Source organism: Marivita sp., from assembly GCF_051251565.1.
Taxonomy (GTDB): Bacteria; Pseudomonadota; Alphaproteobacteria; order Rhodobacterales; family Rhodobacteraceae; genus Marivita.
Genome location: NZ_JBPOFB010000004.1, coordinates 223,475 through 280,673 on the forward strand (window position 1 = coordinate 223,475; position 57,199 = coordinate 280,673).

The window sequence follows — 57,199 nt, forward strand, 5'->3', positions numbered from 1 at the left end:
TATAGAAATTCTCGATCTCGACGCCCTGCAAGGCAACGGCACCGGCGGCAGCCAGAATGACAAGCCCCGCAGCGACGATCTTTTCGACGCCAAAGCGCACGATCAAGTGGCCGGTAAAGAAGGATGGCGCGAACATGGCCAGCACATGCGCCGACACGATATCGGCGGCGTTTCCAGCCGTGTACCCGCACCCCACAACCGCAAGCGGGGTCGAGGTCATGACAAGGTTCATCAGCGCGTAGGTGACCATTGCGCAGATGATTGCCACGGCGATGCGCGGGGTTTTCAACAGCTCCAACCGGGTGCGGCCTTTGGGGTCGTCCGCCTGTGGCGCTTTGGGTTTCGGGATGTCGAGGAACAGGAACAGGGCAGAGCCGACCACGTTGAGAACAATCACCGCGAAATAAGTGCCAAGGAACGGCACAACATAGGAATCCGCTGTCGCCTTGACCAATTGTGGCCCGAGCACTGCTGCGGCCAGACCGCCGGCCATTACATAAGAAATCGCCTTGGGACGGAAGGCATCCGTCGCAGTGTCGGCGGCGGCAAAGCGGTAGAAGCCTTGGGCCGACATGTAGATTCCAGTCAGGAAGCTGCCCAACAAGAACACTGGAAACGATGCGATATAAAGTCCGTATGCGCCGATTGCGCCGCCCAATGCCCCGCCCAGTGCCCCCACGGCAAACCCGGCGCGGCGTCCGAATTTCTGCATGAAGGCCGAGATCGGTGTGGCGGTGATCATTGAACCCAGAACGATCAGGGAAATCGGCAGCGTGGCAAAACAGATATTTGACGCCAGCGATTGCCCCGCCAGCCCACCCACGGTGAACAGCATCGGCATCTGCGCGCCCAGGATCGCTTGTGCCAGAACCAGCACATAGACATTGCGCTTGGCGCGGCGATTTTCTGTGGCGTCGTCCGGGGTGGCGTGGTCAAGTGTACTCATGACAGCAGCCGTAGGTCCAAATTCAATTTCTTGCAAGTGTGACTGCGTCCGCATGGCGCTTTGCGTCGTGGTTTTGTAAGCGGTTGGTCATGACGGTTTTCGACGGCTCCAATTCCGCAGGGCAGGGTTGCGTGGCGATCCTTGGGGGATCTGCCGAGGCGCGCGCCCTGGCGGGGCATCTTGGCGATCGCGCGCGCCTTTGGTTGCCTGCGCGGGACCGGGTGACGGGGCAGGGCGCTTCGGATCAGACGGGTTTGGCGGATGTGATGCAGGACGCGTCAGTTCTTGTGGTCGCCGCACATCCCTGTGATCGGGACACGGCGGCATTGGGCGCAAAGATGGCTGCGCGGTTCGAAGTGCCAAGCCTCACGCTGGCCCGGCCCGAATGGCATCCCACGCGGCGGGATCACTGGCTCAGCGTTGCTTCGGCGCGCGATGCTGCTTGTATGATCCCAAAGGGTGCGCGGGTGTTGGTCACGCTGGGGCGTCCGGCGCTTGGGGAGTTGCGGGCGCTGCGCCACGCGCATGTGTTTGTGCGGCAACTGACGGAACACCACGACCCGTTTCCGCTGAAACACGGACGCTTTCTCTTTGGGGATGCGCCGTTTCCCGAAACTCAGGAATGCGCGCTTATGCGCAGGTTACGGATCGACGCTGTGCTGACCCGCAATGCAGGAGGGCCGGGTGGTTGGCCCAAGATCGCCGCCGCGCGCGCACTTGGACTGCCGGTCTATATGGTGGCCCGCCCGCCGGTGCCCTTTGGGCGGGTGGTGAGATCGGTCGACGCCGCAATGCAGTGGATACAGGAGCGAACGTGGTTGAACGTGTGATTGAAACGGATGCCTGCGTCGCCGAAGGGGCGGCATGGTTGGCCCAGATCGAGCCGCGCTTTGCCCATGCGCATGAACAGACCGGCGCGCTGCCCTTGCGGTTGCGGCCCGATGGGTTTGCACAATTGCTCAGCGCGATTGTCAGCCAGCAGGTCAGCGTGGCATCGGCCCGCGCGATCTGGGGCAAGTTAGAGACCGCCGGGGCCGTCACGCCCGAAGCGGTGCTGCGCTTTGATCAGGACGGGTTGCGCGATTTGGGGCTGAGCCGCCAAAAGGCGCGCTATGCCTGTGCTTTGGCGGAGGCGGGGATTGATTATGACGCGTTGCGGGGTGCGCCGACGGACGATGTGGTCAAGACCCTGACTGCCGTTACTGGTATCGGCGTCTGGACCGCCGAGATCTACGCGATGTTCTCGCTTGGTCGTGCGGACGTGTTTGCGCCGGGCGATCTGGCCTTGCAGGAAAGCGCACGGATGTTGTTCGATCTGCCTGACCGACCAAAGGATAAGGCGTTGCGCCAGATGGCCGAAGCCTGGAGCCCGTGGAGATCGGTTGCGGCGCGGACGCTCTGGGCTTACTACCATGTGGCAAAAGATCGAGAGGGTATCGCATGACACGGGTGTTGAACGCAGGCCGCAAGGAACCGGTATCCGGGGAAATCCGCTCTGCCGTGGTGTTTCTGCACGGCTATGGGGCCAATGGGGCCGATTTGCTGGGGCTGGCCGATCCGTTGGCCGAACATCTGCCGGACACATTGTTTGTGGCGCCCGATGCGCCCGAGGCCTGTGCGGGCGCGCCCTTTGGCTTTCAGTGGTTCCCGATCCCGTGGATTGACGGATCGTCTGAAGAGGAATCGATGGCCGGGATGGCCCGCGCTGTTGACGATCTGAACGCGTTTCTGGACGCGCTGATGGTGGATGAAGACCTTCTGCCGGAACAGGTTGTCCTGCTTGGCTTTAGCCAAGGCACGATGATGGCGCTGCACGTCGCCCCTCGGCGCGAAGATCCGATTGCTGGGCTGGTGGCGTTTTCCGGCCGGTTGCTGGCCCCTGAATTGCTGGCTGATGAAGTGGTAAGCCGCTTTCCGATCCTGCTGCTGCATGGTGATCAGGATGATGTTGTTCCTCCGCAATCCTTGCCCGAGGCAGCAGAGGCGTTGCAGAGCGCCGGCTGGGAAGACGTGTTCGCCCATATCATGAAGGGCACCGCCCACGGTATCGCGCCAGATGGCTTGTCGGTCGCGCTGGCGTTCATGCGGGACAAATGCAGCCTGTGATCCATGCCTGCGCGGCGGTCAGTCGTAGAGCGATGCTGCCGCTGCCAGATCAAGGAATTCGGGAAACCGCGTGACAAACCGCGCATGATCTTGGGGGAAGCGCGCGGCCAGATGATCTAGGTGCGCGTGGCATTCGGCCAGACGGCCCAACCGCCGACTGAGCCAGACACAACGTTTCACCGGCTGCGGATCCTCCGGGCAAAGCGCGTGCTTTTGCTGGAATGCGGCGTACAGCCCCTCAATATCCCGGCGGTCTTCGCAAAGCTGAACCGACAGGTCGAGCAATCGCAGCCTGTGGCGCATGGGCGCTGTGATCAATGCGCGGCGCACCTCAGATGCCATGTCGTCTGCCATAACATCAAAGCCAAAGCCACGCCCTGACAGATCGTCGATCAGGTCATGATAGCGCGCGGTATAGGCGTCAAAGCTGTAAGGTTGCACAGATGGGATACTGTGTGCGCTGTAGGGATCGCGGTTTTGGTGCAGCTTGAGGATCGCCTGCGCGAGCGCGTCAATGTCGCCGGGGGCCACCAATTCCCCGTTCTGGCCGGGCGTGATCAATTCGCGGGGGCCGTAATCCACGTCATAACTGATCACCGGGCATCCACAGGTGAGCGATTCCAACAGCGACAGGCCAAAGCCTTCGGTCACAGTGGGGGCGAGAGAAAACAGGCAGGCGCTGAAGACTGCCGATGGATCTTGAGTTGGCCCCATCAGGATCACCCGGTCGCCACAACCATGATGCCGGATCAACTGGTCCAGACGCGCGTGACCAAGGCCGGACCCGTAGATCAGGTAATTGCACTCCGGAATCAGATGCATGATGCGGGTGAAGGCCTCGATACACTGGTGGATGGGTTTGCCGGTCAGATCAAGCCGCGACACGGTGCAGATGTGGCGGCGGGTTTGCGCGGGCTTTGGCACCATCGTCGTGTAGTGCGGGATCACACGGATCGGGGCCCTGTGTCGCGTGTCCGCTTCAAGCCGGGTTTTGTGCACATGGGTGGCGGTTACGATGGCATCGCCGTCAAACGCCTCGATCCGGGCGCGGGACCGTGGCAGGACCGACCCATCGGGCCTGCGGTGGTCTGCATGCAGGAACAGCACCTTGGGCGCGCGGATCGCTGGTGACAGGTGGGACACGGTAATCCCGTCAATAAAGACGACGCACTCCTGGGGCAAATCCCGCTCAATCAGGGCGCGGTGATGGTCGGCGTCGGTGGCATAGGTCTTGTCAAGCGTCAGGTCGTCGATGCTTTGCAAGACCTTGTGGTCATAGGTCGTCCGACACACGGCACACCCACCGACATAGGCGATGTGCTGGATCACGCCGTCGCCCAACGTCACGCGGCCTTCGATCAGATCCCCGTTTAGGGATTTGAGCCGGACATCGTGGTTTTGCCCAAGTGTATAAAAGCGCCGTGTGGTGAGCGCACCTGCGACGGTCTGTTCGGTTGTATCCCACATGACAGCCTTTTTTCCGGCAAGATACGTGCGCTTGTCCTTGCGGCCTGTCGTGGCTTTCTGGCAGTCCCAGTCGGGTTCTTCGATTGCATCCGTCGCTGGTGCCGTGGTGGATGCACACCAAAGGTCATGCAGGGACAGATGTTTGATCCGCCTGTCCAACACGCCGCTAGCCTGCAACTTGGCAAAGGCGAGGTGTTGTGCGCAGCTTTGCGTCAGGTTCAAAAGCACCACATCGGTGTCGGGGCGTTCGACCAGCAGGTTCATCCGCGTGAACACCGCCTTGAGTTTGCCACCTCCGACATTCTTTCCAAGCTTGGGCAGAATGCAAAAGATGCGCTGGTGTGACATGGAATATGGGTCCGAGATCTGTGTCCTTTCGTCAAGGTGACCTGTGACGGCGCGGGACACAATATCTCTGCTATACATGGTGCCGGGCTGTGTGTTGCGGGATTACACAGAGCTGGGCAATGGTTACTCGACCACCACGGTGATTTCGCTGCTGCTCGGGCTCAGACCGTAGACGCGCTCCATCGCGGACAGAAGATAATCAATCGCAAGCGCCGGATCACAGCTTGGCCGCTCGACCACGTACTCGACACTGGTGCCGTCGATGAAACACTCATAGGCCACGCCCGTATATTTTCCTTCGACCGCGGCTTTAGCGGTCATTGTGGTCGACAGGGCGTTCCACATCACCAGACGGTGGATCCCATCGCTGCGCGCGGCAACCGCATTGGGCACGGGCGTTGGAAAGCTCCAGACCAGCACATAGCGGTAGCGATGGTGATCTGCCTCTGGCCAGCGCTTGGCGATATAGGGATCATTAGGGTCCACCGGGTTGGCGATCATGGCCTCTGTCAGCCCGACACGTGCCTCTGAAACGCGTATATCTAGGGCCTGCAGCAATCCTGCGACGGTGTGATCGTCAGGATTGGGCACGAAAAACACCAGATCTTCGACGGTCGTGGAACGGTCGTTTTCAAAGTCCTGACCAAAATCAATGAGATTGAGCAGGACCGCGCGCTCTGCATCGGTGATCTGCTTTGCCACGGGACTATGGATATCCAAGGCATTGCCGGATGCCACGACGTATTGCGCGGGTGTGCCTTCGGAAAGGACCTCTTCCAAATAGAACCGCGTGGTATTTTGCGGATAATCCGCCGCCATATCCCGTGGGTTGAAGCGATTGTTCAAGCGCACCCGGCAGATCGCATTGGGGTCCTTGCTTTGGGCAAAGGTCACTGGAAAGGTGTAGCTGCGCATAAAAACTCCTGATCAGCTGCCTGCGATTGCGGAACCGGGGAACCGTTGTCCGTCGCACTCACAGGTGGTTGGGCTGACTGTGCCATTGTTAACGACGTCTGGATTTTCAACACCACCCTGGCGCATGGCTTCGTTGTAGATCCCGTCTTGGTCATTTCGATAACGGTCCCCGTCGAACTTAAAGTCGTAAATGTCCCGCAATCTCCCGTTTTCCTCAATGGCAAGATCCGGGCGCACTTCATAGACGTTTGGGTTGTCCCGAAACGGGCCGAGCATTTCGTCGATTGATTGGTAAATATCATAGCCCGTCGAGGCCAAATCGTAGACGTCATACAACGTGGTCAGTAGGTTCAGACCGGGGACAAATTTCGTCCAAGCAGATGCCATACGCCGGACAGCGGCTTCGCCCAACTGGTTGCGGGCTTCTCGCATCAGGCGATCCCGGACCGGGTCCAGATAGTCTCTGACCCGGTTTGCGGCAACCTGGGCGCGACCTGCAACACGTCTTGTGTAAGGAACCATGCGTGGTTCATCAACAAGTCCACGCGCACCGGGTCCGTATTTGCCACGAATTGCATTGTCCAGATCGGGTGAATTGCGCGCTCGGGCTTCTGCCTCGTTTGACAATTGCACGCGGCCATCGTCGCCCTCGGGTAACAAACCCTGGCACGCTTCCGAGCGGACCATACAGAGTATGCTGCACATTTCGCGAAAGACAGGATCGTCTCGGCGGGTTTGAGCGACGCCATTCCCGCATCCGTTGTTGCAAGTTGAGCAAGCCCTTACCATTCACTGCCTTTCACTAAGTTCATCGCAGGCAAGTGCTGCATAGAATATTCTTTGTTTGGCCGTCTTTGTGCTACTCTTCAGCGTGTTTGCTACGGCTTCCCAACCAGGGCGTTTCTCGAAAGACGGACCAAATGTTTTTTCAAGTTCTATGAACTCCCAAATATCGTCCTTTTCTTCGAGGCAGTAGACTCTGGCGCGGGCAAATGCGTCCAAGATTGTCTCTTGTGTCATTGGTGTTTCAGAATCGCCTGAAAAATCATCCAAAGCCCATGCTTTGAGGCCATCTTCCCGCCGTTGCTCCATCCGAGTCATAGTTCCTACAGACAAGCTGAGCATTCCGGGGGCTGGAGTTGGCCAATCCTTGTCGCGGGACATGTGCAAAAATGGAAGGCCCTTGCACCAATGCGCATCCGGTTGGCAAACCAGGGTGCTGGTCGGACCCATCAATCGTGACGCTTCGTCGACATTTACGCTTGTGATGACCTGCGCCAATGCGTTTGCGTCTGCATGTCTGAAAAGAACCGGAACGGATGTTTCTGCAATATGCGCTTGATCATCAGTCGCAAGCGCATCGATTGGAATATGGATGACATTCAACCCGCGCAGATGCTTGAAAAGGTGCTCTGCGCTCTTCACCCCGTGCCAAAAGACGACACCGCTCGTCGAACCCAAAGCGTCAAAGAGTGCTGCAAGAGTTTCTGTGGAGCTGCGTCGTCCAGCTTCAAAGGGCATCTCGTCTAAGACAACGAGATGCGGTGCTGTCACAATTTGTTCGGGGTCATTGTCCCCGCGATCGAGATAAAGAGACTTACTCTTGAAATCGCCACGCCACAGGATTTCCGGTAAGTTGTCGTAGCTTGCGCCGTCAACGACGGCATAAATCGGAGCATTGCGGCTGTGAAGACTGAGCAGGTAGCGTGCGTATTCGTCTCGCACCTGCGTTCTCCTTAACCAGATTTACAAAACTCTGCGCACAAAATAATGTCGGTACATTAAGGCCTGATAATTTCCAACGTATGACGCGTCAAGAGGGTGCGGCCTTAGTTCCCCCGCCAGATCCAGCCACCACCCAGAATGCGGGTGCCGTTCGTTTCGTAGAACACGCAGGCCTGCCCGGGGGATACGCCTTCTTCGGGTGTCAGCAGTTCCACCTCGGCTTCGGTGGCCGAAAGCGGGCGGATGATCGCTGCGCGCGGTGGGCGGGTGGAGCGGACCTTGACTGACACGTGCCATTCGGTCTGGCTGGTGAAATCGGTGTCGCCCAGCCAGTTGATTTCGCGCACTGGAATGGTGCGGGTGGTCAGCAACTCTTTCGGTCCGACAATGACCTGTTTGGTGTCTACATCCAGCTTGACCACATAAAGCGGGTCTTCCAGTCCACCGATGCCCAGCCCGCGCCGCTGGCCGATGGTGTAGTGAATGACGCCATTATGCTGGCCCAGCACGCGGCCATCGGCATGCACGATCTCTCCGGGTTCTGCCGCGCCGGGGCGCAGCTTTTCGATCACACTGGCATAATTGCCGTTGGGCACGAAACAGATGTCCTGACTGTCGGGCTTGTCTGCCACCTGCAATCCATAGCGCGCGGCAAGCTCGCGTGTGGCGTCCTTGGACGGCAAGTGCCCCAAGGGAAAGCGCAGGTAATCCAGCTGTTCCGGTGTGGTTGAAAACAGGAAATAGCTTTGATCGCGGTTGGCATCCTCGGCGCTGTGCAGCTCAGGGCCATGTGCGCCCATCTTGCGCTGGATGTAATGACCGGTGGCCATGCAATCTGCCTCAAGGTCTTTGGCGGTTTCCAGCAGGTCCTTGAATTTCACCCGTTCATTGCAACGGATGCAGGGCACAGGGGTCGCGCCCGCAAGGTAGCTGTCGGCAAATTCGTCGATCACGGCGTCTTTAAAAATGTTCTCATAATCCAGAACGTAATGCGGAAAGCCCATATCTTCGGCCACGCGGCGCGCATCGTGAATATCCAGCCCGGCACAGCACGCGCCTTTCTTGGAGAGCGCGGCACCGTGGTCGTAAAGCTGCAAGGTTACGCCCACCACATCATAGCCTTCCTCGGCCAGTTGCGCCGCTACCACAGAGCTGTCCACCCCACCGGACATGGCGACAACCACGCGGGTTTCCGATGGCGACTTGGCAAAGCCAAGCGAATTGAGTGTCGGCGCGTCGAGGGCCATCGGGGTGTCTCCGGGTGAAGGGGGCTGATCGCGCGAAATATAGGTAAATCTGACATACTCTCAACCCTTCGCTTCACGTCACATTAAGGCCAATTGCGCAAAGGTCTTTGCAAGCAGGACTTCAGGGCTTGGAAAGGGCCGGAATATGTATCTAAAAAAAGCAAACGGGCCGCGCACTGTGACCCTGTCAAACGGGACCATTTTGACCCAGGCCGATCTGCCGCCGCCGAACACCTATCGCTGGGTGGCGTCACGCAAGGCCATGGTTGTCGATGCCGTGGTGCACAACCTGATTTCAAAGAAAGAAGCCTTGGCGCGCTATGAATTGAGCGAGGAAGAACTGGACGCTTGGATCGCCGCCGCATCCCGTCACGGGCGCGATGCTTTGAAAGCCACGGCTGTTCAACGATACCGGTGATCGCGACTGCAACCTTGGGTTGCATAAATGCAGAGCGCGTGCTAACCTAAGGTTAACCTTTTCTCGTCAATGTGGCTGAGCCGGACGTTGACATTGCGGAGAAACCAGATGCGCGTACTCTTGGTCGAAGATGACCCGACCACTTCGAAAAGCATCGAATTGATGTTGGGCAATGCCAATTTGAATGTCTATTCCACCGATCTGGGGGAAGAAGGCATCGATCTGGCCAAGCTGTACGACTACGATTTGATCCTGCTTGATCTCAACCTGCCCGATATGAACGGGTTCGAGGTTTTGCGACAATTGCGCCTTGCGCGGATCGAAACACCGATCCTGATCCTGTCGGGCAATGATGCCAGCGAAGACAAGATCAAAGGCTTTGGGTTTGGGGCAGATGATTACCTGACAAAACCCTTCCACCGCGAAGAACTGATCGCGCGGATTCACGCGATCATCCGACGGTCCAAGGGTCATTCGCAATCCATTATCCGCACGGGTAAGGTCGAAGTTAATCTTGATGCCAAGACGGTGCAGGTGGATGGGACAATTGTGCATCTGACAGGCAAGGAATACCAGATGCTTGAACTGCTCAGCCTGCGCAAGGGCACAACCTTGACCAAGGAAATGTTCCTCAACCACCTTTACGGTGGCATGGATGAACCTGAACTCAAGATCATTGACGTGTTCATTTGCAAATTGCGCAAGAAACTGGCCGAAGCAACCGGCGATGGCAGCTATATCGAAACGGTCTGGGGACGTGGATACGTTCTGCGCGACCCGGATGTGGTTGAAGACGGTCGCATCGCCATCGGAGCATAGCGCCGTTTTCCCCTCACCGCTCGCGGCAGGGATCCAGTAGCCTCCCCTATTGGGGCAAACACCCATTTCGACACGGGACGGCACTGGATCTGACGCCATATGTCGTTTCAAATCTGGACGCTGTGCGACCCCGGGCCTATCACTCTGTTCAGGATGCAAGGCCAATGGGGGGCACATGACAGAGCAGGTGATCGCGGTCGAAGATCTGTCAGAGGCGGATGCACGTTCCGAACTTGACCGCTTGGCGGCACTCTTGGGACGGGCGAACGCGGCCTATCACACGCAGGATGCCCCCGAGATATCGGACGCTGAGTATGACCACCTCAAGCGCCGCAATGCCGAGATTGAGGCGCGCTTTCCCATCCTGAAACGTGCCGATAGCCCCAGTGATCAGGTCGGCGCGCCGGTGGCTGACGGGTTCACCAAGGTCGCGCATGAAATCCGCATGATGTCGCTGTCGAACGCGTTCGAAGATGCAGACATCACCAGCTTTGACCAAAGCATTCGCCGCTATCTGGGTCTGTCGGACGATGCGCCGCTGGCCTATACGGCAGAGCCCAAGATCGATGGGCTGTCGCTGTCCCTTCGGTACGAGCGTGGCACATTGGTGCAGGCGGCAACACGCGGTGACGGGGCGGTGGGTGAAAACGTCACCGCAAATGCGCGCACGATTGACGACATTCCCCAAACCCTTACCGGCGCGCCCGATATCCTTGAGGTGCGCGGCGAAGTTTACATGAGCCATGCAGACTTTGCCGCCCTGAATGACCGGCAAACGGCACGGGGCGGCAAGGCCTTTGCCAACCCGCGCAATGCCGCCGCCGGATCGCTTCGGCAACTGGATGCGGGCATCACCAAGGACCGGCCGCTTCGGTTCTTCGCGTATTCGTGGGGCGCGCTCAGCGAACCGCTTGCCGACACCCAGACCAACGCCATTGCAAGGCTCAAGGCGTTGGGGTTCCAGACGAATCCGCTCACCAAACGCTGCGCCGGGCCGGATGATATGATCGCGCAGTACCGCCAGATCGAAGATCAGCGCGCGACGCTTGGCTATGACATTGACGGTGTGGTCTACAAAGTGGACGATCTTGGCTATCAGTCACGGCTGGGCTTTCGATCGACCACACCGCGTTGGGCGATCGCGCATAAATTCCCGGCGGAACTGGCGTGGACGCGGCTCGAATCCATCGACATTCAGGTCGGCCGCACCGGCGCGCTCAGCCCGGTGGCCCGGCTGACACCTGTCACCGTGGGGGGCGTGGTGGTGTCGAACGCGACGCTGCACAATGAAGACTATATCGCCGGACGTGATGCCACCGGCACGCCGATCCGGGGTGGCAAGGACATCCGCGTCGGCGACTGGGTGCAGGTCTATCGCGCGGGCGACGTGATCCCGAAAGTGGCGGATGTGGATCTTGATAAACGCCCAAACGGCACCCAACCGTATGAATTCCCTAATCTTTGCCCGGAATGCGGGTCCGAGGCCATCCGCGAAGAAGGCGATGCAGTGCGCCGGTGCAGCGGTGGCCTGATCTGCCCCGCGCAGGCGGTGGAAAAGCTTAAACATTTTGTGTCGCGCGCCGCCTTCGACATCGAAGGTCTGGGCGCAAAGCAGGTGGAACAGTTCTACATTGACGGCTGGGTCAAAGAACCCGCGGACATCTTCACCCTGCGCGACCGCTATGGCACTGGGATGCAACAGCTCAAGAACCGCGAAGGCTGGGGCGAAAAATCGGCGCAAAACCTGTTTGATGCCATCGACGAAAAGCGCAGCATCCCTCTCGGGCGGCTGATCTTTTCGCTGGGTATTCGCCATGTGGGCGAAGTGGTTGCGAACCTTTTGGCACGGTCCTACGGCACATGGGACGCGTTCGAGACAGCCATTGACGCAGGGCATGATCCCGACGGCGACGCATGGGCCAACCTGATCGACATTGATGGCATTGGCAAAGTCGTCGCCACTTCGCTTGTCTCAACCTTCGCGCAAGAGGCAGAACGCGCGTCGATCAACCGATTGGTCGTGCACTTGTCCGTGCAACACGCAGTGCGCCCACAAACCGAAGGCAGTCCTGTCGCGGGCAAAACCGTGGTTTTCACCGGGTCTCTGGAACGGATGACCCGGGCCGAGGCCAAAGCGCGGGCCGAGGCGTTGGGGGCCAAGGTGTCGGGGTCGGTGTCGGCCAAAACCGATCTGCTGGTCGCGGGGCCGGGCGCGGGGTCAAAGGAAACCAAGGCGCGTGATCTGGGGGTTGCCATCATCGACGAAGATGGTTGGTTTGACCTGATCGAGGGCGCATGACCGGCAGGCCGGAAATCCTGTTTCCGCTGTTCGGCGATCTGGGCGGGCTCAAGGGGGTTGGCCCCAAAACTGCCGACACTCTGGGCCATATGGGAATCATGGCGCCGCGCGATCTGCTCTACACGCTGCCCCATTCCGTGGTGGATCGCCGCCTGAGGGACACGGTGCAAGGTGCTGATTTACCATCAACTTTAACGGTTGAGGTCGAGATCTGTGCGCACCGCCCGCCGCGCACCAAGGGCGGGGCATACCGCGTACAGGTCGAGGATGCGCAGATCGCGTTTCAGATCGTGTTCTTCCATGCGCGCGGCGATTATGTGTCGAAAATCCTGCCCTTTGGCGCGCGGCGCATCGTGTCGGGCAAGGTGGAGTTTTTCGATGGCATGGCGCAGATGGTGCATCCCGATCATGTGCTGATGCCCGACGAGGCGGCGACCCTGCCAGAGTATGAACCGGTCTATCCGCTCACTGCGGGGGTGACGCAAAAGACGATGGTCAAGGCGGCGACCGATGCGCTGACGCGGGCCCCCGATCTGGCGGAATGGGTCGATCCCAGATTGATGGAGCGTGAAGACTGGCCAAGCTGGCGCGCCGCAATGGATATGGCCCACGCCCCCAAAGGTCTGGGCGCGCTGTCGCTGGACAGCCCGGCACGGCGGCGACTGGCTTATGATGAACTGATGGCGCATCAGCTGACACTTGCGTTGGCCCGTGCGCAGAAACGCGCCAAGCCCGGAGTTGAAACCTCTGGTAATGGCAAGCTGCGCCACAAGGTGATGACCGTGTTGCCCTACAGGCCGACGGACGCGCAGATGCGCAGCATTGACGAGATCACCGATGACATGGCCAGCCCGCACCGGATGAACCGCTTGCTTCAGGGCGATGTGGGGTCGGGCAAGACGCTTGTTGCGTTTATGGCGCTGCTCACAGCGGTCGAGGCAGGCGGGCAGGGTGTCATGATGGCCCCAACGGAAATCCTGGCGCGTCAACATCTTGAGGGGTTGCAACCTTTGGCCGAGGATGCGGGCGTTGTGCTTGAACTGCTCACCGGGCGCGACAAGGGGACCGAGAGAAAGGCGAAACTGGCTGCTCTTCAGCGTGGCGATATTCAGATCCTTGTAGGCACACATGCGGTGTTTCAAAAAGACGTGGAATTTGCCGATCTGCGGCTGGCGATCATCGACGAACAGCACCGGTTCGGGGTTCGTCAACGGTTGGAGCTGGGGCGCAAGGGGCAGGCGGTGGACGTGCTGGTCATGACCGCGACACCGATCCCACGCTCACTTGCATTGGCGCAATATGGCGATATGGATGTGTCTGTGTTGGACGAAAAGCCGCCCGGCCGTACGCCGGTCAAAACCGCGCTGTTGTCCAACGAACAGATGGACGGTGTTGTGGAGCGATTGCGGCAGGCGGTGGCAGAAGGGCGGCAAGCGTATTGGGTCTGTCCGCTGGTCGATGAAAGCGAAGTTTCGGACCTGACGTCGGCGGAAGAGCGGTTCAAACGCCTGCGCGCTCTTCTGGGCGAGGGGGTTGTGGGCCTCGTACACGGCCAGATGCCCCCTGCTGACAAGGACGCGGCGATGGCGCGGTTCGTGTCCGGGCAGACGGGCGTTCTGGTGGCGACCACGGTGATCGAGGTTGGGGTCAATGTGCCCAATGCTTCGATTATGGTGATCGAACGCGCCGAAACGTTCGGTTTGGCGCAACTGCACCAGCTGCGGGGGCGGGTTGGGCGCGGGGCTGCGGCCTCGACCTGTTTGTTGCTCTACCAACCGCCGCTGGGGGAAACCGGATTGAAACGTCTGACCACCTTGCGCGAAACCGAAGACGGGTTTCGGATATCCGAGGTCGATCTTGAAATGCGCGGTGCGGGTGATGTTCTGGGCACGGTGCAATCGGGTTTGCCCCGGTTTCAGATCGCCGATCTGGAACGTCAGGCTAGCTTGATGGAGACAGCGCAAGACGACGCGCGCAAGCTGCTTTTGGATGATCCGGGCCTTGTGTCCGCACGCGGCCAGGCCGCGCGGGCGCTGTTGTACCTGATGAAGCAGGACCAGGCGATTCAGCTTATTTCGGTGGGTTAACCGCTTTTGTTCTCAAATGTTCTCAAAAAGTTCTTTACAAAACGTTTCCGATGTGAGAACAAAATAGCAACAAGGAGGACGTCATCATGATGCAGCGGATCAAAACCTCGATCTCTTCGGCTAAGGCACTTACCAATACGGCGCTTCTTCAGGATGCGCTTGGTGCCATGTCTCTGGTCGTGATGCTGGTTGCAGCGCTGCACTTGCCGGTGCTTGTCTGAGTTTGTTTTCTGCCTGCGTGTTTGCCTGACCGCTCAACTGCATCCTGTCCCAACGGATGCACCTGTCCCAGAAGGTTGCCTGCCTTCAGAGCTGCGACGGCCCCCAACGAACGCGCGACTTTGCCGCCGCCTTCTTTTGAAGTGCGGCGGTTTTTTTATCATCTGGTAAATTTCTGGGTTATGCCGATTGCGTTTGCACAAGCTGCGCCACGGCCTCGGATGCGGCGTCCAGTGTCAGCAAGATCGAAGCGTGACGGTTTTTGAATGCCACAGCCGGGCGCAACACCTCTAGCCCGTCAAACGGGGCGGAGGGGGTTGGGCCATCGTCCTTGAGCATGGCGCGCAAGTCGTCTCGGGCCTGTACGATTTGATCGGGCGTCGTGCCAAGGATGGCCCCGCCGACAACAGACGCAGCAGCCTGACCCAAAGCGCAGGCTTTGACGTCTTGGCCAAAGGCGCTGACCGTTCCGTTCGCAAGGTTCAGGTCCACGGTCACGGTTGACCCACACAACGGCGAGCGTTTCTTGACCGTCGCGCCGGGTGCTGACAGCCGCCCGTGATGCGGGATGTCCGCCGCCAGTTCAAGGATGCGGCCAGAATAGAGTTTGATCAGATCGGTGTCGCCGGACATGGCTTTCCCTTTTGCGGTTCCCTCCTTAGATAGGGGACCAAGCGGCGGATGCAAAAAGGTTTTTCCCCATGAGCTTTGATCCTGCGACTTTGGTCTATAATGACGCGGGCCTGATCCCTGCGATTGCACAGGATGCTGTCAGCGGCGAGGTGCTGATGATGGCATGGATGAACGCCGAGGCGGTTGCCAAGACCCTCGAGACCGGGCGCGTGACCTATTGGTCACGGTCGCGGGCGGCGTTTTGGGTCAAGGGCGAAAGTTCAGGCCATGTGCAAGCTTTGGTGGCGTTCCGGGTCGATTGTGACCGCGATTGTCTTTTGGTGACGGTGAACCAGTCCGGGCCCGCCTGTCACACCAATCGGCGGTCGTGTTTTTACACCGAAGTTCAGAACGGCGCCGAGATTGAGATCATGGCACCTTTGCAGACGTAGATTTTGCATATTTGAAAAAAGAAGAAGCAAGGGATGGGATTAAAGCCCGACCATGGCCCTGATGTCAGCCGGGGTTGCACCTTCGGCGCGGTAGAGCGCGATTGCGCGCGCATCGTCGCGTTTGGCCAGGCGTTTTCCGGCGGCGTCGCGGATCAGGCGGTGATGGTGATAAATCGGTGTGGGCAGGCCCAGAAGGGTTTGCAGCAGCACATGAATTGGCGTGGCACTGGCCAGGTCTTCGCCCCGGATCACATGGGTGATGCCTTGGGCGGCATCATCCACCACAACGCTCAGGTGGTAGGCGGCGGTTTTGGTGTCGCGCCGTGCGAGGACTACGTCCCCGATCTCTTGCTCCAGCTGCGCGCGGGTTAACCTTAATGCGGGGTGACAGCCGGTTTCGATGTATTGAGGGATGTCTTCGAGGCTGTTTAGGGCTTTGGCCATGTTCAGGCGCACCGCGTCGGTGTCTGTGCGGTCTTGCCACGCGCGGTGGCGGCAGATGCCGGGATAGACCAGACCATCCGGCCCGAGCAGCGGCGTGCCTTCTTGCGGGGCAGATACGGCGCGGCGTATGTCGCCTCGGGTGCAGGAGCAGGGGTAGAGCAGCCCCATGTCGCCCAGCTGCGTGATCGCCGCATCATAAGCGGCGGTGGTGTCGGACTGGCGCAGCACCGGCGTTTCCCATGTCAGGCCAAGCCACGCGAGATCATCATAGGTTTGAGCCTCAAACGCCGGTGTGCAGCGCGCCGCGTCGGTGTCTTCGATCCGCAGCAGGAACCTGCCTTGTACCGCGCGTGCCATATCAAACGCCAAAAGCGCAGAATAGGCATGGCCCAGATGCAAGGGGCCAGTCGGGCTCGGGGCAAACCGGGTGATGAACGTCACTATTCCGCTGCGGATTTTGCAGGTTCCTGTTCCGCGAGCCAGTCCGACCATGCCGCTTTGGCGCGGTCTGTATAGGCTTTGTAGCGGTCTTTGCGGCCACGGCGGCCGCCCTTGAGCCCGTCGACGGGGCGAAAGAGACCGAAATTGACGTTCATCGGCTGGAACGTCTTGGCGTCGGCCCCGCCGGTGATGTGGTGGATCAGCGCACCATGGGCGCTGTCATGGGGGACTGTCGGCATCGGCTGGCCGGTCATTTCGGCAGCCGCCATGCGCCCAGCCAAAAGACCCATGGCCGAGGATTCGACATACCCTTCGACCCCAGTGACCTGACCGGCAAAGCGGATATTGGGCTTTGAGCGCAGGCGCATCTGATCGTCGAGCAGCGTCGGGCTGTTGAGGAAGGTGTTGCGGTGGATGCCGCCAAGACGCGCAAAGCTTGCTTCTTCAAGGCCGGGTATTGTTTTGAAAACAGCAGCCTGCGCACCATACTTCATCTTTGTTTGAAAGCCGACAATATTGTAAAGTGTCCCCAGCGCGTTGTCGCGGCGCAGTTGCACGACCGCCCACGGCTTGACGTCAGGCGCATGTGGATTGGTCAGGCCAACAGGCTTCATCGGACCGTGGCGCAGGGTTTCGCGGCCACGTTCGGCCATCACTTCGATGGGCAGGCACCCGTCGAAATAGCCAGCGGTTTCGCCTTCGTGGAATTCGGTCTTGTCGGCGGCCAGCAGCGCGTCGATGAAGGCGTCGTACTGCGCCTTGTCCATCGGGCAGTTGATATAGGCGCGCTGTTCTTCCTCGGTCTCGCCCTTGTCATAGCGCGATTGCAGCCAGGCTTTGGACATGTCGATGCTGTCAAAATAGATGATGGGGGCGATAGCGTCGAAAAAGGCAAGCCGGTCCGTGCCTGTCTCGGTTTGGATCGCGTCCCCCAAGGCGGCACTGGTGAGCGGCCCGGTGGCGAAAATCCAATGGCCTTGATCTGGTAGTTCCGTGACTTCTTCGTAGCTTACACGGATGTTTTGATGTGCATGCAGGCGGCGGGTGATGTCGGCGCTGAACGCGTCACGATCCACGGCCAACGCACCCCCTGCGGGCAGGCGATGTTGGTGCGCGGTGTTGATGATCAAGCCGCCCGCTTCGCGCATTTCCCAATGCAACAGTCCGACTGCGTTTTGTTCGTGATCATCCGAGCGGAAGGAGTTGGAGCACACCATTTCGCCCAGATCACCTGTCTTGTGGGCGAAGGTTGCGACCTTGGGGCGCATTTCATGGATAACGACCTGTATGCCGCGATGCGCGGCCTGCCAGGCTGCTTCGGACCCGGCCATTCCGCCGCCGACGATGTGGAGTTCTTGTGTCATGGGGTGCCTGTAATCCGTTGGGGGGAGTTTGTCACGTCACTGATCCGGGGCAATAAGGCCCAATCCGCGCAGGTAGACGCCGATGGCGGATTCGAGAAGTTCTTCGGGCGGAAAGGGCGAAATGGCGCCGGGTGAATTGCGCGCAAAGAGTTCGACCACGCCGTGGCTCAGCGCCCAGATGTGGGCCGAAAACATCGACGCGGGGGGGCGTTTGTCGGGTGGAATATGCTGCGACAGGTCTTCGGCGGCGCGCTCAAACACGGCGCGGGCGCGGGCCGAGGCGGCGGCAAGGTCGGGCGTGCGGTTCACCGAGATGCCACTTTCAAACATAGCAATATAATGGCCGGGGTATTTTCGCGCAAAAGCGAGGTATGCGCGGCCCGTCGCCTCGAACGCGGCGAGCGCCGAGGGTTGGCCGCTGTCATAGGCATATTGCATCACGTCGGTGAAGATCTCGTAGCCCTGAAGGGCGGCTTCGGCGATCAGGTCTTCGCGGCCTTCGAAATGACGGTAGACGGCGGCGGGGGTGACGCCAGCCTGTTTCGCGGCCTCGGACAGGGTAAAGCCGGTTGGGCCTTTTTCGGTGATCAGCTCGAGCGCTGCATCGACCAAGGCCTGCCGGAGATTGCCGTGATGGTAGCCGCGTTTAGCCATCCCAAATGTCCGGTCCGCCACAGACCTTGGGGTCGATCTGACCAAGCGCTTTGACGTCCTTGCGGGTGTAATCGAGTTGGGTCAAAACGCTGCGAACAGCGTTGATCCGCGCGCGACGTTTATCGTCAGCGCGCACAATGGTCCACGGCGCGTGATCGGTATGGGTCTTGGCAAAGGTTTCCTTGATGGCATCACTATAGGCATCCCAACGTTTTAGGCCTTCAACGTCAATCCATGAGAGTTTCCATTGCTTTAGCAGGTCTTTTTCACGTGACATAAAGCGGCGCAATTGCTCGGCGCGGCCGACATTGAGCCAAATCTTGAAAAGCTTGACCCCATCTTCGACCAACATGCGTTCAAAATCAGGGGTTTGCCGAAAAAAATGCAAGCGCTGTTCAGGCGTGCAGAAGTCGAACACATGTTCAACCACGGCGCGGTTGTACCAGCTGCGGTCAAAGAATGTGATGTCGCCGGCCGCAGGCAGATGGTCGATATAGCGCTGAAAATACCATTGTGTGGCTTCGGTATCGGTGGGCTTCGACAGGGCCACTACATGCGCGCCGCGGGGATTAAGGTTTTCACGGAAGCGTTTGATTGTACCGCCTTTTCCTGCTGCGTCACGCCCCTCGAACACGATTGCAACGCGCGTACCCGTTTCGCGTGCCCATGTCTTCATCTTGACCAGTTCGATCTGAAGCGCGTGCAGATCTTTCTCATAGGCCTTGCGCGGCATGCGTTCGGAATAGGGATAGGCCGGGTTGATGATATCATCTTTCTCGGCGCGTTTGATCGCGTTGCGGATGTCTTCGGGGGCATCGTTCTTGAAGAAGGCACTGATCGCACCGTCAAAGGGAAGGTCCATCTGCGGCCCTTTCTATCATCTGCTCTGATACGAATATGGGATGTTAATGCGATTAACGCAAACCCGCACGTTGGGCGGCGCGGTCTATGGCGGCAATAACGTCGGGTTCGGCGGCGTGATGCGGCATATGACCAATCCCCTTGAGGACGGTCAGTTGTGCGTTCTTGATCTGTTGGGACAAGGGGACCGAGTGGATCGACAGGCCAACGGTGGTGTCGGCGTCGCCATGCACGATCTCGGTGGGCACGCGGATCGTATCGTACCGGGTATAAAGCGCGGTGATTTCATCCAACAGGTTGGCACGTTGTTTGGCATTGGCGCGCATCGAAACACGGCGCAGCGTCAAGGGTGCGCCGATATGTTCGGCGTAACCCTCGGGTTCTTTCTGGGGGGCGAACACGCCTTCGATGGCGCGGTCGACCAGTGGGTTTGGCACAAAGGCGGTCAGGGCGGGAACCACTGTTGCGCTGCCCAGATCGCTTGAAGTGATCTTGTAGAACAGGCTCAAATCGCTGGACCAAGGGTTTGACGCTGCGGCCAGCAGGATCAGCGCGGATAGGCTGTTGGGGCGTTCCACTGCCCAGGCCAGTGCGACCGCGCCGCCATAACTTTGGCCCAGAACCATAGGTTTTTGCAGGCCAAGTTGGTCGGACGCATCGGCCAAAAGGGTTGCCTGTTCGAGCAGTGTTGTCCCGTCGGGATTGACCCGTTCGGTGTAACCAAGGCCTGGCCTGTCGAACGCGGTCACGCGGTAATGGTCGGCCAGTTTGTCTACCAGCGAAAAGGTGAAATCGCGCAGGTTGCCGCTGGCTCCGTGGATCAGAACAATGTCGGGGCCGTCGCCCTTGGTGACATAGTGTACGCGGGTTCCGTTGACGGTCAGGAACTGGCCTTGCGGCGGAAACTGTTCTTCGGCCCTGGCTTCACGATAGCTTGCCGTGCAGCCGGTTGTGAAAACCACCGCGGCTGCGCATCCCAGAAGTACCCCGAGCCCCTTTAACGCCAAAGTCGCCTCCTACTTTTTGCGCAAATCCGTACTGGCTGCGCCGATCTGATCAATGTCGAATGGAGTTGTCAGGTAGATCTCTGAAATCCAGTTGCCATAAAGAAGATGCGCGTGGCTGCGCCAGCGGTTCTGTGGCGGTTGGCTTGGATCGTTGTTGGGGTAGTAATTGGCGGGCACGTTGATTGGCGTGCCATTGGCGATATCGCGGTCATATTCGTCCTTGAGCGTGCCGCTGTCATATTCAAAATGGTTAAACACATAAAGCGCCCGATGCGCGGGGTCTTCGACAAGGCACGGCCCGGTTTCGGCGCTGTCGATGAGGATTGGCAGTCCTGCATCTATCACGTCGTCGCGGCGGATTTCTGTCCAGCGGCTGACCGGGATGACCATGTCGTCCGAAAAGCCCCGCAGGTAGGGCGAGGCGGGTACAAGGTTGCGGTGCCGGACACAGCCAAATGCCTTTTGTGGCAGGTCGATTTTCGGCACCTCGTGGAAATGGTTGATCATCGCCATACCGCCCCAGCACACGCCGAATGTGGAATGCACATGGGTCTGGGTCCAGTTCATCACTTGCGTGAGCTCATCCCAGTAAGTGACTTCGTCGAATGGCAAATGTTCAATAGGTGCGCCGGTGATGATAAGCCCGTCAAATTTTTCGCCGCTCTCCACCACTTCGGTGAAGGGGCGGTAAAAGCTCTCCATATGTTCGGCGGCGGTGTTCTTGGCATGGTGTTCGGACATGCGGATCAGGCTGAATTCGATCTGCAATGGGGTCGATCCGATCAGCCGGGCAAATTGGTTCTCGGTCTGGATTTTCTTTGGCATCAGGTTGAGCAAAGCAATCCGCAGCGGGCGGATGTCTTGTTGGCTGGCCAGTTCATCGGGAATGACCATCACGCCTTCGCGCTTGAGCACGGCGTAGGCGGGCAGGTTATCGGGCAGTTTGATAGGCATGACTTACAGTCTTTTCTGGTCTAGCGCGCTTGCGATCAACGCGTCAAAGTTTTGCGGCGTGGCGTCTGCCATCAGGTCGTGGGCGTCGATGGTGACGCCCCAGCGTTCGGCCATCATTTGGTAGCGCGGCTGGCGATGTGCAAGGGCTTGCGCATAGGTCCAGCGGATGAAGGCATCGGGATCAACATCGTCTGGTTGAATGTTGTTTTCGCTCAGGTATTGGTTCCATGTGCGGGTCAGGAACTCGGGCTGGTAGGCCATCGGTTTAGGGGCTTTGTCAAAGCGGCGGACCAGCTCTTGGGTGTGGGCGGTGTCGCCTTTGATCCAGACCAAAAGCGCGTGTTTGGACAATTCTGCCATGATCGGATCGTTGGGATCTTGTGGGTCGACCCATTCACAGATGGACCCGCCGGTGTCGCAGACAAAATGCGGGTAGCCATAAAGATCCGCCGCACGGTCGATGAAATAGCCGGTGTCCAGCAGGGCCGCCATCTCGGCGCGGCGGAACTGGTCCTGCCGCTTGCGGTATTCGTCGATCAGAACGCCGCCGCGTGCGGGGTCTCCGGGTTTGCCCAGATAGGCGGCGACGGGGGCGAGGTTCTCAAACGTCAGGTTGGAGCCGATATAGATCGAGTCCGACATCAGCAGGTCGCGCAGGAACGGCACCTTCATCGCTTCGCGTTTGGCGTTGTCGGCGATGTATTCGCCCATATACCGCGTACCGATGCGGTAATCGATCGAGTAGTGGAACCAGTCGCCGCTGTCGCGCAGCAGGTTGGAAATGTGGGTCTTGCCCAAGCCCGACATGGCAAACAGCACAACGCGCTTGTGCGGCGCGTGTCGCCAATCCTGTCCAGTTGCATAGATCATTGCGCCGTTCCGTGTCTGAAATACCGTCGTATCGGAGTAACGAGGCGGACCGGGGGCGTCAAACGGTTGTGGCGCTGCGGCGACGTTTCCAAAGGCGACCGTCAATGATGCTCAGGCCAAGGGCAAGGATGGCAAAGCCGACATATTCGCCCGTGTGCAGCGTTTCATTGCGCACAAGCGCGCCCAGCGTGATGGCAACCGGCGGGATCAGAAGTGTGACGAGCATCAGGTTGCCGCTGCCCGCCATGCCCAGCACGCGGTAATACAGCAGGTAAGCAAAGGCCGTTGCGATGATGGCGTAATACCCGATGGACATCCATGTCGCGGACGACAGCGACAGTGTGGGCAGGCCTTCGACGGTGATGGCAAACGGGATCATGATCAGTGTCGATCCCGTCAGCATTCCCGCTGCGGCAAGGACAGGCGGAACGCCCGCCAGAGTCTTACGCGCCCATGCCCCGGCAAAGGCGTAGGACATGGTTCCTGCGACCACCGCAATCTGGGCCAGCGAGGTTGTGTCGAATTGCTTGAGAGCATCCAGCCCAATGGCGGTACAGACGCCCAGAAACCCGATGCCCACCCCCAACATCTTGCGCGGGGTCAGGCGTTCATCGGCAAACACCATTGCAGCGACCAGCACGCCAAAGATCGCCGTAGAGGCGTTGAAGATCGAGGTCAGGCCAGTTGGGATATGAAGCTGCCCCCACGCCATCAGGCTGAACGGGATCACATTGTTGAGCAGCCCCATCACAAGGAACGCGCCCCAGATCGGCAGACTGCGCGGGATCTGCAACCGCATCAGCGCCGCTACGGTCCAAAGCACTAACATCGCCCAGAAAGTGCGATGCAGGACCGATGTCAGTGGACCGATCTCATCAAGAGCGGTGCGGATGGCAAGGAATGAGCCGCCCCAGATCAGGGCCAGCAGCGACAGTTCAGCCCATGCGCGGGCCGAGAGTGTGGTCTGTTGGATCATGGTGCCATATGGCCTGCTGGGGTGGTGCCGTGCGACCCGGATCTTGCGCAAGCCACGAAAAACCCCGCCAGATATGCTCTGGCGGGGTCACGACGGTCACAGGTCTACCGCTTAAAAGTCGACCGTTAGTGAAATCCCGGCACCCAAAGCGGTGTTGCTTTCGAATTTCACACCCGATGCGTCCTCGGCATCGCCGATCCACGCATATTCCAAACCGCCGCGCCAGGTCAGGTTGTCCATCTTGTATTGCCCTCCAATGCCAAGACTGACAATGCCGTCACGCGGGGCCAGACGGGAAACCACGTCGCCATTCTGTGCCTCGTAGGTGACCTGCGCAAAACCCGAAAGGTCTTCGTTAAAGGCGCGGCCAACACCGAGTTTCCATGTGGTGCCGTCACTGTCGAAACCGGTGATCGCGCCGCCTGTGACGTTCTCGTATTCCGGTGTGCTGACTTCCCACTTGGACCATTCGGTCCATTTGATCTGGCCAAACACCAATGTACCCGGAGCAATCCCGCTTTGGAAGTCGAGCGCTACAACCTGCGGCATCTTCACTTTGGTTTCGCCATTATCCGCATCGATGCCCAGACCGGCGATGGATTCGGACGTGCCGAAATTATGTTCGATCTCGCTGTGCCATGACAGGGCAACGCGCAAGGCGATGTCCGGGATCTCGTAGGCGACGCCAAGGATCGCGCCCCAATCGCCAACGCGGCGACCTTGGGCATTGAACTCCATCGACGTGCCAAAATCCTGCGCTGCGGCACCAAGGCCTTGTGCCTGTGCACCCAAAGCAGCCGCTTGCGCACCCAACGCCTGTGCTGTGGCCAGATCGCCAGCGGCCCCGGCGGCTGCGGCTTCTGCACCCAATGCCTGTGCCTGTGCGCCCAGACCTTGGGCGTTGCGCCCAACAGAGCTGCGGACCAGCAGGTCAGGGATGGTGATGTCAGCCTGGCTTTCGACATAGCGCGCGCCTGCAAACACCGACACGCGATCGGTGATGCGGTATTTGCCGACGATGGAAACCTGATCGCTGTCCCAATCTGCAACAAGGCCCGCATACACGCCTTGGGTGTATTCTGACGCCGCGCCGTAGGGGTTGTTCACGAACAGCCCAAGGGTCAACTTTTCGTTTAAGTCGTTTTTGTAGGCGAAGGTATAGTTCGTGTAATCCTTCGCCATATTGCCGGTGCTGTTTTCCCCGCCGCCTGCGGCGGTGAGTTCGGGTGTATACTTGCCCAAAAGTTCCGGCATCACATGTGAAAAGCCCAGTTGAAGCTGATCGTTCTGCGTAAACAGAAACCCGTAATCATTATTGGCGCGCTCGATGCCACCTGCCTGTACCGCACCCGCAGCCATGGCAAGCGCGGCCGCGCTCGTCATCAGTCGTTTCATTGGACCCTCATCCCTAACTAGTTCGTGTCTCCTCGCGGAATTTGTATCGACACGCAATTTAAACGGTCAATTTTGACCCCACGTCAGCCGAAAGGTTATTCCGCAGCGTCACGGTTTTGTTACGCTCGTGTGATCGCCCAGATGTTGTAGTAATTCGCCCCGAAAATCAGGAGCGCGCCGATCAACACAAACGGGTCGAGAGGTTCTGCGTAAAGCAGCACACCGACAATGGCGATAACCGGCAGGCGGGTAAAATCAATCGGCATGACGATTGTGGCCGGGGCCAGGGACAGGGCTGTTGTCAGGCAGAAATGCGCAACCAATCCCGCCACTGCGATGATCACCACCCATGGCAGGTTGGCGGCTGTGGGCAACGCGATGTCGCCGTCAAATCCGGCGAACGCCAAGCCCAAAACCGCTTGCATCACGGTTAGGTAGAACAGGATGCAGGTGATGGTTTCGGTGCGCGTCAGCTTGCGGGTGAAAACCGCCGATCCGGCAAAGCCGATGGCCGCCAGCGCCGCCGTGACGAGCCCGATGTGGAAGGTTTCGGGACTGGGGCGGGTGACGACAAGAATACCGACAAAGCCGATAACCGCCGCGATGGCTTGGGATTTGGTCAGGCGTTCGCCCAGAACAAACGGGGCCAGCAACATCACCCACAAGGGTGAGGTAAATTCCAATGCGAACACCTGTGCCAGGGGAATCACCGTGATCGAATAGAACCACAGGTTTTGTCCGGCAAAGTGGCTGATATTGCGGATAAGGTGCAGGCCCAGCTTTTGCGCGCGCACCTCCCGCAGGGTGCCAGCGGCACTGGCGATCGAGACGACGATGACGATGCCGATCAGGCTGCGGAACATCATGATCTCGAACGTATCAAGATCGAGGCTCACAGCGCGGCCTGCGATCGCCATTGCTGTGAACGACACGATAGCACCGATCATCCAGATGCAGGCGCGGATGGTTGGCGACATGGTCATAGGGGCAGTGCCAGTGGTGTGGCGTTGGATCGGATCACTCTAGTCACGCGGCAACTGGCAACAGCCGGACAGAAACCGCCGTTGGCCCGGCGCGATCATCTGCATGGTGATGGACCACGCGTAGGACCGGTCGCTCATACCATCAAAACAGGTCGCACCAGTAAGTGTCGCTTCGATCACGCGGGTGTCTTCGGCTGCGATGGTGACAAGGGCCGGGCTGCCCAGACGGCCCTCGGCCACTACGATGCTGTCAAAGGCGAAATTTATATCGCCGTCGACGGGGTGCGAATAACGTGCGTCCTCGCCGTAAAGGCCCAATGCCCAGAAGGGTTCGGTGCCGCCGCAAATAATCCCCTCGGGGATGTTGGTGTCGCCAAGGGTTGGCACAGCATCGCGGGTCAGGAACCGGGTCGAAATCCAGCCGTCGCGTTCGTTCAGTGCGATGCGGGCCCAATTGCCGGTTGCGTCGAATTCAAACGCCTCGATCCGGCGGGCATCATGGGCAAGATCGCCGATATCCGCGCTGCGTGCCGAAGGTTCGGCGCGCACATTCAGCACATCGTCCGCGGCAACTCCGATCACACGGTGATAAGTCGGTTCTGCCAGCGCCACGGCTGGCAGGGCAAGCGTTGCAATAACAAGGCCGGCGCGGATCATTCCCATTCGATGGTGCCGGGCGGTTTGGACGTGATGTCATAGGTCACGCGGTTGATGCCCTTGACCTCGTTGATAATGCGGGTGGCGGTCTCGCCAAGGAAATCATGGCTGAACGGGTAGTAATCCGCTGTCATGCCATCGACGCTGTTTACTGCACGCAGGGCGCAGGCGAAATCATAGGTGCGCCCGTCGCCCATCACGCCGACGGTGCGGACTGGCAGGATTGCCACGAATGCCTGCCAAATCTCGTCATACAGCCCGTGTTTGCGGATCTGGTCGATATAGACGGCATCGGCCTTGCGCAGGATTTCAAGTTTTTCGCGGGTGATCTCGCCGGGACATCGGATGGCAAGTCCGGGGCCGGGGAACGGGTGACGTCCGATGAAGCTGTCGGGCAAGCCCAATTCGCGGCCTAATTCGCGCACTTCGTCCTTGAACAGCTCGCGTAGCGGTTCGACCAGTTTGAGGCCCATCTTTTCGGGTAGGCCCCCAACATTGTGGTGGCTCTTGATCGTGACGGACGGACCGCCACTAAAGCTGACGCTTTCGATCACGTCGGGGTAAAGTGTCCCTTGGGCAAGAAATTCCGCACCGTCGATGTCATTGGCGTATTTCTGGAACACGTCAATGAACAGGCGGCCAATGATCTTTCTTTTGGTTTCCGGGTCACTTACGCCGTCAAGCTCACCCAAGAACAGCTCTTGTTCCTGTGCGTGGATGACTTGCAAATTCATGTGGTCACGGAACATGGCGACCACTTCGTCGGCCTCGTTCAGGCGCAAAAGCCCGTGGTCGACAAACACACATGTCAGCTGATCGCCGATCGCCTCATGCAGCAAGGCTGCCGCAACCGAGCTGTCAACGCCGCCGGACAGGGCGCAGATGACCCGTTTGTCGCCGACCTGATCCTTGATCTTGCGGATCGCCTCTTCGCGGTAGGCGTCCATCGTCCAGTCGCCCTTGAACCCGGCCAGTTGCACAAAGTTCTGATAGAGCGTTTTGCCATTAGGAGTGTGGTGCACTTCGGGGTGGAACTGCACCGCGTAGAAATGGCGCGACCGGTCTGCGGTGATGGCAAAAGGCGCACCGGGCGAGGTGCCCAAAACTTCAAAATCAGGCGCGATTTCAGAGACATGGTCGCCGTGGCTCATCCAAACCTGTTCGCGGCCAGACCCGTCCATGAACCAGCCGTGCAGCAGGGCATCACGGGTCTCAGAAGGCGTGACATAGGCGCGGCCAAATTCTGCCGTGGCGTGTTCGCCCGCTTCGACCTTGCCACCCAGATCATGCATCATGACCTGCTGGCCGTAGCAGATGCCAAGGATCGGAACACCCAACGTGTAGGCCGCTTTGGGCGGGCGCGGTGAGCCGTCGCGCATCACACTGTCGGGGCCACCCGAAAAGATGATGGCCTTGGGCGCAAAGTCGGTCAGAAACGCATCCGTCACGTTTTGATAGGGATGAATTTCGCAATAGACATTCAGCTCGCGCAGACGGCGCGCAATAAGCTGCGTCACCTGGCTGCCGAAGTCGATGATAAGAAGGCGGTCGTGTTCTGATGTGCTCATGGCTCCTGATAGGCAGAGCTATGGAAAATGGCAATATTCCCGATGCGCCTGATTCAGGTTGTGCGCCAAGAGGGCTTAGGGGACGGAATGTCGCTTTCGCAACGCACAGGACGTAATCCGTCGCTGGTGCGCCACGATCACACTTTATGCAGAGGCCACCGGACGCTGGGCCGGGCTATACTTGAATCCGCACGGAGTTGAATCATGGCAGAGGCAGACACACGCAGACGGACCCGTGGGAGCGGCGGCGGCGCGGCGCGACGGGCTGAACGCACGGCGGTTTCTGTCGAAACGGCGCGGTATATCGAACGCAACATCCCGAATTTCGAGATTCTGAACGAAGAAGCGCTCGAGATCATCGAGACCAATGCCGAAACGATTCTCGAAGAGATCGGCGTTGCTTTCGTGAACAACCCCGCGGCGCTGGAGCGCTGGCGCGAGGCCGGGGCCGATGTCATGGGCGAACGCGTGCGCATTCCGCGCGGTCTGGCGCGCAAACTGTGCAGCACGGCTCCGTCCAGGATCATCCAGCACGCGCGCAACCCCGAACGGGCGGTTGAAATCGGTGGGCGCAGTCTTGTGTTGGCACCCGTCTACGGCCCGCCTTTTGTGCATGATGCCATGGGGGGACGCCGCTATGCGACGATGGCGGATTTCGAAAAATTCGTAAAGCTGGGCTACATGTCCAAATGGCTGCACCATTCGGGCGGCACCGTGTGCGAACCCACCGACATTCCCGTCAACAAACGTCACCTTGATATGTTGATGGCGCATATGACGCTGAGCGATAAGCCGTTCATGGGGTCGGTGACCGAACCCAGCCGCGCGCAAGACAGCGTTGAGATGTGCGAGATCCTGTTCGGCAAAGAGTTCGTGCAGACCAACACCGTGATGACATCGCTCATCAATATCAATTCTCCGATGACGTTCGATGATGTGATGATGGGTGCCTTGGAAGTGTACGCGCAAAACAATCAGGCCTGCATTGTCAGCCCGTTTATCGTTGGCGGCGCAATGGCACCGGTGTCGGTCATGGGCACGTTGACCCAGGTGTTGGCCGAAGTGATGGCCGGGATTGCCTACAGCCAATTGGTGCGACCGGGCGCGCCGGTGATTTTCGGGGCCTTTGTGACCTCGATCGACATGAATTCAGGCGCGCCGACCTTTGGCACGCCCGAGGCCAGCCAGATCACCTATGGGGCCGGGCAGTTGGCCCGTCGCATGAACCTCCCATACCGTTCTGCGGGAAGCTTTACCGGATCGAAACTGCCCGATGCGCAGGCCGCTTATGAAACCGCCAACAGCCTCAACATGGGACTTTTGTCCGGTGTGAACTTTATGTTGCACGCCTGCGGATGGCTCGAAGGCGGACTTGTCGCGTCGTTCGAGAAATTCGTCATGGACGCCGACCAGCTTGGCGCGCTGCACAAGATGGCGCAGGGCATTGCCACCGATGAAGACGCGCAGGCCATGGGTGCGATTGCCGAAGTGGGCCCCGGCGGGCATTACCTTGGCTGCGCGCACACGCAGGCGAATTTCAAATCGGCCTTCTGGCGCTCCGAAGTGTTCGACTTCAAACCGTACGAAACATGGTCCGAAGAAGGCGCACGCGACACGATGGCGCTGGCAACAGAACGGGTGCAACGCCTGATCGACACCTATCAGCAGCCTGCGCTCGACCCTGGCATTCACGAGGCCCTGACAGAATATGTCAGCAAGAAAAAGGCCTCTATGCCCGACGCCTTCATGTAAGGAGGTCCGGGCTTTCTGCGGCGGATTGCGCGCGCAGGATTTGGGCTTCTCCCATTACCGCGGTGAGCAGATCAACATGGGCGGCGATGCTGTAACAGGCGTCGCCGCTTTCGCGTTGTTCATTCATTTCGGATTCGAGCGACATCAGTTTCATCAGCGCAGGCCCTGTGCGCAGCGTCACGCCATAGCCCAAAAGGCGGGGCAAACGGGCCTCGCGCCGGTAGCTTTGTGCGCCGATACGGGCCGCACGGATCAACAGGCGTGGACGCCGCAGGCCGGACAATTGGGTCAGTAGGTCTTGCATGTTTATCCCCTCGTGAATGGATGGGTTGCCCCATCGAGCCGACTCACCATTGCACAACCTGAGGGTGTGTTGCGCGGAGCGAGCATCTGCGAACGGTGGCGTTTAAATTTGTTTACGAATTGGAAACAGAAACTTGGGTGTCGTCGAAAGTTAACAAATCAGAAACAAATGCAATCCTAGGTTGATCACCGTCTGTGGATAAACCTGGGGGTAATTCTGACAGATTTCTTATGGGGGAACTCAATGACTGACCTGCACAATGTCCAGACCATGCGCGCGCCAGATGCGCTTTTGCCCGAGGCGGCGCGCCGGTATCTTGCCCATACTGCGCAAGGCCGACCGATCCGCGAAATCGCACGCGAGGCGGGATGCCATGCCTCGACGGTGCTGCGCCAGGTGCGCAAACTTGAAACCCTGCGCGACGATCCGATAGTCGACCGTGCGCTCAGCGATCATGTGGTGCGCAATACGGCGTCAGACCATGCAAAGCTGCGGATGGATGATCTGACCGACGCGCTGCGTTTGTTGTGCCAGCACAGGGCCATGCTGTTGTACCGGCCTGATCTTGCGCACCCGGCCATCGTCAAGACAGTGGGCGAAGGGGATATGGTTGTGCTTGGCGCGATTGATCTTGATCTGGCAGCGGCCTTGATTTTGCGCAATTGGATCACCCAAGAAGGCGGCACATCGGTGCAACGCTACCGGGTCACCGAAGAGGGCCGGGGCGCACTGCCCCGGCTTGTGGCGGCGAGGGATGTGCGGGCGGTGCGCCAGTTTGGCAACGGTCCCTCTGGCAACAAAGAAATCGGCCCAGACCGCAGGTCACGGGATCGTTCGCTGTCCACAGGGCCGGGGTTTGAAAGCCCGCTTTCGGCACTGGCGCGGCGGCGTGGCCCGGATGGGCGTCCGTTTCTGCCAACGGAATTCGTTGCGGCGGGGGATCGTTTGCACGAAGACTACGCCATCGCCGGGTTTGACAGCACGGATCTGCTGGGCTGGGAGTGTTCGGACGCGTTGCACAACCTTTATGACCGGGCCACAGCCATCCCCGATCCCCGCAAAGGCGAAGCGTTCACAAGAACGCTGGATGCGATCCGTGATCTGGGTCCGGGGCTCAGCGAAGTTGTTCTGCGCTGCTGTTGTCTGCGCGAAGGGCTTGAGGCGACGGAAAAGCGCCTTGGCTGGTCAGCCCGGTCCGGTAAGGTCGTCTTGCGCATCGCGTTGCAGCGCCTGACCCTGTTTTACGCCCGTAGGCGTGGGCAGGACGGGCTTTTGATCGGCTAGACCGGTTTTGACCTTCGGGTGGACAGCAGTCAGGCGGGCAGGCGGATTGGACGGTCCGTAGAGGGTGGTGCAGGAGGTACTCTTTATGTTTGGGAATTTGAAAGCCGCATCGCAGCTATGCAACACTGGTACTACCTCCTGCTGAGATATATGTTAGACCAGAACTCACCTGACAGTGCGGGGAAAAAACGTTGCGCGACATCAAGATACCAGAACAACGCCACCCGGAAAAAGCCCACCGCCCGGACAATGCCCAGCCCAAAAAGCCAAGCTGGATCAGGGTCAAGGCCCCCGGTGGAGAAGGGTATAACGAAACCCGCCGTATCATGCGGGAAAACAAGCTTGTGACCGTCTGCGAAGAGGCGGGATGCCCCAATGCCGGCGAATGCTGGAGCCAGGGTCACGCCACCATGATGATCATGGGCGATATCTGTACGCGCGGCTGTACCTTTTGCAACATTGCCACGGGCCGTCCCAACACGCTTGATGCGTTTGAACCGGGCCGCGTGGCGGACGGGGTGCAAAAGCTGGGCTTGAACCACGTCGTGATCACGTCTGTGGACCGCGATGATCTTGCCGATGGCGGGGCCGACCACTTTGCTCAGACCATCCGCGCCATTCGGCACCGGTCGCCCAACACCACGATTGAAATCCTGACGCCGGATTTCCTGAAATGCGCGCCCGAAGCGCTTGAAACTGTGGTGGCTGCGCGCCCCGATGTGTTCAATCACAACCTCGAAACGGTGCCGGGCCTCTATCCCGAAGTGCGCCCCGGCGCGCGCTACTTCCACAGCTTGCGTCTGTTGCAGCGGGTCAAGGAAATTGACCCGTCGATCTTTACCAAGTCCGGCATCATGGTGGGCTTGGGCGAAGACCGCCAGTCGGTGATGCAGGTCATGGATGACATGCGCGCCGCCGATATCGACTTTCTGACAGTCGGCCAATACCTGCAACCGACACCCAAGCATCACGCGGTAGACCGCTTTGTCACGCCCGAGGAATTCGAAGGCTACGAAAAAGCCGCCTATGGCAAGGGGTTCCTGATGGTGTCGGCAACTCCGCTCACGCGCTCGTCCTACCACGCAGGGGATGATTTTGCTCGCCTGCGCGCGAATCGCGAAGCCAAGCTCGCCAAGGCATAATGCACATGGCTTGGGTGCCCTGAGTGGCACCCAAGTTGGCATCTTTTGGCTACGGCAACGCCTTGAGATAGGCCGCAACAGCCAGACGGTCGCTTTGGGGCAGTTTGGCGAAATTCTCGATCACCGCCACCATATGCCCGCCCGCGCTGTCATAGTCCGGGGTAAATCCGCTTTGCAGGTAATAGGCGATTTCGGTCACGCCCCATGTCAGGTCGCCTGGCGTCAGGGAAGGGATCGTCCCGCGCCCGGACGGGTTTGGCGCACCGGCCAGCCAACGTGTGCGGTCCATTCCACCCAATGCGGTGCGCGGCGTATGACATTCACTGCAATGGGCCAGCGCTTCGACCAAATAGCGCCCGCGCTCAATTTCGGGTGTGTCCGCAGATGCCAGTGCCCAGCTGTCTGTCAGATATAGCTGTTTCCATACTCCAACCGCGCGGCGGATGTTGAACGGAAATCCCACCTCGTGCGGTGCGCTGGGTGTGGCGTCAGAGGGCAGGGTTTGCCAATAGGCCCAAAGATCCACCACATCCTGATCGGTCATGAAGGCATAGGAGGCATAGGGAAAAGCGGGATAATAGTGTCGCCCGTCCGGCGACACGCCGCGTTTCACGGCTGTTGCAAACTGTCCTTGGGTCCAGCCGCCAATCCCAACCGCCGGATCGGGTGATACGTTGGGTGCGATGAAAGTGCCGAAATCCGACTCGAACCTCTGCCCGCCCGCAAGGATCAGCTTGGCATCGTCCTCTGCCTCCGGTGCGGCATGGCACGACGCACAGCCCGACGCGATGAACACGGTCTCTCCGGCAACGGCGTCTCCGGCCAGCCCGTCAAGGGCCGCCATTTCAAGGGGCGTGGCCCGCGTGACGAACAACCCGGCCGCCGCAATGGCAGCCAGCGCGATCACGCTTGCATACAGGCCACGCCGCATCGTGTCAGATCAATTTGCAGGCGCGCGGTGAGTGTCGTGACACGCCTTACAGGTGCCGCCGATCTGGCCCATCACCGGGCCAAGCCCCTCAAGCCCGCCCGAGGCAGCGGCCTGAATGGCCACGGCAGCAGTGCCAAAATCGGTCCATTTCGCAACAAAATCGTCATTCTGGTCCCAGATCGTGGTCTGCGCGCGGGTGCCTTCGATCGACATATCATCCGACCCTACAGGCCACATCGGCCCTTGTTGGATCATTGAAACAGCAACCAGCGTGTCGGCGGCGGATTGCGCGGCTGCGGCATCATATTCGGTCTTACCCTGCGCCATATCGCCGATAATCCCGAGGTTGATCGCCATAATGCGGAACTGGCCCTGACGGGCTTTCATCTCTGCCGAGAAACCGTCTTGGGCAAATGTCATGGTGCCGGTGAAAAGGGTAGCAGCTGCAACAGCAGAGGTGATCAATGTCTTCATATCTATGCTCCTCGCATCAGTTATGGATCACAGGATAACGCAGCCTGCCGTAAAGGAAAGTCAAAGCTGCGACTTCCTGCCACACCATTGCGTGAGGGGCGCAATTCCCGCCGCGTGCCGAGGTGGTCAGGGGAACCGCACCTTGCCGATATAAGGCAGGTTGCGATTGCGCTGGCCGTAATCAATGCCGTAGCCCACCACAAATTCATCCGGTATCGAAAACCCGATCCAATCCGCTGCCACATCGGTTTCGCGCCGCGACGGTTTATCGAGCAGTGCAATCGTCCGAAGCCGCCCCGGATTACGCGATTCCAGAAGGCCGACAACGTGTTTAAGCGTGTGCCCGGTGTCCACGATGTCTTCGACCACAAGCACATCGCGGCCCTCGATCTGGCCGCGCAGGTCTTTGAGGATTCGCACCTCACGGCTTGATTCCATTGCATCGCCGTAAGACGATGCCTCAAGGAAATCGACCTCGACGGGCAGGTCCAGTTCGCGCACCAGATCGGCGATAAACACGAAACTGCCGCGCAGAAGGCCCACCACGACCAGCTTGTCAGTGTCGCGGAATTCTTGTTCGATCGCGTTCGAAAGCTCTTCGATCCGGGCGGCAATCGCCTTGGCCGAGATCATTTCGTCGATGACATATGGACGCTCTGACATAGGTTTCCCTTGATTTTTCGCGCGCACAATACGACATCCCCCGCCACTGTCACGGTCAAAACAAAAAAGAGCAGATGCCCACACATTCAGAAACCCGCACCCTGCCGTATACAGCGCAACAGATGTACGATCTGGTGGCGGACGTGTCGAATTACCCCAAATTCCTGCCGTGGACTGCCGCCGCGCGCATCCGCTCGCGCGAGGATCGGGGCGATCACGAGGAAATGCTGGCCGATCTGGTGATCAGCTTCAAAGTGTTCCGCGAACGCTTTGGCAGCCGTGTTGTGCTGTGGCCGGGGCAGCAAAAGATCGACACCGAATATCTGGATGGTCCGTTCCGCCACATGCATTCGAATTGGGCGTTCACGGATGTGACAGACGGGGTCGAGGTGACGTTCTACGTCGATTTCGAATTCAAGAACCGCATCCTGCAAGGGGCTGCGGGCATGTTCTTTTACGAGGCAATGCAGCGGATCGTCCGCGCGTTCGAACGCCGCGCGGCAGAGCTTTACACCTGACATGAAAAAGCGGGCCGAGTGGCCCGCTGTGCTCTTGTTCTGATGGATGACGATCAGGACGAATGATCGTAGGCGCGTTCGCCGTGCACGATTATGTCCAGCCCGGAGTTTTCAGCCTCGTCATCTACCCGCAGTGGTGTGATCGCTTTGACCACGAAGATCAGCGCCACGGTCACCACTAGAGTGAACACGCCTACGATGGCCAAAGACCCCAGTTGTGCGGCCCAGCTGCCCGCACCAAACGCTGCAATCATGATGGTGCCAAAAATGCCTCCGACGCCGTGCACCGCGAACACGTCCAGCGTGTCGTCGATCTTGAGCATGTTGCGGATCACATGCACGGCCTCTTGACACAGCACACCAGCAATCGCACCAATGATCAGCGCCTCGACAGGACCGACAAAGCCGGATGCGGGCGTGATCGAGGCAAGGCCTGCAATGGTGCCTGTGACCATACCGATCAGTGAGGCTTTGCCGAACTTGATTTTCTCCCATAGTGCCCATGTCAGCGAAGCGGTCGCGGCCGAGATATGGGTTACGGTCAGCGCCATCGCAGCCCCGCCATCGGCGGCAAGCTGTGATCCACCGTTGAATCCGAACCACCCGACCCAGAGCATCGCAGCCCCGATCATCACGTAGCCCGGATTGTGCGGCGGTGTGGTGCTGTTCTTGCGCGGGCCAAGGAAGACCGCGATCAACAACGCAGCAATCCCGGCGGTTTCGTGCACGACGATACCACCCGCGAAATCGCGCACACCGGTGTCACCAAAGATGCCACCATCCGACAGAAACCCGCCGCCCCAGACCCAATGCACCACCGGCGCATAGCAAAGCAGCATCCACAGCCCTGAAAACAGCAGGACAAAGCCAAAGCCAACCCGTTCCACATAGGCCCCGACGATCAACGCAGGCGTGATGATCGCAAAAGTCATCTGGAACGCGAAGAAAAGAACCTCGGGCAGGGTGCCTGCCAGATCGTCGGGTCCAATCCCCAAAAGGAACATTTTGCCCAAACCGCCCCAATAGGCACCGCCATCGCCAAACGCGATGGAATACCCAAAAGCGAACCATAGCACGCTCATTAAACAGGCAATTGCATAACAATGCATGAAGACGCTCAGCACATTGCGCGCACGCACCAGCCCGCCATAAAACAGGGCTAGCCCCGGTAATGTCATGAAAAGCACAAGCGCTGTGGCCACAATTATCCAGGCCGTGTCCGCTCCGTTCATCTGTCCCATCCTTTGATTTTTTGTTGTGCGCGCGGTCAAACCGGAACAGCGTCGCGGAAAAAAGAGGCGACACTAGATTTTGATGCCCAAAAATACAGCAGGCTCAAAAATGATTAATTAATGGGCCATTTGGCTGGCGTTCGCTAAAAAATTCAGCGTAATGCGGTAAGTGCAGTGATCATCAAATCCAGCGCGTCGTCCCGTGCCGCGGCGCGCACCGATGCACGGCCAAGCGCGCCATAGTCGATTGTTTTGGTCTGAACGCCGTCTCCGTTTGCGATGCCGAAACACACACGCCCCTCGGGCTTGAATTCGGAGCCGCCGGGGCCTGCGATCCCGCTGATCGACACGGCCACAGTGGCGTGCGCCGCCCCGAGCGCGCCGAGGGCCATTTCGCCCGCAACCTGTTCGGACACTGCACCATGCGCGTCGAGCGTGGCAGGCAAGACGCCCAGCATGTCGATCTTTGCTTGGTTCGAATAGGTCACAAAGCCCCGTTCAAACACCGCTGATGACCCCGCGACATCTGTGATCGCCGCTGCGACCATGCCGCCTGTGCAGCTTTCTGCCGTGGTCACCGTCGCGCCAGCCTGACTTGCCAAGCGCAAAACCGTCTCGGCGCGGGTCTCGGTCACATCAGCACCAGGTGGAAGAGGGCGGCCAATCCGATCACGCCAAGCGCGGCAAACACGCCCGCAACCACATCGTCCAGCATTACGCCCAACGCATCGCCCCGCGCGTCTGCACGGCCCACCAGCCATGGCTTCCAGATGTCGAACAGCCGGAACAGAACAAAGGCCGCGATCCAGCCGGGATAAAGCGCCAATAGGTCAACCGACATCATCATCGCACCGTAACCTACTGGAAACAGGGCAATCCACTGGCCGACAACTTCGTCGATGACGATGTAGGACGGATCATGGTCCTTCTGTCCCCGGATCAAGTCTCGGGTGGCGATCCAGCCGGACATGAAGACGAAAAACGTCAGGTTGACCAACAACCAGAACCCGCCGATCGACAGGACGGCATAAGCAACGGGCAGGGCAGCCAGCGACCCCCATGTGCCCGGCGCGGGCTTGAGAAGACCGACGCCAAAGAAAGTTGCGATGATCTTATTCATGACTTCACCAGCGCAGCAGTGGCAAGGGCTGCAATCCCTTCGCCGCGCCCGGTAAAGCCCAGCCTTTCCGATGTGGTCGCCTTGACCGAGATATCCTCGATCGGCAGGCCCATGATCTGCGCCAAAGCGGCGCGCATAGCGTCTGCATGGGGGCCGATCTTGGGGAACTCGCAGACAAGGGTGCAATCGACATTACTGATCTCGAATCCCGCATCCCGCGCCATCTGAACCGCGTGTTTCAGGAATATCTCGCTTGCAACGCCTTTCCATTGGGGGTCAGAGGGCGGAAAGTGTCGTCCGATGTCCCCCGCAGCCAACGCGCCATAAAGCGCATCGGTGATCGCGTGCATGCCCACATCGGCATCAGAGTGGCCCATAAGCGCCTGATCATGAGTAACTTTTACGCCGCACAGCACGACGTGATCGCCGGGTCCGAACTTGTGAACATCATAGCCATTGCCCAGCCGCACTTTCATTTGCACATCCCTTTGTCCCGTGTCCCGTGTCTAAGGTTTGTCTGTTGTCTGCGCAATCGCTCCGGTGGGATTGCCTAAAAAATAGGCATACGCATTTGTTCGGTCTGTTTTTCGGGCTATTATCATTGAATGGCATACAGCCACAGCGTAGCTCAAACCCATCAATCAAGGATTGCAGCGGTGACTCCGTCGGTTTCAGAAAACCTTATATCTCCTCCGGTACTGTTGGCCCCTTTGGCGGGTATCACGGACTTGCCGTTCCGGTCGCTTGTGTCGCGTTTTGGGGCTGGCCGTGTTGTGTCCGAAATGATCGCCAGCGGTGAATTTCTCACCGCGCGTCCCGGAACCCGCGAAAAGGCAGAGCTTGGTGCCGGGATCGGAAACACGTCCGTACAACTGGCAGGACGCACGCCCGACGCCATGGCCGAAGCCGCGCGCATGGTCGAAGGCATGGGCGCGCAGGTGATCGACATCAATATGGGCTGCCCGGCGAAAAAGGTCGTGGGCGGCTATTCCGGGTCCGCCTTGTTGCGCGATCTCGACCATGCCTGTCGGCTGATAGATGCGGTTGTCGGCGCGGTGTCGGTGCCGGTCACGCTCAAGACCCGATTGGGCTGGGACGACGCGACACACAACGCGGCCGAGCTGGCAGTGCGCGCCGAGGCGGGGGGCATCAAGATGATCGTCATCCATGGCCGCACCCGGTGCCAGTTCTACAAAGGCCGTGCCGATTGGCGCGCCATTCGCCAGATCAAGAATGCGGTGTCGATTCCGGTGATTGCCAACGGAGACATTGTCGATACAGCCACCGCCCGCACCGCGCTGCGTCAAAGCGGGGCCGACGGTGTGATGGTTGGGCGCGGCGCGCAGGGCCGCCCTTGGGTGCTGGCACAAATCGCCGCCGACATTTACGGCACGCCCGCCCCTGTGATCCCAAAGGGCCAAGCACTGGTCGAGATGGTGTCGGGCCATTACGACGCGATGCTGTCCTTCTATGGCACCGACCTTGGGGGCCGCGTCGCGCGCAAACATCTTGGCTGGTACATGGACGCCGCCCAGACTGATCCGACCCTGCGCAAAGCCATCCTGACCGCCAAAGACCCCGCGTTTGTGGTCGCGTCTCTGGGAGACGCGCTTATGACAGATGAAAGGCAGGCCGCATGAGCGACGAAGATGCAGAGCGGCCGCCGCAGGTAGACGAACGGATGATCTGGTCATCGCTTCCGGTGCCTGCCATCGTGATTGATGCGGACGAAAACATCCTTGATATGAACCCGGCTGCCGAAGGATTTATGAACAATTCGGCGAAATGGCTGCGCGGGCAACCGATCTGGGACCGTCTGACCGTCGACGCACCGATGGAGAAAAGCCTCGCCCGTGCCCGCGCGAATGGCACGCCGCTTTTTGTCAACGATGTGGATATCGGGCCGGGCTCGCGCCCGCCCTTGGTGTGCAACCTGCAAATCGCACCGGTTCAGGGCCAGGAGGGCAGCATGATCCTGCTCATCAGCCCGCGCGAGCTGGCTGGGCGGGTCAACCAAAGTCAGACCGTGAAATCCGCCGCCAAATCCGCCATCGGCATGGCCGAGATGCTGGCCCATGAGATCAAGAACCCGCTTGCCGGGATCACCGGGGCGGCGCAACTGCTCAGCATGAATCTGTCCAATGACGATCTTGAACTGACCGATCTCATCGTCGAAGAAACCCGCCGCATCGTGAAGCTGCTGGAACAGGTCGAACAGTTTGGCAATCTCTCGGTGCCCGAACGCAAGCCTGTGAACCTGCATGACGTGCTGGACCGTGCGCGCCGCTCTGCGCTGTTGGGGTTCGGCGCGCATATGAAAATCATAGAGGACTATGATCCGTCCTTGCCGCTGGCTCTTGGGGATTCCGACCAGTTGCTTCAGGTCGTTCTGAACCTGATCAAGAACGCGTCCGAGGCGGCGGATTCAAAAAACGGCGGCACCATTCGCCTGCACACCTACTACGAACACAGCTACAGCCTGCGCCGTGCCGACGGGTCGGGCCAGTCCTTGCCTCTGCAAGTCGAAGTGATCGACGACGGCCCCGGATTGCCACCGGACATCAAAGGCGACGTGTTCGATCCTTTCGTCTCGGGCCGCGAGAACGGCACCGGGCTTGGCCTCGCATTGGTCAGCAAGATCATCTCGGACCATGACGGCTGGGTCGCCGTTGACAGCGTTCCCGGACAAACCCGCTTTCGCATTTCGCTGCCACAGGCACCGCGAAAACAAAAGGAGTCACACTGATGGATGGCACGGTACTGGTTGCGGATGATGACCGCACGATCCGAACGGTTCTGACGCAGGCGCTCACACGGGCGGGGTGCAAGGTGCATGCCACCTCGTCCCTGACCACCCTGATGCGCTGGGTCGCCGAGGGCAAAGGCGATGTGGTGATTTCCGATGTCATCATGCCCGACGGCAATGGACTCGAGATGTTGCCCAAGATCAGCCAGGATCGCCCGGATCTGCCAGTGATCGTGATTTCCGCGCAAAACACCATCATGACGGCCATTCAGGCCGCCGAGGCCGAGGCCTACGACTACCTGCCCAAACCTTTCGATCTGCCTGATCTGATGAAACGGACGGCCAAGGCGCTGGAGTCGCGCACACGCGTTGCACGGCCATTCGCCGCCCCAACGCTAGACGATGCACCAGACGATCTGCCCCTGATCGGCAAGACACCGGCAATGCAGGCGCTCTACAGATTGGTCGCCAAGGTCATGAACACCGATCTGCCCGTCTTGATCTGTGGCGAATCTGGCACGGGCAAATCGCTGATCGCGCGCGCACTGCATGATTTCTCGGATCGCCGGTCCTTGCCCTTTGTCACGGTCACAGGCAGCGACCTGTCCGATATTGAAGGCCCGGCGCGTATTCTTGCGCGGGTTCGGGGCGGCACGCTTTTGATCGACGAAGTCGCCGATGTCCCGGACGAGGTGCAGGCCCGCATCGTGCGGATGATGGACGGACCCGGCGACAACGTTCCGCGGTTCATTGCCACCAGCCAGACTGATCCGGGGCAGGGCATTGCAAACAGCGGCGTGCGCGAAGACCTGTATTACCGCATCAGCGGGGCCACCATCGCGGTGCCGTCGCTGCGCGAAAGGGTCGATGACATCGCGCTGCTCAGCGATCACTTTCTGTCACGTGCCGAACGTGAGGGTGGCGCGAAACGCTGGCTGTCCGAAGATGCCGCCGATTTGTTCCGTGCCTATAGCTGGCCCGGCAATGTGCGCCAGTTGGAAAACGTCGTGCGCCGCCTGAGCCTGACATCGCGCGCCGATGAAATCACCCGCGCCGAGGTCGAGAACGTGCTGGGCAATCAGCCTGAAACCGGCCCCGTCCTGCGTGGGGGCGACAGCGAAAAACTAAGCACGTCTGTGGCGCGTCACCTGCGCCGCTATTTCGATCTGCACGGCACAATGTTGCCGCCTCCGGGGCTCTATCCGCGAATCTTGCGCGAAATCGAAGCGCCACTGATCGAAATCGCGCTTGAAGCGACCGGCGGAAATCAGGCCAAATGCGCCGATTTGCTGGGAATTAACCGAAATACGCTCAGAAAGAAGATCACTGACCTCGATATTCAGGTGACACGCCGCCGTAAATTGATGTAAAACTGCCACATAATAGTGTTTCGGCGGTGACGCAGCAGATCGGAACCACAAGATATGGCGGTAGCCGGGCTGCGCGGCACATCAAGGCGGGGGTTGGCTGTGGCCACCTGGGCACGCTCGTTGAATTGGACCCGGCTTAGCCGGATGCGTCGGCAAAGACGCTATCAGAACGCTATGACCCTTGGTCTGGTGCTTCTTGGGCCGTTCCTCGCCGTTGCCACGATCCTTGTTCTGGGGCCTCTCGATACCGGGACGGGGGCGCAGTTCAATTTGCGACTCGTTCTGTTGGCCGACTTGATTTACGTTCTGCTGCTGGCGGCACTGGTGCTGCGCCGGGTCGCCAATCTTATTGCTGCGCGGCGGGCAAAATCTGCCGGATCGCGGCTTCACCTCAGGCTTACCGGGGCATTCGCGCTGATGGCGCTGTTGCCGACGATCACGGTGGCGGTGTTTGCGGTGCTCACCATCAATATCGGTCTGGAAACCTGGTTCTCTGAGCGGGTGCGCAACGTTGTGGGCGCGTCCCTTTCTGCCGCGGAAGCCTACGAACAAGAACACCGCGAAGGACTGACGCAAGATGCCCAGGCGCTTGCGGCGTTTCTGGACGCCAACCGGCGCGCCACCTTCATCATGGATGACGGCGAATTGCGTCAGGCACTTAGCCAAGGTCAGGCGCAGATCCAGCGCGGCCTGCGCGAGGCTTATGTGATTGATGGCGCCGGGGAAATTCGGGCCCGCGGTGAAGGGTCTTACCTGTTTGACTACGAACGCCCGACTGCGGACGTGTTCTCTGAGGCTACCGAGATCGGCATCGCCCTTGTGCAGGACTGGGACAACAACGAACTGCGCGCGATGATCCCGCTGCGCGCCTTTGCCGACAGATATCTGTTTATCACCCGCGATGTGGATGGCCAAATCCTCAACCTGCTGGATGACACACAAGAAACCGCGCGATTCTATCAGCAACAGGAAAACGACCGGGGCCGCGTGCTGTTCGATTTCGCGCTGCTGTATCTGGGGTTCGCGTTCCTGCTCATTCTCGCGGCGATCTGGCTGGGCCTGTGGTTCGCCGAACGGCTCAGTCGTCCTGTGGGGCGTCTGACGGGCGCTGCCCAACGGGTTGGGTCCGGGGATCTGGATGTGAAGGTGGTCGAAGAAGACGGCGATGACGAAATCGCCATGCTGGGCCGTTATTTTAACCAAATGACCCGCCAATTGAAGGGACAGCGCGAAACCTTGCTCGACAACACCCGCCAGATTGAACGGCGCCAGCGGTTGTTTGATTCCGTGCTCACCTCGGTCACCTCTGGCGTTGTGGGGCTGGACGCAGATGGCCGTGTGACCTTTGTGAACCGATCTGCGGAACGGCTGCTGGCGTGGCACGAAAACCAGCGCAGCGTTGAGATCGTGATGGCCGTGCCGGAGTTTGGGCCTTTGTTTCAACGGCTGCGCGAACAGGGGGGTGAGACGGCACAAGAAGAAATCAAGGTAAGCCGCGAAAGTCGTTTGGAAAACCTACTGGTACGTCTGTCCACCCGGCGCCGCGAAGACGGTGGGCTTGAGGGTTATGTGATTGCCTTTGACGATGTGACCGACCTTGTCAGTGCACAGCGGATGGCGGCGTGGGGCGATGTTGCGCGGCGTATCGCGCATGAGATCAAGAACCCCCTGACCCCGATCCAATTGTCCGCCGAGCGTATCCGCCGCAAGTTTCACCGCCAGCTTGGCGCGGAAGATGCCGAAAGCCTTGAGCAGTTGACCGAAGTGATTGTTCGCCAAACCAATGACTTGCGGCGCATCGTTGATGAGTTTTCCAAATTTGCCCGCATGCCCGAACCGGACCGCCGGGCCGAAGACGTGGTGGATATCCTGCGCAGTGCGATCCTGTTGCAGGAGGCAGGCCAACCCGAGGTCCAGTTTGACGTGGCTATGCCCGCCGCCGGTATCCCCGCCGAAGTGGATGCGACGATGATCGGTCAGGCGTTCACAAATTTAATTAAGAACGCGGGAGAAGCAATTGAAAGCTATGTAGAAACATCTCCCGAAAGGCCCGTTGTGCCACAAATCCGCATTGCCTGTCAGGCGCAGGGTGACATGGCAGAGATACGAATCTCGGACAATGGCATCGGCCTGCCTGAAGACCCGTCGCGCCTGTTCGAGCCATATGTGACGACACGCGAGAAGGGCACGGGCCTTGGCCTGCCGATTGTGAAGAAAATCATAGAAGAACATGGCGGCACGCTCGCGTTGGAACAGGCCGAGCCGTTTGACGACACGGGCCGGCGCGGGGCGATGGCGGTCATTCGACTGCCGGTGCTGGGTGCCGCTGACACAACACGATCCCCTGAGGCCAACACAGTGTTGGCCGATGCGGGCCACGAAACATGACGATCCATTGACTTGAGGGTGCGATAATGAGCGATATTCTGATTGTAGACGATGAGCGCGATATCCGGGAACTGATCGGCGATATCCTGAAGGACGAAGGGTACACGACCCGGCTTGCGGGCAATTCGACCGAGGCGATGGCCGAGGTCAACGCGGAAGAGCCGTCGCTGCTGATCCTCGATATCTGGCTCAAAGACAGCAAGATGGATGGGATCGACATTCTCAAGACCGTCAAGCGCGACAACCCGGATGTGCCGGTGGTGATCATCTCGGGACATGGGAATGTCGAAATCGCGGTCGCTGCGATCAAGCAGGGCGCGTATGATTTTATCGAAAAGCCGTTCAATATTGATCAGTTGCTGGTCGTCATTCGCCGCGCCATGGAAACCAGCCGCCTGCGCCGCGAGAACAACAAGCTCAAGCGCCGTGAAACGGATGTGGCGCAGATGGTCGGCGAATGCGCGGCCTATCGCGGGCTGGTGTCGAACCTCGACAAGGTGACCAAATCGAACGGACGGGTTTTGCTGTCCGGGCCTGCGGGCAGTGGCAAGGAAGTGGCGGCGCGGTACATCCATGCCCATTCCAACCGCGCCAGCGCGCCGTTTGTCACCGTGAACTGTGCGGGTGTTGCGCCAGAGACGATGGAAGAGGTGCTGTTTGGCCGCGAAACACCCGAGAGGGGCGTGGAGCCAGGGTTGCTCGAACAGGCGCATGGGGGCGTGATCTATTTTGACGAGGTCGCGGACATGCCGCTTGGCACCCAGTCCAAGATTCTGCGCGTGCTGGTGGACCAGCAGTTTCAGCGCGTTGGCGGGGCCGACAAGGTGCGGGTTGACCTGCGGGTGATCTCAAGCACCAACCGCGACCTACAGACCGAGATCGCAGCGGGGAAGTTCCGCGAGGAACTGTATCACCGGCTCAACGTGGTGCCGATCAGCGTGCCGAGCCTTGAGGATCGGCCCGAGGACATCCCGATGCTGGCGGGACATTTCATCGACCTGTTCAACCAGACGCAGGGCCTGCCCAAGCGCGGTCTGAGCAGCGACGCGGTGGCGCTGTTGCAGACGATGATCTGGCCGGGCAACGTGCGGCAGCTCAAGAACCTGATCGAACGGGTGCTGATCCTTGGCGAGGGCACGGGCGACATCGCGGCGCGCGAACTGCCCCAAGACACCAGCCCCGCCGAGGACGAAGAGGGCCGGGTGGTGCTGTCGGGCACGCTCGCCACGATGCCGCTGCGCGAGGCACGCGAGGCGTTCGAGCGGGAATACCTGCTGACCCAGATCAACCGCTTTGGCGGCAATATCAGTCGCACGGCGAGTTTCGTCGGCATGGAACGCAGCGCCCTGCACCGCAAGCTCAAGTCGCTGGGGGTGGTCACCAGCTCCAAGGCGGGCGGCCGGGTGGCGTATCTTGAGGACGAGATCGAAGAGGCCTCGTGAGCCGGTAGGTCCGTTTCGGTCCTTTTGTTTCGCGTGCGAAACATTGGGTCCGAAGTGGACCTATTAAGGGTTTGATTTCATGCGCGCCCATTTCTTTTCAAAGACCTTGGCGAACGCATTTAATGTCAGTTTTCCTTGCTCATTGATTGGCATTCGCTCAATGAATTCAATATCATATAAGGCATATTTGCCGATTTCTTTATGAACCTTTTGAAGCAAGTCCTTGGCTAGAAGTCCGACACTTGGGTCTGCGATGACGAGTGCGAAAGGAAGATCCTGCACCAATTTATGTGGCAGTGCTCTCACTGCGACGTCAATAACCCCCGGAACCTCCCTCAGGCAGCCTTCAATCTCAGCAGGATACAAGTTTACTCCGCTGACAATCATCATGTTGTCAGCCCGCCCAAGGTGGACCAATTGTCCATCTGGCATAAAGTACCCGACGTCGCCCGGATAATACCACCCGTCACGAAACGCTTTGCGCGTTGTTTCTGGATCTCCATGATATCCATCAATTAAGCCGCTTGTTTTGATGCGCATTAATCCTGGCTTTGAAGTCGGAATGGGGCTTCCATCGACTGCGACAATTTCCACACGGGAATCATGGAATAAATGCCCAATGCTCTTCGGATTTTTTGTTACATCTTTTGGATGCGAAATCGTTACCAAACCACATTCGTTTGCGCCGTAATAGATGTTAACGTTCTTTGTTATCTTATCTCTGATGCGTTCTCTAAGATCTGGGGAGATCGTGGCGGACCCAAGGTATAGCGCTTCTAGCTTCGAGAAAATGGGCTCATCCACATCACCAATTTTTTCAAGAATACGCTCCATATGATACGGCGTGGCATATAAGATATGAAGCTTCTCCGCTTCTATAGTGCTTTGCAGATCAGAAAATGTCATATTTGAGATATAACTGGAGCCGCCTGCGAACAGGTTGGCAAATGCGGTACGCTTTCCGAGAAAGAAATTGATAGAGATCATTGAATGGACATTTGTACCATGCTTTAAACCAAAACTTTCTTTCCAAGAACCCGTATGACGCATTTCAAGACTATGTGAAATGGGAATTATTTTGGGCTGACCTGTGGAACCTGAGCTATTCGCAAAGATCCAAGGATGCTTTTCAGGAACATCAATCGGGAATAATACGTCTTTTGACTGCGTTGTCTGGATCGCCGAGAGCTTTATGTCTATTGTTCCGGCTGGTGCGTCGTGTGATTTGTATTCATTGCAAGAGAGCGTTTTTGTGCAGCCGGTCAGGCGAAAGATATGGTCTCGTTGAGCGTCTGCTGTGGAGCGTGGTACACTTACAACAGTGCCACCCATATGGGCGATGGCTAAGGTTGCAACCCAATGATTCAAAGCATCATTGATTTGCACCCCTACAATATCGCCAAACCTCACACCTTCATTTTCCAAACCGGCAGAAAGGTTGGCTACTCGAGCCCCCAATTCCGCGTAAGTCAAATCGCCCGATGTGGAAAATATTGCAGGCGCGTCCGGGCGTTGCTTGATGTGTTTTACTAAGTAGTCGCAGATGTTCATGTTTACTTTCTTTTCGATGTCGGTGTTCGTCAGAGCTTAAATAGTCGTAGTTCGAATTAGATCGGATGGCTCTGTCAAAGATTATTTCGGGAAAATTGATTTCATAATTTTCTATTGGGATTGTGGTGTACGAGTGGATTAAGCTTTTGCATTATCAGAGTTTACAAGTAGTTTGTGATACGCGGATGGTCGGTGTACTCGACGCAAAGCTACAGGCTTTTGTTGATCCTTAACCTTTTGTCTTTGGTGCGCTGCGGCAAGCATAAGATAGGGCGCTCAGCAAAGGGGGTCTTTTTCGCGTGCCTCTTGGGCGTGCTGTGTGTGTGAATACGAACCCTACGGAACGGTGTGGGCGCGGCGCCAGTACCCTCCCCAATTGACCCCGCCCCAACGCTCTGCCACACAGAAGCCTGCGCCATAGCCAAGGGGCCCGTCCGCGGGCGAAGTCATGAAAGTCATTATTTGCGGGGCGGGTCAGGTTGGTTGGCAGATTGCGCGGCATCTGTCCGGAGAGCGCAACGACGTTACGGTCGTGGACAACAACCCCGAGCTGGTGCGCCGTGCGACGGACAGTCTTGATGTGCAGGGGATCGCGGGGTTCGCGTCCTACCCGGATGTGCTTGAACAGGCGGGGGCGCGGGATGCCGATATGATCATCGCGGCGACGTATTCGGACGAGGTCAACATGGTGACCTGTCAGGTCGCGCACTCGGTGTTTGAGGTGCCACGCAAGATCGCGCGGTTGCGCTCGAAATCCTATCTGACGGCGATCTATTCTGATCTCTACCGGCGCGATCACATGCCCATCGACGTCGTGATCAGCCCCGAGATGGAGGTGGCCGAAGCCGCGTTGCAGCGGCTCAATGCGCCTGCGGCTTTTGACACCGAGACCTTTCTGGACGGCGATGCGGCGCTGATGGGGCTGACCATTGATGCCGATTGCCCGATCATCAACACGCCTCTCAAGCAGCTGACCGATCTGTTCTCGACGCTGCGGACCATCGTTGTGGGCATCCGCCGCGACGGCACGCTGTTTGCGCCGGAAGCGGGGGATCAGCTGTTTGCGGGGGATGCGTGCTATGTGATGTCCCACAAAGAGGATGTGCGCCGCACGCTTGAGATTTTCGGCAAGACCCATCGCAAGCAGGAACGGGTGGTGATCATCGGCGGTGGCAATGTCGGGTTGATGGTGGCCAAGCACCTGGAAGAGCGTGCCGACCGGGTGCGGGTCAAGGTGATCGAACGCAACCGCAAGATCGCAGAACGCGCCGCCGAGGCGCTGGAGCGAACGATTGTTCTGAATGGTGACGGTCTCGATGTGGCACTGTTGGCCGAGGCCAATATCGAACGGGCTGATGCGGTGTTGTGCGTGACGGATGACGACAAGACCAACATGCTGGCCGCCGTGCGGGCCAAGTCCGAAGGCTGCCGGATGGCGATTGCGCTGATCAACGATCCGACGCTTGAGCCGCTGATGAAGCCATTGGGCATTGACGCCTATATCAACCCGCGCTCGGTCACGGTGAGTTCGATCCTGCGGCATTTCCGGCATGGTCGGGTTCGGTCGGTTTATTCCATCGGCGATGCCGAGGCCGAGGTGATCGAAGCCGAAGTGCTGTCCACCTCTCCGATGGCGGGGCAAAAGCTGCGCGATATCGACTTCCCGGAAGGGGTGCTTGTCGGGGCGGTGCGCAAGGCGGGCAAAGTGGTGCGCCCGACCGGCGCATTGGTGGTGGAAGAGGGCGATCAGGTGGTTCTGTTCGCGCTGGCCAAGGACGTGTCGGAGGTCGAACGCCTGCTTCAGGTGTCGATCGACTTCTTCTGATCCATGGCGCTGCTGTACCGCCTGCCTTTGTTGTTGCTTCTGACGGGACTTGCGTCGGTGTCGATGATCGTCCCGGCGGTTGTGGCGCTGTGGGTCGAGGCGTTTCAGGACGCGCGGTCGTTCTTCTACTCGGGTTTGGTCGGGGTGATCCTGTGCACGCTGATCGCGTTTGCACTGGCCAACCGGCCGCACAACCGCAATGCCATTCGTCAATTGCTGGCGCTGTTGGCGGGGTTCGTGATCCTGCCCGCTATCCTTGCGGTGCCGTTTTACGAGTCGGTTCAGACCACAACATTCCTGAACGCGTATCTAGAGATGGTGTCGGCGCTGACCACAACGGGTTTGCCGCTGTTCGCGCCCGAACGCCTGTCCATGGCCGAGCATCTGTGGCGGGCGCAGGTCGCGTGGATGGGCGGATTGCTCATGTGGGTGGCGGCGGCGGCGATTCTTGCGCCCTTGAACCTTGGCGGATTCGAGGTGACGTCTCTGGGAGAGCCGGGACAGGATGTGGTTGTGGGGGCTGCCCGCCGCGACACGGCCAACCCGGCCAGCCGTCTGGCCCGCAGTGCCACGGTGCTGGTGCCAGCCTATCTGTTGCTGACGCTGGCGCTTTGGGTGTTGTTGCTGGTGGTTGGGGACACGCCGTTTGTGGCGCTCACCCATGCGATGAGCGTGATGTCCACATCGGGCATTTCGCCGGTGGGTGGCCCGTCCGGTGCCAGCAGTGGCATTGCCGGTGAGGCGATCATGGCGGTGTTCTTGCTGTTCGCGCTGTCACGGGTCACGTTTTCACAAGACACCAGCCATTCGCAAAAGGCTGGGTTGTTCTATGATCCCGAGTTCCGGCTTGGTTTGGCCATCGTGCTGGCAGTGCCGACGCTGCTGTTGCTGCGCCATTTCGTGGCGGCGTTGGATGTGGGGGATCAGAATAATTTTGTCGCTGCACTGCGTGCCTTTTGGGGGGCGGCGTTCACGGTGCTGTCGTTCCTCACAACCCATGGGTTCTCCAGCGTGGACTGGGCAGATGCGCAGGCGTGGTCCGGTCTTCAGACGCCGGGCCTGATCCTGATGGGGCTGGCGCTGATCGGGGGCGGGGTCGCCACCACTGCCGGAGGGGTCAAGCTGCTGCGCGTGGTGGCACTGACCATGAACGGCATGCGCGAGGTGGACCGGCTGGTGCACCCGTCATCGGTGGGGCGCTCGGGCCTTGTGTCGCGGCGCACGCGGCGGGAAGGGGCGTTTATCGCATGGGTCTTTTTCATGATCTTTGCCATCACGCTGGCCGCCACCACGGTTGCCTTTGCCGCGTTTGGCATCCCGTTTGAACAGTCGCTGGTGCTGGCTGTTGCCAGCCTGACGAATTGTGGGCCGTTGGTCGACATGGTGCAGGCAGGACGTTTGACCTTGATCGAGCTTGGTCCCGGACCCAAGCTGATTGCAGCGATTGCGATGGTCATGGGGCGGTTGGAAATGCTGGCACTTGTGGTTATTTTGACACCAGATCTCTGGCGCGATTGAGCCATCATCGCACAGATGAGGAAATTCCTTGTTTTTCCACTGGAATTTACGTGAGTGCCAAGACATAGTGGCCGCAAACCACGACCGTCGGCGCGACAAAAGCAAGAACAAAGGCTAATTTTATGGCATCGGACAAGCAGAACCTTCAGGACGCGTTTCTTAACCACGTCCGCAAGACCAAGGTGCCCGTGACAGTCTTTCTGATCAATGGCGTCAAATTGCAGGGCGTGATTACGTGGTTCGATAATTTTTGCGTGCTGCTGCGTCGTGATGGACAATCCCAGCTGGTCTATAAGCATGCGATTTCAACCATCATGCCAGCACAGCCCATCAACCTGTATGATGGCGAAGGCGAAAATTGAAAGAACATAAAGCGCATGTGACCCGCGCATGGGTCCTGCATCCTGACATCACCAGCGACCGCTCTCGGCGGGCGGCGCATCCTGCTTTGGCCGAGGCGATTGCCTTGGCCGGTGCCTTGCCGGGGCTTGAGGTGGTGGACGGAACCGTGGTGCGTTTGCCCAAACCGCAGCCGGGAAAGCTGTTTGGGTCAGGCAAGATCATTGAACTTGAGCACCTGTTCAAGGAGCACGACGTCGAACTCGTGCTCGTGGATGGTCCTGTCACGCCGGTGCAGCAACGCAATCTGGAAAAGGCATGGGGGGTCAAATTGCTGGACCGGACCGGTCTGATCCTTGAGATTTTCAGCGACCGTGCTGCGACCCGCGAAGGGGTGTTGCAGGTCGAGATGGCCGCTCTGAGCTACCAGCGCACGCGTCTGGTGCGTGCGTGGACCCACCTTGAACGTCAGCGGGGCGGGCTCGGCTTTGTGGGCGGTCCGGGCGAAACCCAGATCGAGGCGGACCGCCGCGCTATTGATGACCAGCTCGTGAACCTGCGTCGTCAGCTTGACAAGGTGGTCAGAACACGCAGCCTACACCGTGCCGCACGCGCCAAGGTGCCCTATCCGATTGTCGCGCTGGTGGGCTACACCAACGCTGGGAAATCGACGCTGTTCAACCGTCTGACCGGGGCCGATGTGATGGCGAAGGACATGCTCTTTGCCACGCTCGACCCGACGATGCGCGCGGTCAAGCTGCCCAATGGCCCGGATGTGATCCTGTCCGACACGGTGGGTTTTATCAGTGATCTGCCGACCGAACTGGTGGCGGCGTTTCGCGCCACGCTGGAAGAGGTGCTGGCGGCGGACCTGATCCTGCATGTGCGCGACATCAGCCATGCGGCGACCGAAGATCAGGCGCAGGATGTACGCGATATCCTGAACACACTTGGGGTAACCGACACGACACCGTTGCTTGAACTGTGGAACAAGATCGACGCGATGGACCCCGAGGCCCGGGGCGCAGCAGAAGCACGCGCAGAACGGGATGATGGCGTGTTTGCCATCTCGGCGTTGACCGGCGACGGGCTTGACCCGCTTATGGCTGCGGTCAATCGCCTTCTCGAAGGGGACAGGCGCGAAGACACACTGCATCTGGGCTTTGACGAAGGGCGCAAGCGTGCGTGGTTGTTCGATAAGTCATTGGTCGAGACCGAAGCGCAGGATGAAAACGGTTATACGCTACGCGTACGCTGGTCGGCCAAAGAAGCGCGGCAGTTCGAAACGCTCTAACCTGTCGCGTCGCATCTCTCTTTTTTGATTCAAAACGGGCTATTCCCGCACCAGCCGCGTGACTCCCACAGAGGCTGCACGGGCCAGATCGGCGTCAAGCGACATGGGAATGTATTCCCCGCGCCGCCACAGCGTGCCCAGATCGTCATAGTGCCGCGACAGGAAATGCCCGGATTGCCCGGTTGACAGGATAAACACCGAACTGTCGGGATCGGCGAAATCATACACACCGCGATAGGTTGCGCCGTGCACGTTCAAAAACGGGTTAGGGCCTTCGCCAGACGCGCGCCCGCGCATCAGCGTATGATCGCCGCCGGATGTGCTTTGGCGGATGTTCACGAAATACCGCAGGATCGGCACAGCCCCCAGAACCGGATGGTCATGGGTTGCCTGATGCGCGTCGCCCCAGCGCAAGGATTCGAGCGCGGTGCCATAGGTTTCGGAGATCCAGATCAGCGCATCGTCCAGTGCAAGCCGGGCGATATCGGTACAGGTTTCCTCAACGGCAGAGCGGATGACATTGCACCATGCGCTGGCGCCGTCGACATCACGGTAGACCCGTTCAATGAACAACGGTTCGACGCGGGTGAATTCGGAGGCCAGCGGGCCAAGGTCGTCGCGGATCAGACGGTCCTGAAGCGCGCGCAGCCATGCAGAGTAGATCAGCGGCTCGGGCATGTGTTCGTTCATCTCGCCGTTCCAGTTGGCCAGCAGGTCAAGCGCGCGTTGGCGCAGCCGCTCTGGCGTTCCTTCGGGGGCCGCTGCGCCCGTAAACCACAGGTCCGCGCCGATCAGTGGCAAAAGCGACCGCGCGGTGATCGACACGGTGTCAAGCTGCGCTTCGATGAAACTGTCGCGGGTGTGCACCTCGCGGCCCTGCATCAGGCCCTGCCACCGCATGACCCGTTGGCTGTCTCCCCAATCGTAGCTCACGTGCAACGGAAACGGGCGGTCGACGATCTTGTTGTTGGTGTTGCCGACAATGCCGCCGGTCGGATCAATGAACACCGGGTTGGCATCGTCGGGGAACAGGCCTTGCCAGCGGTTTTCCGGTCGCCAACCAAGGGACGGCATCCGGCCCTGGCTTTGGTGGGCGGCGTCGCGGCGGGGCATGGCACCGATCATCTTCATGGCAATGCCCTCACCGTCGATCACCGTCAGGTTCTGGGATGGCGCAACATAGGTCTTGGAGACCTCAAGCGCCTCTTCGACAGATGCGGCATACATCAGGCCGATGGCGGCGGACATTGACGTGTCACGCGTGCTCAGCGCGGTCCAGCCAAGAGCGGCAACGTGGTTGGGCGGGGTCACGGCGGCGAGATCGAACTGTGTGCCGGGCAGGACCGGGCCATTGTCGGTCCAGCGCAGGGTCAGTGTCACTGGTTCGGCGTCGCGGATCTCGATGATCGACCGGCGTGTGACAAAGGGTTTGTAGCCGTCTGGCGTGCGATATTCTTCGCGGTTGTCGGGGTTCAGTTCCTCGATGAACAGATCCTGATCGTCAAGATAGGACGAGGTCAGCCCCCATGCGATGTTGCTGGACCGGCCCGCCATTATTGCGGGAATACCGGGGATCGTGGCCCCGATGACACCGCCCGAGGACAGCTGCAATCGCGCCAGATACCATGTGGCAGGGGCGGTGAATTGCAGATGCGGATCATTGGCCATCAGGGTTGATCCGGTGGCGGAGCGCGTGTCATCCGCGGCCCATGCGTTCGAGGCGCCGGCCAATCCGCGCGGTGCAACGGGCCAGAACATGGGGTCTTGGCCAGATTGGGCAAACTGTGTGCCGCCTGCCACGTTGGGGACAAGCGCGGCGTATTCCGGCAGGGCAGCCACCCCTTGGCCGGGCATGTCCGGCAGCAGGTCTGAAAGCCGGTTTTCGTCGGGCAGCAACAGCGAGGCACGGGCGCGCAGCACCTCTTCGCCAAGGTGGCTGGAAAGTTGCAGCGCCATCAGCTTGATCAGAGCAAGCGAATCCGCTGGTTGCCAGGGGGCGAGTGGCGCGTTGAACACGAAAAACTCGGGCGCGCCGCGGCCCAGGCTGTCACGGTTGATTTCGCTGATCCGGGCATTTACGCCGGCCGCGTAAGACTCGAGCGCATCGCGGGTGCGGGCATCCTGTGCCTCCACCGATTGCACGGCACGCGGATATAGATCAAGACGGCGCAGCAGCTTGTCGGTTTCGACAGTGCGGGTACCGAACAGCTCCGACAACCGGCCCTGCGCAGTGCGCCGCATCAGGGTCATCTGCCAAAGCCGGTCTTGGGCATGGGCATAGCCCAAGCCAAAAAACGCGTCACGGTCCGAGCTTGAAAAGATATGCGGCACGCCGGAATTGTCGCGCAGGATCTCCACATCGGCGGTGAGGCCGGACACGGGGATTTTCTTTTCATAGTCCGGAAGTGACCCCGAGGCGAGGTAGTAGACCGTAACAGCGCCAAACGTCCCCAGAACGAGAAAGGCCGTTGTCAGCCAGACCAGAGTTCTGAAGATCAGCACCACGTCACAATCACCTTTGTCTGTCTTGATCGCCTGCTCCAACAGGGCGTTTGCGATGCCCTACAGAACGCACAGCCCCTTGCCAAGGGGGCGGAGCGGCGTCAGGTAAAGGCATCACGCGGTATCAGACAAGATAGGGAGAAGACAGCATGGCAAAAGTGGCATTCTTGGGCTTGGGGGTCATGGGCTACCCGATGGCGGGACATTTGATGACGGCCGGGCATGATGTCACCGTGTTCAACCGCACCACTGCCAAGGCCGAAGCCTGGGTGGATCAGTTTGGTGGCGCGCATGAGGTGGCGCCGCGCAAGGCGGCGGCGGGCTGTGCGTTCGTGATGTCCTGTGTGGGCAATGACGACGATCTGCGTGCCGTGTGTCTTGGGGATGATGGTGCGTTTGCCGGCATGTCCGAAGGGTCCGTGTTTGTTGACCACACCACGGTGTCGGCCAAGGTCACGCGCGAATTGTACGATGCGGCTGCGGCCAAGGGCATTTCGTTTGTTGATGCGCCGATCTCGGGCGGTCAGGCGGGGGCGGAAAACGGGGTGCTCTCGGTGATGTGTGGTGGTGATCAGGCGGCGTTCGATCGCGCTGCGCGGATCATTGACGCCTATGCCCGCATTTGCCGTCGCATCGGCGACAGCGGTGCCGGACAGATGACCAAGATGTGCAACCAGATCGCCATTGCCGGGCTGGTTCAAGGCCTGAGCGAAGCGCTGCATTTCGCCGAGAAAGCCGGTTTGGACGGGCGCGCGGTGGTCGAGGTGATCAGTCAGGGCGCTGCCGGGTCATGGCAGATGTCCAATCGGTACGAGACGATGATTGATGACCAGTTCAACCACGGCTTTGCCGTCGATTGGATGCGCAAGGACCTGGGGATTTGCCTTGATACGGCGGATGAGGTGGGCGCGTCTTTGCCGGTTACCGCATTGGTGGATCAGTTCTACAAGGATGTGCAAAAGCTGGGCGGTCATCGCTGGGACACGTCGAGCCTGATCAAACGTCTGCGCGCGATGGGCTGAAGGATGTGGACGGATGCAAGGGCGTATCCGTCCGTTTCCGTGGACGGAAACGGTGGTGCAGCACGCCACCAGCGGCAAGTTGCCGATCCGTGTTCACGCAATTATTTCAGTATCTTGTGGCGTCCAACAGCGTTGCTATATCCGCGTTTGACGGCATTGAGTCGTTGTCTGCGGAGAAGTCCGCTTTGGAGTATTGAATACATGAAAGCTCTGGTTGTAACCCTTGGTACCGTTGTCGCTATGACAGCTGGTGTGGCGTTTGCGCAGGTTGCGGTGGAAGACACGGATGGCAATGGCAGCTATTCGATGGAAGAACTGATGGTGGCTTACGCCGATCTGACCGAAGACGTGTTTGCAGAGGTCGATGCGGATGGTGACGGCGCGGTGAGCATGGAAGAGCTCACAGCTGCTCAGGATGCGGAAATCCTCGTCAGCAACTGATCTGCGGTTTTTCTCTCATGCGGGGCTTCGGGTAACCGAAGCCCTTTTGCGTTGTGCGGGGCGCTATTCGGTGTCGGTGCCGCGCAGCGCAAGGATGGCCATGATGCCAATCACGCACAGGCCCACAACCGCGATGTTGAATGGCGCTGTGTTGGCCACGATCACCCAAGCCAGTGCCCAGATCACGGTGATGCCATATTCCGGGGCGCGGTGCAGGCGGTATTGCGCCACAAGCGCAACCACCAGCCCGATGGACAATGCCACAATCGCCGCCCATGTGCTGCTTAGGATGCCGTAGCCACCCAAAAGCAACCCGATCGAAACGGATGAGGCTGCCGTCAACCAGCCCGCGTAGATGGCCACCGGGGCTTGTTGGAACCAGCGGTCGGTGTCGCCGACGCGAAACAGGCTGACAAAGGCGCTGCCCAGCATGGCCCAGATCAAGAGGGTGGCAATCACTGGCGACAGATTGGCGATAGGCAACCATGTCGCGCCGATCAGCAGGCTGACAACCAGCGGCGGGCGCATGGCCGCCCAATCGGCATCGTCGCTGCGCAGGAGGAGGCCAAAGCCTGCGCCAATGATCAGCCACACATAGATCAGCCCCCAGATCGCAAAGGCAAAGCCCGCAGGTTGCACCGGCGGGTTGTCCTGCGGCACCGGGAATTGGTCAGGCTCGAACCCGTTGAACCCTTGGGTGAACCACGGGGAGGCCGCAAAAACCAATGCCGCCAAAAGAACCAGACCTGCCCAGAGACGTGTCATGTTTATGCCATTACCCCGTCTGCCGTGATGCGGGTCTTGCCGCCCAACCACGGATGCAGCGCTTCGGGCAGGGTGACCGATCCGTCCGCCTCTTGTCCGTTTTCAAGCACGGCAATCAGGCATCGCCCAACCGCGAGGCCCGATCCGTTCAGGGTGTGCAGGAAATCCGGTTTGCCGCCGCCTGTGGGTTTGAACCGTGCATTCATGCGCCGGGCCTGAAAGTCGCCACAGACCGAAACCGAACTGATCTCGCGGTAGGTGTTCTGGCCGGGCAGCCACACTTCGATGTCATGGGTGCGGCGCGCGCCAAAGCCCATGTCGCCGGTGCACAGAACAACGGTACGATACGGCAGGTTCAGCCGCTCCAAGATGCCTTGCGCGCAGCCGGTCATGCGGTCCAGCTCATCCCGGCTGCGATCGGGATGGGTGATCGACACCATCTCGACCTTTTCGAACTGGTGCTGACGCAGCATGCCTGCGGTGTCGCGCCCGGCACTTCCCGCCTCGGACCGGAAACACTGGGTGTGGGCGACATAACGCCGGGGCAGGGTGTCTTCGTCCACGGTGTCGCCATTTACCATGTTGGTCAGGGGCACTTCGGCGGTGGGAACAAGCCACCAGCCATTGGTGGTCTGATAGCTGTCTTCGCCGAATTTCGGCAATTGCCCCGTGCCATACATCATGTCGTCGCGGACTAGGACCGGGGTCCATGTCTCGGTCAGGCCGTTGTCGGTGATATGCG

General features: G+C 59.4%; 54 protein-coding genes and 1 pseudogene (2 of these 55 cut by a window edge). 24 read left to right on the plus strand and 31 right to left on the minus strand.

Going from position 1 to position 57,199, the window contains the following annotated elements:
* Window positions 1-946 carry the 5' portion of an MFS transporter gene (locus ACSHXH_RS07785; protein ID WP_435671212.1) on the minus strand. 293 nt of this gene lie to the left of the window's left edge, so 946 of the gene's 1,239 nt are visible here — the first part of the coding sequence; it begins with the start codon at window positions 944-946; its stop codon lies off the left edge, out of view.
* An 89-nt stretch (window positions 947-1,035) separates the two neighbouring features.
* Here ACSHXH_RS07785 and ACSHXH_RS07790 point away from each other — a divergent pair, with 89 nt between their 5' ends.
* Genes ACSHXH_RS07790 through ACSHXH_RS07800 form a run of 3 tightly spaced genes read left to right on the plus strand, consistent with a single transcriptional unit; the run spans window position 1,036 to window position 3,052 of the window.
* Complete coding sequence (locus tag ACSHXH_RS07790) at window positions 1,036-1,776, plus strand: precorrin-6A/cobalt-precorrin-6A reductase (RefSeq protein ID WP_435671213.1); 741 nt, start codon at window positions 1,036-1,038, stop codon at window positions 1,774-1,776.
* Complete coding sequence (locus tag ACSHXH_RS07795; protein ID WP_435671214.1) at window positions 1,761-2,390, plus strand: DNA-3-methyladenine glycosylase family protein; 630 nt, start codon at window positions 1,761-1,763, stop codon at window positions 2,388-2,390. Before ACSHXH_RS07790 ends, ACSHXH_RS07795 begins: the two co-directional genes overlap by 16 nt.
* Window positions 2,387-3,052 (plus strand): alpha/beta hydrolase, encoded by a 666-nt coding sequence (locus tag ACSHXH_RS07800; RefSeq protein ID WP_435671215.1) that lies wholly within the window; start codon window positions 2,387-2,389, stop codon window positions 3,050-3,052. Before ACSHXH_RS07795 ends, ACSHXH_RS07800 begins: the two co-directional genes overlap by 4 nt.
* A gap of 18 nt (window positions 3,053-3,070) precedes the next feature.
* Here the strand turns inward: ACSHXH_RS07800 and ACSHXH_RS07805 are convergent, their stop codons facing one another.
* The 5 genes from ACSHXH_RS07805 to mnmA all read right to left on the minus strand — a co-directional run bounded on the left by ACSHXH_RS07805 (window position 3,071) and on the right by mnmA (window position 8,754).
* A complete protein-coding gene (locus ACSHXH_RS07805; protein WP_435671216.1) occupies window positions 3,071-4,867 on the minus strand; it encodes a glycosyltransferase in 1,797 nt (598 codons plus the stop codon).
* Between the two features lie 123 nt (window positions 4,868-4,990).
* Complete coding sequence (locus ACSHXH_RS07810; RefSeq protein ID WP_435671217.1) at window positions 4,991-5,782, minus strand: hypothetical protein; 792 nt, start codon at window positions 5,780-5,782, stop codon at window positions 4,991-4,993.
* Window positions 5,783-5,794: 12 nt separating this feature from the next.
* Entirely contained in the window at window positions 5,795-6,469 is a 675-nt protein-coding gene (locus ACSHXH_RS07815) for a hypothetical protein (protein ID WP_435671218.1), read from the minus strand.
* 102 nt (window positions 6,470-6,571) lie between these two features.
* Window positions 6,572-7,507, minus strand: coding sequence for a DUF4123 domain-containing protein (locus ACSHXH_RS07820; RefSeq protein ID WP_435671219.1), 936 nt, complete (start codon window positions 7,505-7,507; stop codon window positions 6,572-6,574).
* A gap of 104 nt (window positions 7,508-7,611) precedes the next feature.
* On the minus strand, window positions 7,612-8,754 hold the full coding sequence (gene mnmA / locus ACSHXH_RS07825; protein WP_435671220.1) for a tRNA 2-thiouridine(34) synthase MnmA: 1,143 nt from the start codon (window positions 8,752-8,754) through the stop codon (window positions 7,612-7,614).
* A 145-nt stretch (window positions 8,755-8,899) separates the two neighbouring features.
* Here mnmA and sciP point away from each other — a divergent pair, with 145 nt between their 5' ends.
* From sciP to ACSHXH_RS07850, 5 genes are all read left to right on the plus strand, one after another.
* Entirely contained in the window at window positions 8,900-9,172 is a 273-nt protein-coding gene (sciP, locus tag ACSHXH_RS07830; RefSeq protein ID WP_435671221.1) for a CtrA inhibitor SciP, read from the plus strand.
* A 108-nt stretch (window positions 9,173-9,280) separates the two neighbouring features.
* Window positions 9,281-9,991, plus strand: coding sequence for a response regulator transcription factor CtrA (ctrA, locus tag ACSHXH_RS07835; RefSeq protein WP_435671222.1), 711 nt, complete (start codon window positions 9,281-9,283; stop codon window positions 9,989-9,991).
* Between the two features lie 175 nt (window positions 9,992-10,166).
* On the plus strand, window positions 10,167-12,290 hold the full coding sequence (gene ligA / locus ACSHXH_RS07840; protein ID WP_435671223.1) for an NAD-dependent DNA ligase LigA: 2,124 nt from the start codon (window positions 10,167-10,169) through the stop codon (window positions 12,288-12,290).
* Window positions 12,287-14,377, plus strand: a complete 2,091-nt coding sequence (gene recG, locus ACSHXH_RS07845) for an ATP-dependent DNA helicase RecG (RefSeq protein WP_435671224.1) — start codon at window positions 12,287-12,289, stop codon at window positions 14,375-14,377. The genes ligA and recG overlap by 4 nt, the downstream gene beginning before the upstream one ends.
* Window positions 14,378-14,463: 86 nt before the next feature.
* Complete coding sequence (locus tag ACSHXH_RS07850; protein ID WP_435671225.1) at window positions 14,464-14,598, plus strand: hypothetical protein; 135 nt, start codon at window positions 14,464-14,466, stop codon at window positions 14,596-14,598.
* A 178-nt stretch (window positions 14,599-14,776) separates the two neighbouring features.
* Here the strand turns inward: ACSHXH_RS07850 and ACSHXH_RS07855 are convergent, their stop codons facing one another.
* Window positions 14,777-15,229 (minus strand): iron-sulfur cluster assembly scaffold protein, encoded by a 453-nt coding sequence (locus ACSHXH_RS07855; RefSeq protein WP_435671226.1) that lies wholly within the window; start codon window positions 15,227-15,229, stop codon window positions 14,777-14,779.
* Window positions 15,230-15,297: 68 nt separating this feature from the next.
* Here ACSHXH_RS07855 and hisI point away from each other — a divergent pair, with 68 nt between their 5' ends.
* On the plus strand, window positions 15,298-15,660 hold the full coding sequence (gene hisI / locus ACSHXH_RS07860; protein ID WP_435671227.1) for a phosphoribosyl-AMP cyclohydrolase: 363 nt from the start codon (window positions 15,298-15,300) through the stop codon (window positions 15,658-15,660).
* A gap of 39 nt (window positions 15,661-15,699) precedes the next feature.
* On the opposite strand, the gene gluQRS is transcribed toward hisI, so the two are convergent.
* The 12 genes from gluQRS to guaA form a co-directional block, all read right to left on the minus strand.
* Complete coding sequence (gene gluQRS, locus ACSHXH_RS07865) at window positions 15,700-16,545, minus strand: tRNA glutamyl-Q(34) synthetase GluQRS (protein ID WP_435671228.1); 846 nt, start codon at window positions 16,543-16,545, stop codon at window positions 15,700-15,702.
* On the minus strand, window positions 16,545-17,909 hold the full coding sequence (trmFO, locus tag ACSHXH_RS07870; RefSeq protein WP_435671229.1) for a methylenetetrahydrofolate--tRNA-(uracil(54)-C(5))-methyltransferase (FADH(2)-oxidizing) TrmFO: 1,365 nt from the start codon (window positions 17,907-17,909) through the stop codon (window positions 16,545-16,547). Before trmFO ends, gluQRS begins: the two co-directional genes overlap by 1 nt.
* A 36-nt stretch (window positions 17,910-17,945) precedes the next feature.
* On the minus strand, window positions 17,946-18,563 hold the full coding sequence (locus ACSHXH_RS07875; protein ID WP_435671230.1) for a TetR/AcrR family transcriptional regulator: 618 nt from the start codon (window positions 18,561-18,563) through the stop codon (window positions 17,946-17,948).
* Window positions 18,556-19,425 (minus strand): polyphosphate kinase 2, encoded by an 870-nt coding sequence (gene ppk2, locus ACSHXH_RS07880; protein ID WP_435671231.1) that lies wholly within the window; start codon window positions 19,423-19,425, stop codon window positions 18,556-18,558. Before ppk2 ends, ACSHXH_RS07875 begins: the two co-directional genes overlap by 8 nt.
* Window positions 19,426-19,477: 52 nt before the next feature.
* A complete protein-coding gene (locus ACSHXH_RS07885) occupies window positions 19,478-20,386 on the minus strand; it encodes an alpha/beta fold hydrolase (protein WP_435671232.1) in 909 nt (302 codons plus the stop codon).
* A 54-nt stretch (window positions 20,387-20,440) separates the two neighbouring features.
* Window positions 20,441-21,385: a homoserine O-succinyltransferase gene (locus tag ACSHXH_RS07890; RefSeq protein ID WP_435671233.1), complete on the minus strand. Its 945-nt coding sequence runs from the start codon at window positions 21,383-21,385 to the stop codon at window positions 20,441-20,443.
* A gap of 3 nt (window positions 21,386-21,388) precedes the next feature.
* Window positions 21,389-22,255 (minus strand): ATPase, encoded by an 867-nt coding sequence (locus ACSHXH_RS07895; protein WP_435671234.1) that lies wholly within the window; start codon window positions 22,253-22,255, stop codon window positions 21,389-21,391.
* A gap of 58 nt (window positions 22,256-22,313) precedes the next feature.
* Window positions 22,314-23,231: a DMT family transporter gene (locus ACSHXH_RS07900; protein ID WP_435671235.1), complete on the minus strand. Its 918-nt coding sequence runs from the start codon at window positions 23,229-23,231 to the stop codon at window positions 22,314-22,316.
* A gap of 111 nt (window positions 23,232-23,342) precedes the next feature.
* Complete coding sequence (locus ACSHXH_RS07905) at window positions 23,343-24,626, minus strand: OmpP1/FadL family transporter (RefSeq protein WP_435671236.1); 1,284 nt, start codon at window positions 24,624-24,626, stop codon at window positions 23,343-23,345.
* Between the two features lie 119 nt (window positions 24,627-24,745).
* Window positions 24,746-25,603, minus strand: coding sequence for a DMT family transporter (locus ACSHXH_RS07910; protein WP_435671323.1), 858 nt, complete (start codon window positions 25,601-25,603; stop codon window positions 24,746-24,748).
* Between the two features lie 45 nt (window positions 25,604-25,648).
* Window positions 25,649-26,266, minus strand: a complete 618-nt coding sequence (locus tag ACSHXH_RS07915) for a hypothetical protein (RefSeq protein ID WP_435671237.1) — start codon at window positions 26,264-26,266, stop codon at window positions 25,649-25,651.
* On the minus strand, window positions 26,263-27,834 hold the full coding sequence (gene guaA / locus ACSHXH_RS07920) for a glutamine-hydrolyzing GMP synthase (RefSeq protein ID WP_435671238.1): 1,572 nt from the start codon (window positions 27,832-27,834) through the stop codon (window positions 26,263-26,265). The genes ACSHXH_RS07915 and guaA overlap by 4 nt, the downstream gene beginning before the upstream one ends.
* Before the next feature lie 204 nt (window positions 27,835-28,038).
* Between guaA and ACSHXH_RS07925 the strand changes: the two genes are divergently transcribed.
* Entirely contained in the window at window positions 28,039-29,586 is a 1,548-nt protein-coding gene (locus tag ACSHXH_RS07925) for a trimethylamine methyltransferase family protein (protein ID WP_435671239.1), read from the plus strand.
* Here the strand turns inward: ACSHXH_RS07925 and ACSHXH_RS07930 are convergent.
* Window positions 29,579-29,890 carry a DUF6477 family protein gene (locus ACSHXH_RS07930; protein WP_435671240.1) on the minus strand — a complete coding sequence of 104 codons (312 nt, stop codon included), beginning with the start codon at window positions 29,888-29,890 and terminating at the stop codon, window positions 29,579-29,581. The two genes, ACSHXH_RS07925 and ACSHXH_RS07930, sit on opposite strands and share 8 nt — an antisense overlap.
* A gap of 243 nt (window positions 29,891-30,133) precedes the next feature.
* Between ACSHXH_RS07930 and ACSHXH_RS07935 the strand changes: the two genes are divergently transcribed.
* Together ACSHXH_RS07935 and lipA are read left to right on the plus strand one after the other, a co-directional pair.
* Complete coding sequence (locus ACSHXH_RS07935) at window positions 30,134-31,174, plus strand: DUF6456 domain-containing protein (protein ID WP_435671241.1); 1,041 nt, start codon at window positions 30,134-30,136, stop codon at window positions 31,172-31,174.
* Between the two features lie 191 nt (window positions 31,175-31,365).
* Window positions 31,366-32,316, plus strand: coding sequence for a lipoyl synthase (gene lipA, locus ACSHXH_RS07940; protein WP_435671242.1), 951 nt, complete (start codon window positions 31,366-31,368; stop codon window positions 32,314-32,316).
* Window positions 32,317-32,365: 49 nt separating this feature from the next.
* Here lipA and ACSHXH_RS07945 read toward each other — a convergent pair whose 3' ends face one another.
* From ACSHXH_RS07945 to hpt, 3 genes are all read right to left on the minus strand, one after another.
* Window positions 32,366-33,247, minus strand: coding sequence for a c-type cytochrome (locus ACSHXH_RS07945; RefSeq protein ID WP_435671243.1), 882 nt, complete (start codon window positions 33,245-33,247; stop codon window positions 32,366-32,368).
* Between the two features lie 9 nt (window positions 33,248-33,256).
* Entirely contained in the window at window positions 33,257-33,721 is a 465-nt protein-coding gene (locus ACSHXH_RS07950) for a c-type cytochrome (protein ID WP_435671244.1), read from the minus strand.
* 126 nt (window positions 33,722-33,847) lie between these two features.
* Complete coding sequence (hpt, locus tag ACSHXH_RS07955) at window positions 33,848-34,384, minus strand: hypoxanthine phosphoribosyltransferase (RefSeq protein WP_435671245.1); 537 nt, start codon at window positions 34,382-34,384, stop codon at window positions 33,848-33,850.
* 74 nt (window positions 34,385-34,458) lie between these two features.
* Between hpt and ACSHXH_RS07960 the strand changes: the two genes are divergently transcribed.
* Window positions 34,459-34,902 (plus strand): type II toxin-antitoxin system RatA family toxin, encoded by a 444-nt coding sequence (locus ACSHXH_RS07960; RefSeq protein ID WP_435671246.1) that lies wholly within the window; start codon window positions 34,459-34,461, stop codon window positions 34,900-34,902.
* Window positions 34,903-34,955: 53 nt separating this feature from the next.
* Here the strand turns inward: ACSHXH_RS07960 and ACSHXH_RS07965 are convergent, their stop codons facing one another.
* The 4 genes and pseudogenes from ACSHXH_RS07965 to ispF form a co-directional block, all read right to left on the minus strand.
* Entirely contained in the window at window positions 34,956-36,134 is a 1,179-nt protein-coding gene (locus tag ACSHXH_RS07965) for an ammonium transporter (protein WP_435671247.1), read from the minus strand.
* Window positions 36,135-36,286: 152 nt separating this feature from the next.
* Complete coding sequence (locus ACSHXH_RS07970; RefSeq protein ID WP_435671248.1) at window positions 36,287-36,769, minus strand: CinA family protein; 483 nt, start codon at window positions 36,767-36,769, stop codon at window positions 36,287-36,289.
* Window positions 36,766-37,254 carry a phosphatidylglycerophosphatase A family protein gene (locus tag ACSHXH_RS07975; protein WP_435671249.1) on the minus strand — a complete coding sequence of 163 codons (489 nt, stop codon included), beginning with the start codon at window positions 37,252-37,254 and terminating at the stop codon, window positions 36,766-36,768. Before ACSHXH_RS07975 ends, ACSHXH_RS07970 begins: the two co-directional genes overlap by 4 nt.
* A pseudogene (ispF, locus tag ACSHXH_RS07980) lies at window positions 37,251-37,730 on the minus strand (2-C-methyl-D-erythritol 2,4-cyclodiphosphate synthase); the annotation flags it as partial. The pseudogene ispF and the gene ACSHXH_RS07975, both read right to left, overlap by 4 nt.
* A gap of 180 nt (window positions 37,731-37,910) precedes the next feature.
* Between ispF and dusB the strand changes: the two are divergent.
* The 5 genes from dusB (at window position 37,911) to ntrX (ending at window position 45,200) form a co-directional block, all read left to right on the plus strand.
* Window positions 37,911-38,894, plus strand: coding sequence for a tRNA dihydrouridine synthase DusB (gene dusB, locus ACSHXH_RS07985; protein WP_435671250.1), 984 nt, complete (start codon window positions 37,911-37,913; stop codon window positions 38,892-38,894).
* The gene (locus tag ACSHXH_RS07990) at window positions 38,891-40,000 is read left to right on the plus strand and encodes a two-component system sensor histidine kinase NtrB (protein WP_435671251.1); all 1,110 of its coding nucleotides are present in this window, start codon (window positions 38,891-38,893) and stop codon (window positions 39,998-40,000) included. The genes dusB and ACSHXH_RS07990 overlap by 4 nt, the downstream gene beginning before the upstream one ends.
* Window positions 40,000-41,370, plus strand: coding sequence for a response regulator (locus ACSHXH_RS07995; RefSeq protein ID WP_435671252.1), 1,371 nt, complete (start codon window positions 40,000-40,002; stop codon window positions 41,368-41,370). The genes ACSHXH_RS07990 and ACSHXH_RS07995 overlap by 1 nt, the downstream gene beginning before the upstream one ends.
* A gap of 144 nt (window positions 41,371-41,514) precedes the next feature.
* Complete coding sequence (locus ACSHXH_RS08000) at window positions 41,515-43,758, plus strand: ATP-binding protein (RefSeq protein ID WP_435671253.1); 2,244 nt, start codon at window positions 41,515-41,517, stop codon at window positions 43,756-43,758.
* A 26-nt stretch (window positions 43,759-43,784) separates the two neighbouring features.
* Complete coding sequence (ntrX, locus tag ACSHXH_RS08005) at window positions 43,785-45,200, plus strand: nitrogen assimilation response regulator NtrX (protein WP_435671254.1); 1,416 nt, start codon at window positions 43,785-43,787, stop codon at window positions 45,198-45,200.
* Between the two features lie 63 nt (window positions 45,201-45,263).
* Here ntrX and ACSHXH_RS08010 read toward each other — a convergent pair whose 3' ends face one another.
* Window positions 45,264-46,751 (minus strand): class I adenylate-forming enzyme family protein, encoded by a 1,488-nt coding sequence (locus tag ACSHXH_RS08010; RefSeq protein ID WP_435671255.1) that lies wholly within the window; start codon window positions 46,749-46,751, stop codon window positions 45,264-45,266.
* A gap of 448 nt (window positions 46,752-47,199) precedes the next feature.
* Between ACSHXH_RS08010 and trkA the strand changes: the two genes are divergently transcribed.
* From trkA to hflX, 4 genes are all read left to right on the plus strand, one after another.
* On the plus strand, window positions 47,200-48,576 hold the full coding sequence (gene trkA, locus ACSHXH_RS08015) for a Trk system potassium transporter TrkA (protein WP_435671256.1): 1,377 nt from the start codon (window positions 47,200-47,202) through the stop codon (window positions 48,574-48,576).
* Window positions 48,577-48,579: 3 nt separating this feature from the next.
* Window positions 48,580-50,094, plus strand: coding sequence for a TrkH family potassium uptake protein (locus ACSHXH_RS08020; RefSeq protein ID WP_435671257.1), 1,515 nt, complete (start codon window positions 48,580-48,582; stop codon window positions 50,092-50,094).
* A gap of 122 nt (window positions 50,095-50,216) precedes the next feature.
* Window positions 50,217-50,456: an RNA chaperone Hfq gene (hfq, locus tag ACSHXH_RS08025; protein ID WP_292066813.1), complete on the plus strand. Its 240-nt coding sequence runs from the start codon at window positions 50,217-50,219 to the stop codon at window positions 50,454-50,456.
* Between the two features lie 17 nt (window positions 50,457-50,473).
* Window positions 50,474-51,727 carry a GTPase HflX gene (gene hflX / locus ACSHXH_RS08030; protein WP_435671258.1) on the plus strand — a complete coding sequence of 418 codons (1,254 nt, stop codon included), beginning with the start codon at window positions 50,474-50,476 and terminating at the stop codon, window positions 51,725-51,727.
* Window positions 51,728-51,766: 39 nt separating this feature from the next.
* On the opposite strand, the gene ACSHXH_RS08035 is transcribed toward hflX, so the two are convergent.
* Window positions 51,767-54,232, minus strand: coding sequence for a penicillin acylase family protein (locus tag ACSHXH_RS08035; protein WP_435671259.1), 2,466 nt, complete (start codon window positions 54,230-54,232; stop codon window positions 51,767-51,769).
* 146 nt (window positions 54,233-54,378) lie between these two features.
* Here ACSHXH_RS08035 and ACSHXH_RS08040 point away from each other — a divergent pair, with 146 nt between their 5' ends.
* Together ACSHXH_RS08040 and ACSHXH_RS08045 are read left to right on the plus strand one after the other, a co-directional pair.
* On the plus strand, window positions 54,379-55,251 hold the full coding sequence (locus ACSHXH_RS08040; RefSeq protein WP_435671260.1) for an NAD(P)-dependent oxidoreductase: 873 nt from the start codon (window positions 54,379-54,381) through the stop codon (window positions 55,249-55,251).
* A 201-nt stretch (window positions 55,252-55,452) separates the two neighbouring features.
* On the plus strand, window positions 55,453-55,692 hold the full coding sequence (locus ACSHXH_RS08045) for an EF-hand domain-containing protein (protein ID WP_435671261.1): 240 nt from the start codon (window positions 55,453-55,455) through the stop codon (window positions 55,690-55,692).
* A 63-nt stretch (window positions 55,693-55,755) separates the two neighbouring features.
* Here the strand turns inward: ACSHXH_RS08045 and ACSHXH_RS08050 are convergent, their stop codons facing one another.
* Together ACSHXH_RS08050 and serS are read right to left on the minus strand one after the other, a co-directional pair.
* The gene (locus tag ACSHXH_RS08050; RefSeq protein WP_435671262.1) at window positions 55,756-56,457 is read right to left on the minus strand and encodes a hypothetical protein; all 702 of its coding nucleotides are present in this window, start codon (window positions 56,455-56,457) and stop codon (window positions 55,756-55,758) included.
* Between the two features lie 2 nt (window positions 56,458-56,459).
* Window positions 56,460-57,199: the 3' portion of a serine--tRNA ligase gene (gene serS, locus ACSHXH_RS08055; protein ID WP_435671263.1), read on the minus strand. The gene runs 553 nt beyond the window's last position; the window shows 740 of its 1,293 coding nt (coding positions 554-1,293); its start codon lies beyond the right edge, outside the window; it ends in the stop codon at window positions 56,460-56,462.

Coding starts and splice junctions, on each gene's coding strand:
- ACSHXH_RS08020 (WP_435671257.1), top strand. CDS start 48,580: ATGGCGCTGCTGTACCGCCTGCCTTTGTTGTTGCTTCTGACGGGACTT.
- ACSHXH_RS07935 (WP_435671241.1), top strand. CDS start 30,134: ATGACTGACCTGCACAATGTCCAGACCATGCGCGCGCCAGATGCGCTT.
- ACSHXH_RS07995 (WP_435671252.1), top strand. CDS start 40,000: ATGGATGGCACGGTACTGGTTGCGGATGATGACCGCACGATCCGAACG.
- ACSHXH_RS07965 (WP_435671247.1), bottom strand. CDS start 36,134: ATGAACGGAGCGGACACGGCCTGGATAATTGTGGCCACAGCGCTTGTG.
- recG (WP_435671224.1), top strand. CDS start 12,287: ATGACCGGCAGGCCGGAAATCCTGTTTCCGCTGTTCGGCGATCTGGGC.
- ACSHXH_RS07810 (WP_435671217.1), bottom strand. CDS start 5,782: ATGCGCAGCTACACCTTTCCAGTGACCTTTGCCCAAAGCAAGGACCCC.
- ACSHXH_RS08000 (WP_435671253.1), top strand. CDS start 41,515: ATGCGTCGGCAAAGACGCTATCAGAACGCTATGACCCTTGGTCTGGTG.
- ctrA (WP_435671222.1), top strand. CDS start 9,281: ATGCGCGTACTCTTGGTCGAAGATGACCCGACCACTTCGAAAAGCATC.
- ACSHXH_RS07800 (WP_435671215.1), top strand. CDS start 2,387: ATGACACGGGTGTTGAACGCAGGCCGCAAGGAACCGGTATCCGGGGAA.
- ACSHXH_RS07990 (WP_435671251.1), top strand. CDS start 38,891: ATGAGCGACGAAGATGCAGAGCGGCCGCCGCAGGTAGACGAACGGATG.
- ACSHXH_RS08050 (WP_435671262.1), bottom strand. CDS start 56,457: ATGACACGTCTCTGGGCAGGTCTGGTTCTTTTGGCGGCATTGGTTTTT.
- ACSHXH_RS07905 (WP_435671236.1), bottom strand. CDS start 24,626: ATGAAACGACTGATGACGAGCGCGGCCGCGCTTGCCATGGCTGCGGGT.
- trkA (WP_435671256.1), top strand. CDS start 47,200: ATGAAAGTCATTATTTGCGGGGCGGGTCAGGTTGGTTGGCAGATTGCG.
- hisI (WP_435671227.1), top strand. CDS start 15,298: ATGAGCTTTGATCCTGCGACTTTGGTCTATAATGACGCGGGCCTGATC.
- ACSHXH_RS07855 (WP_435671226.1), bottom strand. CDS start 15,229: ATGTCCGGCGACACCGATCTGATCAAACTCTATTCTGGCCGCATCCTT.
- hpt (WP_435671245.1), bottom strand. CDS start 34,384: ATGTCAGAGCGTCCATATGTCATCGACGAAATGATCTCGGCCAAGGCG.
- ACSHXH_RS07805 (WP_435671216.1), bottom strand. CDS start 4,867: ATGTCACACCAGCGCATCTTTTGCATTCTGCCCAAGCTTGGAAAGAAT.
- sciP (WP_435671221.1), top strand. CDS start 8,900: ATGTATCTAAAAAAAGCAAACGGGCCGCGCACTGTGACCCTGTCAAAC.
- ACSHXH_RS07815 (WP_435671218.1), bottom strand. CDS start 6,469: ATGGTCCGCTCGGAAGCGTGCCAGGGTTTGTTACCCGAGGGCGACGAT.
- hfq (WP_292066813.1), top strand. CDS start 50,217: ATGGCATCGGACAAGCAGAACCTTCAGGACGCGTTTCTTAACCACGTC.
- mnmA (WP_435671220.1), bottom strand. CDS start 8,754: ATGGCCCTCGACGCGCCGACACTCAATTCGCTTGGCTTTGCCAAGTCG.
- ACSHXH_RS07915 (WP_435671237.1), bottom strand. CDS start 26,266: ATGATCCGCGCCGGCCTTGTTATTGCAACGCTTGCCCTGCCAGCCGTG.
- ACSHXH_RS07910 (WP_435671323.1), bottom strand. CDS start 25,603: ATGTCGCCAACCATCCGCGCCTGCATCTGGATGATCGGTGCTATCGTG.
- ntrX (WP_435671254.1), top strand. CDS start 43,785: ATGAGCGATATTCTGATTGTAGACGATGAGCGCGATATCCGGGAACTG.
- ACSHXH_RS08040 (WP_435671260.1), top strand. CDS start 54,379: ATGGCAAAAGTGGCATTCTTGGGCTTGGGGGTCATGGGCTACCCGATG.
- ACSHXH_RS07895 (WP_435671234.1), bottom strand. CDS start 22,255: ATGATCTATGCAACTGGACAGGATTGGCGACACGCGCCGCACAAGCGC.
- ACSHXH_RS07900 (WP_435671235.1), bottom strand. CDS start 23,231: ATGATCCAACAGACCACACTCTCGGCCCGCGCATGGGCTGAACTGTCG.
- ACSHXH_RS07850 (WP_435671225.1), top strand. CDS start 14,464: ATGATGCAGCGGATCAAAACCTCGATCTCTTCGGCTAAGGCACTTACC.
- ACSHXH_RS07890 (WP_435671233.1), bottom strand. CDS start 21,385: ATGCCTATCAAACTGCCCGATAACCTGCCCGCCTACGCCGTGCTCAAG.
- ligA (WP_435671223.1), top strand. CDS start 10,167: ATGACAGAGCAGGTGATCGCGGTCGAAGATCTGTCAGAGGCGGATGCA.
- ACSHXH_RS08045 (WP_435671261.1), top strand. CDS start 55,453: ATGAAAGCTCTGGTTGTAACCCTTGGTACCGTTGTCGCTATGACAGCT.
- ACSHXH_RS07930 (WP_435671240.1), bottom strand. CDS start 29,890: ATGCAAGACCTACTGACCCAATTGTCCGGCCTGCGGCGTCCACGCCTG.
- guaA (WP_435671238.1), bottom strand. CDS start 27,834: ATGAGCACATCAGAACACGACCGCCTTCTTATCATCGACTTCGGCAGC.
- ACSHXH_RS07925 (WP_435671239.1), top strand. CDS start 28,039: ATGGCAGAGGCAGACACACGCAGACGGACCCGTGGGAGCGGCGGCGGC.
- ACSHXH_RS07875 (WP_435671230.1), bottom strand. CDS start 18,563: ATGGCTAAACGCGGCTACCATCACGGCAATCTCCGGCAGGCCTTGGTC.
- ACSHXH_RS07945 (WP_435671243.1), bottom strand. CDS start 33,247: ATGCGGCGTGGCCTGTATGCAAGCGTGATCGCGCTGGCTGCCATTGCG.
- ACSHXH_RS07975 (WP_435671249.1), bottom strand. CDS start 37,254: ATGAATAAGATCATCGCAACTTTCTTTGGCGTCGGTCTTCTCAAGCCC.
- trmFO (WP_435671229.1), bottom strand. CDS start 17,909: ATGACACAAGAACTCCACATCGTCGGCGGCGGAATGGCCGGGTCCGAA.
- ACSHXH_RS07790 (WP_435671213.1), top strand. CDS start 1,036: ATGACGGTTTTCGACGGCTCCAATTCCGCAGGGCAGGGTTGCGTGGCG.
- ACSHXH_RS07950 (WP_435671244.1), bottom strand. CDS start 33,721: ATGAAGACATTGATCACCTCTGCTGTTGCAGCTGCTACCCTTTTCACC.
- ppk2 (WP_435671231.1), bottom strand. CDS start 19,425: ATGGACCTTCCCTTTGACGGTGCGATCAGTGCCTTCTTCAAGAACGAT.
- ACSHXH_RS08010 (WP_435671255.1), bottom strand. CDS start 46,751: ATGAACATCTGCGACTACTTAGTAAAACACATCAAGCAACGCCCGGAC.
- ACSHXH_RS07960 (WP_435671246.1), top strand. CDS start 34,459: ATGCCCACACATTCAGAAACCCGCACCCTGCCGTATACAGCGCAACAG.